Source organism: Janthinobacterium sp. GW822-FHT07H10 (genome assembly GCF_058798675.1).
Window position 1 is genome coordinate 610073 of sequence record NZ_JBXAKS010000001.1, and the last position, 55719, is coordinate 665791.

At 65.0% G+C, this 55719-nt stretch carries 53 protein-coding genes and 1 tRNA gene (2 of these 54 only partly in view); 37 read left to right on the forward strand and 17 right to left on the reverse strand.

Annotated elements, in window-relative coordinates; genetic code table 11:
* Together AC1RDJ_RS02770 and AC1RDJ_RS02775 are read right to left on the reverse strand one after the other, a co-directional pair.
* On the reverse strand, positions 1-344 hold the 5' end (the start) of the coding sequence (locus AC1RDJ_RS02770) for an efflux RND transporter permease subunit (protein WP_493026418.1). It extends 2761 nt beyond the left edge of the window; 344 of the gene's 3105 nt are visible here — the first part of the coding sequence; it begins with the start codon at positions 342-344; its stop codon lies off the left edge, out of view.
* Positions 337-1467, reverse strand: a complete 1131-nt coding sequence (locus AC1RDJ_RS02775; RefSeq protein WP_071322112.1) for an efflux RND transporter periplasmic adaptor subunit — start codon at positions 1465-1467, stop codon at positions 337-339. The genes AC1RDJ_RS02770 and AC1RDJ_RS02775 overlap by 8 nt, the downstream gene beginning before the upstream one ends.
* Positions 1468-1751: 284 nt before the next feature.
* Here AC1RDJ_RS02775 and AC1RDJ_RS02780 point away from each other — a divergent pair, with 284 nt between their 5' ends.
* Together AC1RDJ_RS02780 and AC1RDJ_RS02785 are read left to right on the forward strand one after the other, a co-directional pair.
* Positions 1752-2432 (forward strand): response regulator transcription factor, encoded by a 681-nt coding sequence (locus AC1RDJ_RS02780; protein ID WP_071326223.1) that lies wholly within the window; start codon positions 1752-1754, stop codon positions 2430-2432.
* A complete protein-coding gene (locus AC1RDJ_RS02785; protein ID WP_071322113.1) occupies positions 2425-3822 on the forward strand; it encodes a sensor histidine kinase in 1398 nt (465 codons plus the stop codon). Before AC1RDJ_RS02780 ends, AC1RDJ_RS02785 begins: the two co-directional genes overlap by 8 nt.
* Here AC1RDJ_RS02785 and AC1RDJ_RS02790 read toward each other — a convergent pair.
* From AC1RDJ_RS02790 to AC1RDJ_RS02805, 4 genes are all read right to left on the reverse strand, one after another.
* Entirely contained in the window at positions 3814-4125 is a 312-nt protein-coding gene (locus AC1RDJ_RS02790; protein WP_493026419.1) for a hypothetical protein, read from the reverse strand. The genes AC1RDJ_RS02785 and AC1RDJ_RS02790 overlap by 9 nt on opposite strands.
* A complete protein-coding gene (locus tag AC1RDJ_RS02795) occupies positions 4125-4847 on the reverse strand; it encodes an MgtC/SapB family protein (protein WP_071322115.1) in 723 nt (240 codons plus the stop codon). The genes AC1RDJ_RS02790 and AC1RDJ_RS02795 overlap by 1 nt, the downstream gene beginning before the upstream one ends.
* A gap of 364 nt (positions 4848-5211) precedes the next feature.
* Positions 5212-8346, reverse strand: coding sequence for an efflux RND transporter permease subunit (locus tag AC1RDJ_RS02800; protein ID WP_071322116.1), 3135 nt, complete (start codon positions 8344-8346; stop codon positions 5212-5214).
* Between the two features lie 3 nt (positions 8347-8349).
* The gene (locus tag AC1RDJ_RS02805; RefSeq protein ID WP_493026420.1) at positions 8350-9582 is read right to left on the reverse strand and encodes an efflux RND transporter periplasmic adaptor subunit; all 1233 of its coding nucleotides are present in this window, start codon (positions 9580-9582) and stop codon (positions 8350-8352) included.
* A 400-nt stretch (positions 9583-9982) separates the two neighbouring features.
* On the opposite strand from AC1RDJ_RS02805, the gene AC1RDJ_RS02810 reads away from it, so the two are divergent.
* Positions 9983-12514 (forward strand): sensor domain-containing protein, encoded by a 2532-nt coding sequence (locus AC1RDJ_RS02810; protein ID WP_493026421.1) that lies wholly within the window; start codon positions 9983-9985, stop codon positions 12512-12514.
* Positions 12515-12522: 8 nt separating this feature from the next.
* Here the strand turns inward: AC1RDJ_RS02810 and AC1RDJ_RS02815 are convergent, their stop codons facing one another.
* Entirely contained in the window at positions 12523-13509 is a 987-nt protein-coding gene (locus AC1RDJ_RS02815; RefSeq protein WP_493026422.1) for an endonuclease/exonuclease/phosphatase family protein, read from the reverse strand.
* A 37-nt stretch (positions 13510-13546) separates the two neighbouring features.
* On the opposite strand from AC1RDJ_RS02815, the gene ybaK reads away from it, so the two are divergent.
* From ybaK to eutC, 21 genes are all read left to right on the forward strand, one after another.
* On the forward strand, positions 13547-14038 hold the full coding sequence (ybaK, locus tag AC1RDJ_RS02820) for a Cys-tRNA(Pro) deacylase (RefSeq protein ID WP_493026423.1): 492 nt from the start codon (positions 13547-13549) through the stop codon (positions 14036-14038).
* A gap of 256 nt (positions 14039-14294) precedes the next feature.
* A complete protein-coding gene (gene plsY / locus AC1RDJ_RS02825; RefSeq protein WP_232251038.1) occupies positions 14295-14939 on the forward strand; it encodes a glycerol-3-phosphate 1-O-acyltransferase PlsY in 645 nt (214 codons plus the stop codon).
* 90 nt (positions 14940-15029) lie between these two features.
* Complete coding sequence (locus tag AC1RDJ_RS02830) at positions 15030-15695, forward strand: DsbA family oxidoreductase (RefSeq protein ID WP_493026424.1); 666 nt, start codon at positions 15030-15032, stop codon at positions 15693-15695.
* A gap of 70 nt (positions 15696-15765) precedes the next feature.
* The gene (locus tag AC1RDJ_RS02835) at positions 15766-16056 is read left to right on the forward strand and encodes a DUF427 domain-containing protein (protein WP_071322122.1); all 291 of its coding nucleotides are present in this window, start codon (positions 15766-15768) and stop codon (positions 16054-16056) included.
* Between the two features lie 41 nt (positions 16057-16097).
* Positions 16098-17057 (forward strand): DUF2157 domain-containing protein, encoded by a 960-nt coding sequence (locus AC1RDJ_RS02840; protein WP_493026425.1) that lies wholly within the window; start codon positions 16098-16100, stop codon positions 17055-17057.
* A complete protein-coding gene (locus AC1RDJ_RS02845) occupies positions 17054-18715 on the forward strand; it encodes a GDYXXLXY domain-containing protein (protein WP_493026426.1) in 1662 nt (553 codons plus the stop codon). The genes AC1RDJ_RS02840 and AC1RDJ_RS02845 overlap by 4 nt, the downstream gene beginning before the upstream one ends.
* Positions 18716-18756: 41 nt before the next feature.
* Positions 18757-20001, forward strand: a complete 1245-nt coding sequence (locus tag AC1RDJ_RS02850; protein WP_071322124.1) for a metal-dependent hydrolase — start codon at positions 18757-18759, stop codon at positions 19999-20001.
* 106 nt (positions 20002-20107) lie between these two features.
* Positions 20108-21859 (forward strand): cation:proton antiporter domain-containing protein, encoded by a 1752-nt coding sequence (locus AC1RDJ_RS02855; protein WP_071322125.1) that lies wholly within the window; start codon positions 20108-20110, stop codon positions 21857-21859.
* An 81-nt stretch (positions 21860-21940) separates the two neighbouring features.
* Positions 21941-22849: an ion transporter gene (locus AC1RDJ_RS02860; protein ID WP_493026427.1), complete on the forward strand. Its 909-nt coding sequence runs from the start codon at positions 21941-21943 to the stop codon at positions 22847-22849.
* A 39-nt stretch (positions 22850-22888) separates the two neighbouring features.
* Complete coding sequence (locus AC1RDJ_RS02865; protein ID WP_071322127.1) at positions 22889-23869, forward strand: 3-oxoacyl-[acyl-carrier-protein] synthase III C-terminal domain-containing protein; 981 nt, start codon at positions 22889-22891, stop codon at positions 23867-23869.
* A gap of 10 nt (positions 23870-23879) precedes the next feature.
* A complete protein-coding gene (locus AC1RDJ_RS02870) occupies positions 23880-24917 on the forward strand; it encodes an NAD-dependent epimerase/dehydratase family protein (protein ID WP_071322128.1) in 1038 nt (345 codons plus the stop codon).
* Complete coding sequence (locus AC1RDJ_RS02875; protein WP_493026428.1) at positions 24910-25740, forward strand: MBL fold metallo-hydrolase; 831 nt, start codon at positions 24910-24912, stop codon at positions 25738-25740. The genes AC1RDJ_RS02870 and AC1RDJ_RS02875 overlap by 8 nt, the downstream gene beginning before the upstream one ends.
* Positions 25737-27044, forward strand: coding sequence for a F390 synthetase-related protein (locus tag AC1RDJ_RS02880; protein ID WP_493026429.1), 1308 nt, complete (start codon positions 25737-25739; stop codon positions 27042-27044). The genes AC1RDJ_RS02875 and AC1RDJ_RS02880 overlap by 4 nt, the downstream gene beginning before the upstream one ends.
* Before the next feature lie 11 nt (positions 27045-27055).
* Positions 27056-27679, forward strand: coding sequence for a phosphatase PAP2 family protein (locus AC1RDJ_RS02885; RefSeq protein ID WP_493026430.1), 624 nt, complete (start codon positions 27056-27058; stop codon positions 27677-27679).
* A complete protein-coding gene (locus tag AC1RDJ_RS02890) occupies positions 27676-28791 on the forward strand; it encodes a sterol desaturase family protein (RefSeq protein ID WP_493026431.1) in 1116 nt (371 codons plus the stop codon). The genes AC1RDJ_RS02885 and AC1RDJ_RS02890 overlap by 4 nt, the downstream gene beginning before the upstream one ends.
* On the forward strand, positions 28788-29903 hold the full coding sequence (locus tag AC1RDJ_RS02895; RefSeq protein ID WP_493026432.1) for a fatty acid desaturase family protein: 1116 nt from the start codon (positions 28788-28790) through the stop codon (positions 29901-29903). Before AC1RDJ_RS02890 ends, AC1RDJ_RS02895 begins: the two co-directional genes overlap by 4 nt.
* Before the next feature lie 67 nt (positions 29904-29970).
* Positions 29971-30525: a GbsR/MarR family transcriptional regulator gene (locus AC1RDJ_RS02900; protein WP_493026433.1), complete on the forward strand. Its 555-nt coding sequence runs from the start codon at positions 29971-29973 to the stop codon at positions 30523-30525.
* Positions 30522-31166 (forward strand): DUF4166 domain-containing protein, encoded by a 645-nt coding sequence (locus AC1RDJ_RS02905; protein ID WP_493026434.1) that lies wholly within the window; start codon positions 30522-30524, stop codon positions 31164-31166. Before AC1RDJ_RS02900 ends, AC1RDJ_RS02905 begins: the two co-directional genes overlap by 4 nt.
* Positions 31163-32626, forward strand: a complete 1464-nt coding sequence (locus AC1RDJ_RS02910) for a TIGR01777 family oxidoreductase (protein WP_493026435.1) — start codon at positions 31163-31165, stop codon at positions 32624-32626. Before AC1RDJ_RS02905 ends, AC1RDJ_RS02910 begins: the two co-directional genes overlap by 4 nt.
* Positions 32627-32668: 42 nt before the next feature.
* A complete protein-coding gene (locus AC1RDJ_RS02915) occupies positions 32669-34057 on the forward strand; it encodes an ethanolamine ammonia-lyase subunit EutB (protein WP_071322134.1) in 1389 nt (462 codons plus the stop codon).
* 8 nt (positions 34058-34065) lie between these two features.
* Complete coding sequence (gene eutC, locus AC1RDJ_RS02920) at positions 34066-34839, forward strand: ethanolamine ammonia-lyase subunit EutC (RefSeq protein WP_493026436.1); 774 nt, start codon at positions 34066-34068, stop codon at positions 34837-34839.
* Positions 34840-34848: 9 nt separating this feature from the next.
* Here eutC and tsaD read toward each other — a convergent pair whose 3' ends face one another.
* Positions 34849-35889: a tRNA (adenosine(37)-N6)-threonylcarbamoyltransferase complex transferase subunit TsaD gene (gene tsaD / locus AC1RDJ_RS02925; RefSeq protein ID WP_071322136.1), complete on the reverse strand. Its 1041-nt coding sequence runs from the start codon at positions 35887-35889 to the stop codon at positions 34849-34851.
* Between the two features lie 209 nt (positions 35890-36098).
* On the opposite strand from tsaD, the gene AC1RDJ_RS02930 reads away from it, so the two are divergent.
* A complete protein-coding gene (locus AC1RDJ_RS02930) occupies positions 36099-36506 on the forward strand; it encodes a nitrite reductase (NAD(P)H) small subunit (RefSeq protein ID WP_493026437.1) in 408 nt (135 codons plus the stop codon).
* Positions 36507-36608: 102 nt separating this feature from the next.
* Here AC1RDJ_RS02930 and AC1RDJ_RS02935 read toward each other — a convergent pair whose 3' ends face one another.
* Together AC1RDJ_RS02935 and AC1RDJ_RS02940 are read right to left on the reverse strand one after the other, a co-directional pair.
* Complete coding sequence (locus AC1RDJ_RS02935) at positions 36609-37670, reverse strand: 3-deoxy-7-phosphoheptulonate synthase (RefSeq protein ID WP_070254320.1); 1062 nt, start codon at positions 37668-37670, stop codon at positions 36609-36611.
* Positions 37671-37821: 151 nt separating this feature from the next.
* Entirely contained in the window at positions 37822-38499 is a 678-nt protein-coding gene (locus AC1RDJ_RS02940; protein ID WP_493026438.1) for a transposase, read from the reverse strand.
* A gap of 160 nt (positions 38500-38659) precedes the next feature.
* On the opposite strand from AC1RDJ_RS02940, the gene ybiB reads away from it, so the two are divergent.
* From ybiB to AC1RDJ_RS02985, 9 genes are all read left to right on the forward strand, one after another.
* A complete protein-coding gene (gene ybiB / locus AC1RDJ_RS02945; protein WP_493026439.1) occupies positions 38660-39652 on the forward strand; it encodes a DNA-binding protein YbiB in 993 nt (330 codons plus the stop codon).
* Between the two features lie 56 nt (positions 39653-39708).
* Entirely contained in the window at positions 39709-40923 is a 1215-nt protein-coding gene (locus AC1RDJ_RS02950; protein ID WP_493026440.1) for a BaiN/RdsA family NAD(P)/FAD-dependent oxidoreductase, read from the forward strand.
* A gap of 158 nt (positions 40924-41081) precedes the next feature.
* Entirely contained in the window at positions 41082-41687 is a 606-nt protein-coding gene (locus tag AC1RDJ_RS02955) for an FxDxF family PEP-CTERM protein (RefSeq protein ID WP_493026441.1), read from the forward strand.
* Between the two features lie 155 nt (positions 41688-41842).
* The gene (gene rpsU / locus AC1RDJ_RS02960; protein WP_008451879.1) at positions 41843-42055 is read left to right on the forward strand and encodes a 30S ribosomal protein S21; all 213 of its coding nucleotides are present in this window, start codon (positions 41843-41845) and stop codon (positions 42053-42055) included.
* A 186-nt stretch (positions 42056-42241) separates the two neighbouring features.
* Positions 42242-42694 carry a GatB/YqeY domain-containing protein gene (locus AC1RDJ_RS02965; protein ID WP_034746974.1) on the forward strand — a complete coding sequence of 151 codons (453 nt, stop codon included), beginning with the start codon at positions 42242-42244 and terminating at the stop codon, positions 42692-42694.
* 140 nt (positions 42695-42834) lie between these two features.
* Complete coding sequence (gene dnaG, locus AC1RDJ_RS02970) at positions 42835-44631, forward strand: DNA primase (protein ID WP_493026442.1); 1797 nt, start codon at positions 42835-42837, stop codon at positions 44629-44631.
* A gap of 466 nt (positions 44632-45097) precedes the next feature.
* On the forward strand, positions 45098-47338 hold the full coding sequence (rpoD, locus tag AC1RDJ_RS02975) for an RNA polymerase sigma factor RpoD (protein ID WP_071322143.1): 2241 nt from the start codon (positions 45098-45100) through the stop codon (positions 47336-47338).
* A 108-nt stretch (positions 47339-47446) separates the two neighbouring features.
* Positions 47447-47525, forward strand: a tRNA-Ile gene (locus tag AC1RDJ_RS02980).
* A 102-nt stretch (positions 47526-47627) separates the two neighbouring features.
* On the forward strand, positions 47628-47963 hold the full coding sequence (locus tag AC1RDJ_RS02985) for an FKBP-type peptidyl-prolyl cis-trans isomerase (protein WP_071322144.1): 336 nt from the start codon (positions 47628-47630) through the stop codon (positions 47961-47963).
* Positions 47964-47978: 15 nt separating this feature from the next.
* On the opposite strand, the gene AC1RDJ_RS02990 is transcribed toward AC1RDJ_RS02985, so the two are convergent.
* Complete coding sequence (locus AC1RDJ_RS02990) at positions 47979-48413, reverse strand: DUF2726 domain-containing protein (RefSeq protein ID WP_493026443.1); 435 nt, start codon at positions 48411-48413, stop codon at positions 47979-47981.
* Positions 48414-48561: 148 nt separating this feature from the next.
* Positions 48562-49275 (reverse strand): YjjG family noncanonical pyrimidine nucleotidase, encoded by a 714-nt coding sequence (locus tag AC1RDJ_RS02995; RefSeq protein WP_493026444.1) that lies wholly within the window; start codon positions 49273-49275, stop codon positions 48562-48564.
* A gap of 144 nt (positions 49276-49419) precedes the next feature.
* Between AC1RDJ_RS02995 and AC1RDJ_RS03000 the strand changes: the two genes are divergently transcribed.
* A complete protein-coding gene (locus tag AC1RDJ_RS03000) occupies positions 49420-49938 on the forward strand; it encodes a DUF2947 family protein (protein WP_493026445.1) in 519 nt (172 codons plus the stop codon).
* Positions 49939-49999: 61 nt separating this feature from the next.
* Here AC1RDJ_RS03000 and AC1RDJ_RS03005 read toward each other — a convergent pair whose 3' ends face one another.
* Complete coding sequence (locus AC1RDJ_RS03005; RefSeq protein ID WP_232251039.1) at positions 50000-50485, reverse strand: BPSL0067 family protein; 486 nt, start codon at positions 50483-50485, stop codon at positions 50000-50002.
* Between the two features lie 10 nt (positions 50486-50495).
* On the reverse strand, positions 50496-50999 hold the full coding sequence (locus AC1RDJ_RS03010) for a DUF4265 domain-containing protein (RefSeq protein WP_071322149.1): 504 nt from the start codon (positions 50997-50999) through the stop codon (positions 50496-50498).
* A gap of 84 nt (positions 51000-51083) precedes the next feature.
* Between AC1RDJ_RS03010 and AC1RDJ_RS03015 the strand changes: the two genes are divergently transcribed.
* Entirely contained in the window at positions 51084-51473 is a 390-nt protein-coding gene (locus AC1RDJ_RS03015; RefSeq protein ID WP_071322150.1) for a GFA family protein, read from the forward strand.
* On the opposite strand, the gene AC1RDJ_RS03020 is transcribed toward AC1RDJ_RS03015, so the two are convergent.
* The 3 genes from AC1RDJ_RS03020 to AC1RDJ_RS03030 all read right to left on the reverse strand — a co-directional run bounded on the left by AC1RDJ_RS03020 (position 51470) and on the right by AC1RDJ_RS03030 (position 53660).
* Complete coding sequence (locus AC1RDJ_RS03020; RefSeq protein WP_071326229.1) at positions 51470-51937, reverse strand: lipocalin-like domain-containing protein; 468 nt, start codon at positions 51935-51937, stop codon at positions 51470-51472. The genes AC1RDJ_RS03015 and AC1RDJ_RS03020 overlap by 4 nt on opposite strands.
* Before the next feature lie 152 nt (positions 51938-52089).
* The gene (locus AC1RDJ_RS03025) at positions 52090-52752 is read right to left on the reverse strand and encodes a hypothetical protein (protein WP_493026446.1); all 663 of its coding nucleotides are present in this window, start codon (positions 52750-52752) and stop codon (positions 52090-52092) included.
* A gap of 188 nt (positions 52753-52940) precedes the next feature.
* Positions 52941-53660: a Crp/Fnr family transcriptional regulator gene (locus AC1RDJ_RS03030; RefSeq protein WP_071326231.1), complete on the reverse strand. Its 720-nt coding sequence runs from the start codon at positions 53658-53660 to the stop codon at positions 52941-52943.
* Between the two features lie 623 nt (positions 53661-54283).
* Here AC1RDJ_RS03030 and AC1RDJ_RS03035 point away from each other — a divergent pair.
* Positions 54284-55719: the 5' portion of a methyl-accepting chemotaxis protein gene (locus AC1RDJ_RS03035; protein WP_493026447.1), read on the forward strand. 250 nt of this gene lie beyond the right edge of the window; 1436 of the gene's 1686 nt are visible here — the first part of the coding sequence; the start codon lies at positions 54284-54286; its stop codon lies off the right edge, out of view.

The window sequence follows — 55719 nt, forward strand, 5'->3', positions numbered from 1 at the left end:
GCGAGCCGCTCCTGCAGCCGCTCGCGCGTGAAGTAGCCGTCGCTGCCATCCTCGAACACCACGGTGATCAGCGACAGCGCGAACAGGCTGCGCGTGCGCAGCACATGCATGCCGGGCGTGCCGAGCAGGGCGCGCTCGAGCGGTATCGTGATCTGCTGCTCGATTTCCTCCGCGCCCAGGCCCGGCACCTGCGTGACGATCTGCGAAGTGACGTCGGCGATGTCGGGGTAGGCCTCGATGGGCAGCTGTTTCCAGCTGTAGATGCCGTAGGCTGTGACGAACAGCAGCACGAGCCAGACGATGCCGCGCCGCTGGCAGCAGGTGGCGATGAAACGGTCAATCATTGAGCAGCACTCCTTCCTTGACGACGATGCGTTCGCCCGCCTTGAGTCCCGAGACGATTTCCACCTGCTCGCCATGGCTGGCGCCGACCTGCACCACGCGTGGCTCGAAGCGCAGCGGGCCGCGTTCGACCATCACCCGCGTCGACAGCCCGCTTTGCAGCACGGCGGCCGCCGGCACGACGATGGCGCGGCGCGAAGCGCCGGCAAACCCCGCGTGGGCGAACATGCCCGGCTTGAAGGCGCCGCTGCGGTTGTCGATGGAAACGCGTACCTTCACCGTGCGCGTTTCCGCATCGAGCACGGCACCCACATAGGCGACCTTGCCCTCGAAGTGTTTGCCGGGCCAGGCGTCGAGCGTGATGCGGGCCTGCTGTCCCACGGCCACCTGCGCCAGGTCCTTCTCGCTCACGTTGGCCGACAGCCACACGGTGGACAGGTCGGCCACCGTCATGACGGGCGCGTTGATATCGTTCCAGTAGCCGCCCTGGGCGCCGTCCATGGCGATCACGGTGCCGGCAATGGGCGAGCGCAGCACGTAGTCGCGGCGCGAACCGCGCGCGCCGGCGCCGTACTGCGCCAGCTTGTCGGCGCTCGCTTGCGCATCGCTGCCGGCCTGCTCATAGCTGGCCTGGGCCGATTCGTATTCCTTGCGCGCGGCGATCTGCGCCTCGAACAGCGTTTTCTGGCGCTCCAGTTCCTGGCGCGCCTGCAGCAGGGCGGACCTGGCCTTGCTGTCGTCCGCATAGGCGGCGCTCAGTTCCGCCGAATCGAGCGTGAACAGCGGGTCGCCCGCCTTTACGCTGTCGCCCAGCGCGCGCTGCAGGCGCGTGATGCGCCCGGCCAGGGGCGGCGTGATTTTCACCAGCTTTTCCGGCATCGCTTCGATGCTGCCCGGCGCGTCCGTCTGCGTGGCGATATCCTGTTCCTGCGCGGGGGCGATCTGCAGGCGCTGGCGCAGCGGCGACAGTTTGCCGACTTCGATGCTGCCATCATCGAGGTGGCGCGATGGGACAGGCGGCGAGGCCGCTGGCGTCGGCCTTGCGCAGCCGGCGAGGGCCGAGCAGCTGAGGGCCACGGCGAGCGCGCAGCAGGCGCCCAGGGCGTTGTGGGTGGTCGTGTTCATCCCGTGTTTCCTTGTTGTTGGTGGTGGTAGCGGCATGCGTGGATGCCATGCCCAGGCGGGCGATCAGAGGGGGCGCAGGTGGCGCGGACAGCGTCAAGACGGCAGCGTCACAACAGCGCCGGAAAAGCATAGCAAGGGCGTCCTGAAGAAGCGCCCAAGAATGCCTGAATCATTCTTCAGGTTCGGTGCGGGCAGGCGACGGCGCGGTAAAATGCAGCGATGGAAACCCCGGAACATGCGGGGAATGCGGGAAAATGCGGCGCGACGCGACGGGAAAGGCAGGCATGAGGATTCTCTTGGTGGAAGACGACCGCAAGGCAGCGCGCCTGCTGGCGCGCGGCTTGCAGGAGGAAGGCTTCGTCGTCGACGTGGCGCACAGCGCGGAAGAGGGCGAGGAGGAAAGCTACGCCGTCGATTACGACGTGATCGTGCTGGACTGGATGTTGCCGGGCAAGCAGGGCATCGATTTCTGCCGCGACTTGCGCGCGCGTGGCATCCAGACGCCGGTGCTGATGCTCACGGCGCGCGACGCCACGGCCGACCGCGTGGCGGGTCTGAACACGGGCGCCGACGATTACCTGACCAAGCCCTTCGAATTCGAGGAACTGCTGGCGCGCATCCGCGCGCTGCTGCGCCGCTCCGACATCAGCCGGCCGCTGGTGCTGGCGCTGGCCGACCTGACGCTCGACCCCGTCAGCCACCAGGCGACGCGGGGCGGCGCGCCGCTGGTACTGACGCCCAAGGAATACGCGATTTTATTGATCCTGCTGCGCCAGGCGGGCGAAGTGGTCAGCCGCGCGCGCCTGGCCGAGCAGATATGGCAGGCGGACCTGATCGGCATCGATAACCTGATCGATGTCCACGTGCGCAACCTGCGGGGCAAGGTCGATGCGCCGGGTCTGCCGCAATTGATCCACACGGTGCGCGGACGCGGCTTCCGCCTGGCGGAAAACAGCGGTGGCTAGCTTTCGCAAGCGCCTGCTGCTGGTGCACCTGGCCGTCATCCTCGCCATCGTCGCCTGCACCGCGCTGGCCGGCTACTGGGGCCTGTCGCGCGCCGTGCACGGCCAGCTCGACGCGGCCCTGCTGGCGCTGGGCGAGACGGAGATGGCAATGCTGCCGGCCGCGCCGCGCCAGCCCGTCAGCGTGCACGAGGTGGCGCCGGGCCTGGCGCCGCCGTCCTTGATGCGGCTCGACCGCCTGGTGCAGATCATCGATGGCGAAGGCCGCGTGCTGGCGCGCAGCCGCAACCTGGAAGCGGCGCGGCTGCCGGCGCCGCCCGCCCTGCTGGCGCGCCTGGCGGCCGGCGAGACCGTTTTTGAAACCTTGCCCAAGTTCGGCGAGGAGCCGCTGCGCATGGTCTCGATGCCCGTGCCCTCGTCCGGCGCGCGCCTGTCTGTGCAGGTGGCCGGTTCGCTCGACGACGCCAATCACGTGCTGGCCTCGGCCACCTTGCTGTTTGGCGCGATGGCGCTGGCGCTGCTGGCCGCCGTGGGACTGGCCGGCGAGATGCTCACGCGCCGCGTGCTGGGCGCTATCGACGACGTGGTGCTGCAGGCGCGCTCCATCGGCGAGGCCAGCCTGCACCAGCGCCTGCCGCATCCGGGCACGCCGGATGAAATCGGCCGCCTGGTCGATACCCTGAACGCCATGCTGGACCGCCTGGAACACGGCTACGATGCGCAACGGCGCTTCACGGCCGACGCCTCGCACGAGTTGCGTTCGCCCCTGTCGCGCCTGCGCACGGAAATCGAAATCACCTTGCGCCGTCCGCGCGAGTCGCCCGAGTATGTCGACGCGCTGGCGTCCTGCCTCGACGAAGTGCAGCGCCTGACGACCCTGGTGGAAGAATTGCTGATGCTCACGCGCCTCGATGCGGGGCAGGAACGCAATGCGGTGGAATCGGTGCACCTCAATCCGCTGCTGCGCGCGGCGGCGCAACGGCTGGAAAAGGCGGCAGCGCAGCGCGGCATCCGCCTCGCGCTCGACGATGGCGCGCCCGTGCACGCGCGCGTGGCGGCCGGCCCCGTCGACCTGGTGCTGGCCAATCTGCTCGACAACGCCGTGAAGTTTTCGCCACCCGACAGCGTCATTACCCTGCAGGTGTCGCGCGACGGTGGCGACGTGCTGGTCAGCGTGGCCGATGCGGGACCGGGCATCGGCGTGGAAGACTTGCCGCATCTGTTCGAACGCTTTTACCGTGGCGCGCAGGCGCGCGCGGGCGAGGCGCCCGGTTTCGGCCTCGGCCTGGCCCTGTCGCAAGCCATCGTGCATGCGTATGGCGGGCGCATCGAGGCGCAGAACCGCGCCGGCGGCGGCGCCCTGTTTACCATGCGCCTGCCCGCATCAGGCTGAGGCCGCCACACCTTCCCAGCGCACTTGCCGCACCTGCGGCCAGGCGCCCGCGCGGTTGACGAAGCGCACCAGCACGGCGCGCTGCACGGCCTGGCACAGCACCATGGCGATCAGCCGCACCATCTGCCTGCCCGCGTCCCAGCTGCGCAGGACCTGCGACGGCGCCAGGCCCGCGCCTTTCAGTTCGGCCAGCAGCAGGCGCACCACGTGGTCGGCCTGCGCCGCGGGGCAGGTGACGGTCAGGCGGTAGGTGGCCACGACAGGCGCGCGCCGGGCAAACCAATGGAAGAATTTTTTCATCATCACACTCCCCGTTCGGCGACAAATTCCGCGTTGTTGACCAGCGCCCAGCGCACGGCCGAGACGCTGCCTTCCAGGCTGACCTGGCTGACGATCTGCTCCAGCAAGCCCAGGCTGGACAGGGGCGTGAGCAGGTCGGCGCGCACTTCGATGCGCCCGGCCTGCGGCGCATCCTCGCTGTGCAAGGATTGCAGCATCAGCGCCGGCATGCCGCTGATCATGCGCAGCATCAGGTTGCGCACCTGGACTTCCTGCTCCGCCTCGCACACGGCCGTGACGCGGTAGATGCTTTCCGTCTCGATGCCGGCCGCGCTGCCGTGCGCGTTGATGCGCTGGGCCAGGTGACGCAGCACCAGGTTGGCGATCAGCACAAACGCCGTGCCGATGGCCGCTTCGAGGGCAAACCCCAGGCCGCACAGGATGCCGATGGCGGCCGAGCACCACAGCGTGGCGGCCGTGTTCAGACCGCGCACCGTCATGCCCTCGCGCATGATGACGCCGGCACCCAGAAAGCCGATGCCCGACACCACCTGCGCGGCGATGCGCATGTGGCCAGAGGCATCGCCTTCGAGCACGGAAACCATCACGAACAGCGAGGCGCCGACGGACACCAGCGCATTCGTGCGCAGGCCCGCCATGCGCTGGCGCAGCTGGCGTTCGGCGCCGATCATGGCGCCCAGGGTCAATGCCGCGGCAACGCGCAGCGCAAAGTCAAATACCACCATCAGTTTCTCCCGGCTGGGGAGGAACAGGCGAGTGCACAGGCGAAGTCAATCCGCCCGAAAAGGGGGCAGCAGGCGATAACGGTGGAACGATGAGGAGGGAAGTGGCGGCGAGGGTGACTCGCCGCTGGTAAAACCGCACCTTGCCGAGGGCAGGGCGGGCGGAATGCGCGCGTCTTGCCTAAGGCCGATCGCCGATGGTCAATCGACTACTGTCACTGGAACAAGCACCCACGAGTCACTCCATGCAATTGATAACGGGGACAGTCTAGCCAGTGGGGGCGTTTTGGTCAACTGAAGCTCTCTTCAGGAAACCGCCGCGTCGTCCCCGCCAATGCGGGGACGGTGAAGGCGACCGGCAGGAAGGTCAGTGGGCGGCGCCGGCGGGCGCCTTGGCGTCGTCGGCATGCGCATCCGTGTGCGCATGCGCGTCGCCGCCGCCGAAGAAGCGCGCGGCGCGCTTGCCCAGGCTGTCGAGGTAGGTGTAGGCGACGGGCACCACCACCAGCGTCAATAGCGTCGAGGTGATGACGCCGCCGATGACGGCGCGCCCCATCGGCGCCTGCGATTCGCCGCCGTCGCCCATGCCGATGGCCATCGGCAGCATGCCGAAGACCATCGCCAGGGTCGTCATCAGGATGGGGCGCAGGCGTACCTGGCCCGCTTCCATCAGCGCGGCGAACTGGCCCAGGCCTTCGCGCTGGCGCTGGTTGGTGAAGTCCACCAGCAGGATCGCATTCTTGGTGACCAGGCCCATCAGCATGATGAAGCCGATCACGGAGAAGATGTTCAGGGTGCTGCCCGTGATCAGGAGGGCCAGCAGCACGCCGATCAGGGAGAGCGGCAGCGACACCATGATGGCGACCGGCTGCAGGAAGCTGCCGAACTGCGACGCCAGCACCAGGTAGATGAAGATCACGGCGATACCCAGCGCCATCATCGCGCCGCCCATGGTTTCGGCCATCTGCTGCGCATTGCCGGCCACGTCGAAACGCACGCCGGGCGGCAGGTCGATCGACTTGATGGCTTTCTGCACGTCGGCGTCGACGTCGCCGGCAGGACGGCCCTGCACGCCGGCATAGATGGCCACGCGGCGCTGCAAGGCCTGGCGCTTCAGCACTTGCGGGCTGGACGACGGCACGAATTCCACCACCTGGCGCAGCGGGATCATCACCGGCTTGCCGTTCGCATCGAGCTTGCTGGACGCCAGCGACAGGTCGGCCAGATCGGCCACCTTCTGCCGGCCCGACTTGGGCAGCTGCACGTTGACGTCGTAGTTCTGCCCGTCGGACGCCAGCCAGTGGCTGACCGTGTCGCCCGCCACGAACGGGCGCAGGGCGGCGCCGATCTGCTGCACCGACAATCCCAGGTCGCTGGCCAGTTCGTTATTGATCTTCACCGTGGTCGACGGATTGGCGCCTTCCTGGCTGTATTCCATGTCGGCCAGGCCCTTGATGGTGCGCATCTTGTCCATCAGGCGGTGCGCCACTTCATCGAGCTTGCCCTCGTCCGTGCCGAGGATGGCGATGAAGATGGGGCGGTTGCCGACGGACAGGGTAATTCCGGCGATCGGCGCCAGGCGTTCGCGGATCAGCCTTTCCAGTTCCTGCTGCGAGCGGCGCTTGTGCGTCTTGATGTCCGTCAGCTTCAGGTTGACTTCGGCCGCATTGCGTCCATCGGGCGTGCCGATATTGGCCACCAGGCTGTCGATTTCGGGAAATTCCTTCAGGGCCGCTTCCACCTGGCGCACCTTGGAATCCGTGTATTCGAGGCTGGAGCCGACGGGCGTCTTGAAGCGCAGGTTGACCCAGCCCTGGTCCGTCTCGGGGAACATCTCGCCGCCTATCATCGGCACGAGCATCAGGCTGCCCGCGAACAGGGCCACGGCCGTGGCCAGCGTGGTCTTGCGCCAGCGCAGGGCGATGCCGAGCACCTTGCCATACCAGACGTGCAGGCGGTCGATGCCGGTCTCGATCCAGGCCATGAAGCGGCCCAGCCATGGCGCATACTTGAAGCGGTCCTTGACGGGGTCGCGCCAGACGGACGACAGCATCGGGTCGAGCGTGAAGCTGACGAACAGCGACACCAGCACGGCGACGGCCACGGTTATGCCGAACTGCAGGAAGAAGCGGCCGATGATGCCGTCCATGAAAGCCACCGGCACGAACACGGCGACGATGGCAAACGTGGTGGCCATCACTGCCAGGCCGATTTCATTGGTACCGTCGTTGGCCGCCTTGTAGTGGCTCTTGCCCATGCCCAGGTGGCGCACGATGTTTTCGCGCACGACGATGGCGTCGTCGATCAGCAGGCCGATGCACAGCGACAGCGCCATCAGCGTCAGGAAGTTCAGGGTGAAGCCGAAGGCCTTCATGGCGATGAAGCTGGCCAGCACGGAGATCGGCAGGGTCAATCCGGTGATGATGGTCGAGCGCCACGAGTGCAGGAACAGGAAGACGATCACCATGGTCAGCACGGCGCCTTCGATGATGGTGCGCTTGACGTTATTGAGCTGGCTTTGCACGCGTTCCGATTCGTCGTCCAGCACGCGCAGGGTGATATCGGGCGGCAGCGTCTTTTGCAGGTCGGCCGCCACTTTCAGGATGCCGGTGCCCACTTCCACCACGTTGGCGTCCTGCACCTTGGTGATTTCCATGGTCACGGCCTGCTGGCCGTTCATGCGCGAGATCGACAGTTCTTCCTGCTCGCCGTCGACGACGCTGGCCACCTGGTCCAGGTAGACGGGACCGCTGGCGCGGCGCGCCACGATGATCTTGCCGAATTCGCGCGCATCCTTGATCTTGCCTTCCACGCGCACCAGCTGTTCGGCCGCGCCATGGCTGATGGAGCCGGCCGGCAAATTGGTATTCGTGGCCTGGATGGCGCGGATCACTTCATCGACGCCGATGCCCTGGGCATTGAGTTCGATCGGCTTCATGCTGATGAGGATCTGGCGCGCGCGCAGGCCGCGCAGCTTGACTTGCCCCACGCCGGCCACGCCCTGGAAGCGCTTGCTGATGATCTGCTCCGTCATGGTCGACAGCGAACGCAGGTCATGCCCGGTGGAGGTCAGCACGATGGTGGCGATGGGGCGCTCATTGTCGCCTTCGGCGCGCGCGATGAACGGGTCCTTGGCTTCCTTCGGGAAGCGCGGGCGCACCAGCGCCACCTTGTCGCGCAAGTCCTGCATGGCCTTGTCCATATTCGTCGACAGCTCGAATTCCAGGTAGACGCCGGCGCGTCCTTCCCACGAGTTGGCGCGGATGGTCTTGATGCCGCTGACGGTGTTGACGGCGTCCTCGATGGGGCGCGTGATGTCGTTTTCCACGGCTTCGGGCGAGGCGCCCGGGTAGTTCACTTCAATGGCGGCGAACGGGAACTGCACGCTGGGCATGCTTTCCACGCCTAGGCCGCGGTAGGAAAACACGCCCAGCACCACCAGCGCCACCATGACCATGGTGGCGAAGACGGGGTTCTGTATGCTGACTTTGGTCATCCACATGGCTTAATCCTTCCGCGCCAGCACGGCCGGCTGTGCGGCGGGCGCGGCGGGCGCCCCGGCAAAGGTCACGCCGTGGCCCGGTTTCACGCCATCGAGCCTGGCGACGATGACTTTCGCGCCCGGCACCAGGCCCGACGTCACTTCCGCATAGCCTTCATCCTCGTTGCGCAGGCCCAGGGTGACGGGTTGGGCGACCACCTTGTTGTTGACCAGCGCATACACGACCGGGCCCTGCTTTTCATTGCGTACGGCCGCCAGCGGCACCAGCGGCGCCACGGATGAGCGTTCGGTGACGATGCTGCCCTTGGCGAACATGCCGCCGCGCAGCGCGCCATCGCCATTGTCGACGGCGATGTAGACGAGCATGGCGCGCGAGCCGCTCTCGGTGGTGGGGTTGATGCGCGTGACCTTGCCGGCGAAGTCGCGCGCGCCGAAGCCGTCGACCTTGAAGTGCACGTCCTGGCCCAGCTTGATGCGCGGGATTTCCGCGCTGGGCACGGGCGCTTCCAGGGTCAGCTGCGCCAGGTTGACGATGGTGTAGACGGGCATGTCGGGCGAGACCTTTTCGCCGGCCTGCACGTGGCGCTTGCTGACGATGCCGGCCATGGGCGCGCGGATCACCGTGTCGGCCAGCGCGATGCGGGCGATGTCGACCATGGCGGCGTTGGATTTGACGCCGGCGCGCGCCAGGTCGACGGAATTCTGCGTCGTGTCGTAAGCCGTCTGCGAAATGTATTTCTGCTTGAGCAGGGCCTGGCTATTGTTTTCGTTCTTGGCTGCCATCGACAGGCGCGCCTGCGCTTCGTCGAGCATGGCTTGCTGTTGCGTCAGGCGGGCGCGCTGGTCGGCCGCGTCCAGGCGCACGAGAATTTGCCCGGCGGCCACGCTCTGGCCCTCCTGCAAGGTGGTTTCGTGGATCACGCCGGAAACCTTGGCCTTGATGGTGGCTTGCGTCAGCGGCGCCAGCGAACCCGACAGGGGCAAGCTCACGGCGAGCGCGCGCGCATCGATGGCGGCCACGTCGCCCTGCGCCAGTTCGTGCACGGGCGTCTTGTCCTGTTGTTTTTTCTTGCTCGCCTGCAACTCGGCCGCCTTGGCCGCTTGTTGTCTCGTTTGCATCACGGTCCAGCCGCCGCCGGCCAGGCCCAGCACGACCAGGATCAGCACGGGGGCGCGCCAGCGGCGACGACGCGGGGCTGCAAGGGGGGAGGCCGGTGGCAAAGTCTCGTTTTTCATGGTGTTTTCGTATGGAGGCGGCGCAAGGGTCGGGCGCCAGGTCTCGTTGCGGCCGGCCTGCGGCGGGCCGGGGGAATTCGGGTAGCGTATCGCCGTGGCGGCCGCAGGCAGCACGCCTGCCGCTGCGGTCGTTCACGGCGATACGCATGTTGCTACTTTATGAAGATACAAGTGCGCCCGCCATCGCCGTGCGACAGATTGCACAAAAACGGGGATGAAATGCAGAAAACGGGCGCCAGAGGCACCGGGCGCGGCGGCGGCGCCGGCAGCGGCATGCCACGATGCTTGAGCATCCTCAATGAGCCGATTCGCCGGCGCGCAAGAATGGCCATGATGGTTGTGCCACCGGACAGGCCAGGGCGCCCGCCGGTTGCGGCACGGCCGCGCAACGGGGGGCCTGATGTCTGAACGGATTGTCGGAGCCGTCCCGTCGCCGGGCCGTTTGCTGGCCGCTGCCGCACCGGACACGGGAGCGGCCGGCAAGGCGCTGGACTTGCTGTCCATCGCCGTTGCCGCCGTCGAGCAGGCGCCCGGCATGGCCGTGCGCGGCATCGACCGCGATGGCACCGTGCGCTACTGGAGCGCGGGCGCGGCGCGCCTGTATGGGGTGCCGGCCGCGCTGGCCCTGGGCCAGCCGTGGAGCAGCGTGGCCACGGCCATGCCGGAAGGCGCCGGCCAGGATGCCGATGGCCATGCCGAACTGGACGCCGTCTGGCATAGCGGCAAGGCGCGCACGGCCCGCCTGTGGCGTCTCGGTAGCAACGGGGTGGCGCCGCGCTGCATCTGTTCCACCGCGTTTCCCGTCATCGTGGCCGGGCGCGTGCGGCAAGTGGTGTGCATCGATGTCGACATCACGGCCAGCGGCCAGGATGGCGCGGGGCAGGGCGCGCTGTTGCTGATGGGGGATAATTTCCGCCAGTTGTACGACAAGTCGGCCGACGCCATCGTGCTGCTGCGCGACGAGCATATCGCCGAAGCCAACCCGGCCGCCATCGCCCTGTTTCAATGCGAGGAGCGGCCACGCCTGCTGGGACGGCGTCTCAGCGATTTCTCGCCCTTGCGCCAGCCCGATGGCGCCTTGTCGTCCCTGCGCGGCACGCAACTGGCGGCGCAGGCCCATGCCCACGGCAACTGGCGCTATGACTGGCAGTATCAAACTTGCCTTGGGGAATTGTTCTGGGGCGAAGTGCTGCTCACTTCCGTCACGCTCGACCATACCTATCTGTTCTATGCCGTGATCCGCGATATTTCTTCCCGAAAACTGGCCGAGCGGGCCCTGTACCTGTCGGCGCAGGTGGTCGAGCACGCACGGGAAGCGATCGTCGTGATGGACCCGCAGCAACGCGTTGTCAGCATGAATCCCGCGTACAGCGAGATCAGTGGCTTCAGCCTGGACGACATGCTGGGCAAGCCGTTTGCCATGCACCGCGCCGAACCGGACGAACTGGCGTTCTTTGCCCACGTGTGGGAAGAGGTCGATACGAATGGCTATTGGCAGGGCGACATCCTGGCCCAGCGCAAGGAGGGGCAGCGCTACCCGGCCTGGCTGTCGCTGACGGCCATCCGCGATACGCAGGGGCAGCTCAGCAACTACATGGCCATCCTCAGCGACATCAGCGAGCGCAAGAAAACCGAGGAGCACACGCGCCACCTGGCCGAGCACGATTTCCTCACCGACCTGCCGAACCGGGTGCTGCTGCTGGACCGGCTGTCGCTGGCGCTGGCGGCCGCGCGGCGCAAGCTGAGCATGCTGGCCATCCTGTACCTGGACCTCGACCACTTCAAGCACATCAACGACAGCATGGGCCATCACGTGGGCGACCTGCTGCTCAAGGAGGTGGCGCGGCGCCTCGTGCGCTGCGTGCGCGGCGTCGACACGGTCAGCCGCCATGGCGGCGACGAATTCGTCATCATCCTGGCCGAGGTGGGCGGCATCGACCAGGCGGCGCACGTGGCGGCCAGCCTGCTGCAAGCCGTGACCCAGGTCTACCAGTTGGGCGAGTATGAGTTGCAGGTGTCGGTGTCGATCGGCGTGGCCATCTTTCCCAGCGATGGCGACAGCATCGACACGCTGGTGCACAACGCCGACATCGCCATGTACCACGCCAAGGAAAGCGGACGCAATAATTTCCAGTTTTTCAATGCGGAAATGAATGCGCAAATCCTCGAGCGGGCCAGCCTCGAACAGGGCTTGCGCGCGGCGCTGGGCAGCGACGAGTTTGCGCTGGAATTCCAGCCCGCCCTCGATGTCGCCAGCGGCCAGATCGTGGGGGCGGAAGCCCTGTTGCGCTGGCACCACCCGCAGCTGGGCGTGCTGCCGCCCGAGCGCTTCCTCGCCGTGGCCGAGGAATGCGGCTTGATGGTGTCGATCGGCAACTGGGTGCTGCGCCACGCCTGCCTGCGCGCGCGCGCCTGGCACGACGCGGGCCAGGCGTGGCGCGTCTCCGTGAATCTGTCGGCGGCGCAATGCCTGCACAATAATTTAGTGCACAGCGTACAGGAAGCGCTGGCGGCGTCGGGCTTGCCGGCCGCCTGGCTGGAACTGGAAGTGACGGAGTCGCTGCTGATGAAGGGCGGCGCGCGCCTGGCCGGCGTGCTGGCGCAGCTGCGCGCGCTGGGCGTGCGGCTGGCCATCGACGACTTCGGCACCGGCTATTCGCGCCTGGCCAATCTGCGCCATTACCCGGTGGACAAGCTGAAGATCGATCCCTCGTTCCTGCCCGGCGCGGACGGCGCGGCTGGCGAGTCCGATACCGCCGTGGCCGCCACCATCATCGCCATGGCGCGCGAACTGCAGCTGACGGTGATCGCGGAAGGCGTGGAAACGGCGCAGCAGCTGGCCTACCTGCAGGCGCAGGGCTGCCAGCAGTACCAGGGACGCCATGCCGGCGCGCAAGTCGAGGGCAGCGCGCTGGCGGCGCTGTTGCATTAGTTATGGCATCAGTGAATGTTTCCCAGCAGCTTGATGCGCGCCACGACCTGGCCATGGTCGGACGCGGGCGGCAAGCCCAGCAGCAAATGGTCGTTCAGGTAGATCACGTCGAGCACGGCGCCGATGGCGCGCGGCGAGGCGGGGTGGAAGTGTTCGGAAACGAGGATGTGGTCGATCGTCATGTAGGCGCTGTCGTGGATATTCGTGTAGCCCACGTGGCGCAGGTAATCCTGGCGCAGCTGGATGGCGTTGCAGTCGTACAGGCGCGCGCGCATCTCGGGCAGGTGGCCGGCCGCTTCGCACGGCGCGCCGGCACCCATGACGATGGCCGTGGTGACGGCATTGGCGATGTCGTTGAAGTCGCCCAGCACGATACGCGGACGGCCGCTTTGGCCCAGTTCGCTCACCAGCACGCGCAGGGCCACGGCTTCCGCGCCGCGCCGCTGCAGCGAACGCAGGTTGGCCAGCGCATACGCCAGCGCGTCGCCGGCGTCGTCGGGGCGGTAGTCGGGCCGGCGCGATTTCAGATGCACGACGACCACGTCGGTCAGTTGTCCGCCAGGCAAGACGAGCTGCACATGCAGGGGCGCGCGGGCAAAGCGGCACGGGTCCGCATCCGCGCCCTGGCCATCGGCCGGTAAGGTGATGCCGGCGGGAAAGTTCGCATAGGCAACACCGGGGCCGGCCAGCGGCAGCCGCGAGACGAGCGCCACCGTGGGCAGCATGCGGCCGCTGGCATCCACCGCATCGTAGCCGGCCAGCACCGCTTCGCGGTAGTGGCGCGTGCGCGACAGCACGTCGCGCAGGGCCGCCTGCGAGAAGATTTCCTGGAAACCGATCACGTCGGCATCGAGCAGGTCGATCTGCCGCGCCGTCCACTGCGCCTTGGCCTCGTATTGGGCCGGGCTCAACGGTTCCAGGTTGTCATACAATTTCTCCCCGGCAGGGGCAAGGTTGCAGACATTGAATGTGGCAAAGCGGATTTCTTCCTGCATAATTAGCACTCCTCACTGAACGATCAGCGTATCACGCATGGCTAAAAAAGAGCATATTTCCGAAACCCAGGCGACGCAGATGCTGCGCAAGCATCAGGTTTCCTTCGATGAACACCCGTATCCGTACGAAGAGCACGGCGGCACCAGCGTCTCGGCGCGCGAGCTGAACGTGCCCGAGCATGCGGTGATCAAGACCCTCGTGATGCAGGACGAGGCGGCGCGGCCGATGATCGTGCTCATGCATGGCGATTGCAAGGTGTCGACCAAGAACCTGGCGCGTGGCATCGGCTGCAAGTCCGTCGAGCCGTGCAAGCCCGAAGTGGCGCAGCGCCATTCCGGTTACCTGATCGGCGGCACCTCGCCGTTCGGCACCAGGAAGGCCATGCCCGTGTACGTGGAGCAATCCATCCTGGCGCTCGAGCGTATCTATATCAATGGCGGGCGGCGCGGTTTCCTCGTCTCGCTGGCGCCGCAGGTATTGCTCGACTTGCTCCAGGCCAAGCCGGTGCAGTGCGCCCTGGCAGACTAAGAGCCTATCCCAGCAGATGAATACCTCCCCTGCTGCCGCCCCTCAGAAGCGGGGACTGCGTTGATCGTCGTCGCGTGGCTCGCCACGCGTCCTCCTCACGCCTGGTCCGCGCTCCTGATACGCTGCCAGCAGAAGACGCTCGCTACGGGATAGACTCCAAGAAAACCGGGCGCCGCCCTGTCCTTGGGCTGGGCGCTGGTGTATATTCTGCTGCGCCAGCCTTATGCTGCTGTGAAAAATACAACAAAGGGAAGAAATGAATCCAGTAATCACAACCGTGGCAATGACAGTGGCCGCTTACTTGCTCGGCTCGATATCGTTTGCCGTGGTGATGAGCAAGGTCTACGGCATTGCCGATCCGCGCACCTATGGCTCGAAGAATCCGGGCGCCACCAACGTGCTGCGCAGCGGCAACAAGGGCGCCGCCGTCATGACCTTGCTGGGCGATGGCGCCAAGGGCTGGCTGGCCGTCTTCCTGGCCGACCATTTTGCCGGTGCGCTGGGCGTGGGCGACACGGCCGTGGCACTGGTGGCCATCGCCGTCTTCCTCGGCCACCTGTGGCCCGTCTTCTTCCGTTTCGTCGGCGGCAAGGGCGTGGCCACGGCCCTCGGCGTGTTGCTGGGCATTCATCCATGGCTGGGCCTGGCCACCCTGGCCACCTGGCTGATCATCGCCTATGCCTTCCGCTATTCCTCGCTGGCGGCGCTGGTGGCGGCCCTGTTCGCGCCGTTCTACTACGGCTTGCTGTTCGGCGTCGATCCCATCCTGCTGGCCGTCGTCATCATGAGCGTGCTGCTGGCCTACCGCCACAGCCAGAATATTGCCAACTTGCTCGCTGGCAAGGAAAGCAAGATCGGCGGCAAGAAGGACGCGGCCAAGGCCGCTGGCAAGAAGAAGTAAGCGCTTGATTTCCGGCGGCCCGCACGCATATGCTGTGCTTGCGGCGCCGCGCGGTGCGGCCGCCACCGACTCGCGCAAAGGCTGCCCACCATGAGTTCCACCTCCGCCACACCCACTCCCATCCGTATCGACTTCGTCTCCGACGTCTCCTGTCCCTGGTGCGTGATCGGCCTGAAATCGCTGGAGCAAGCCTTGGGCAATCTGCAGGACAGCGTCCAGGCCGAGATCCATTTCCAGCCCTTCGAGCTGAATGCCAGCATGCCGGCCGAAGGCGAGGATATCGGCGAACACATCGCCCGCAAATACGGTTCCACCGAAGAACAGATGGCGCAATCGCGCGAAGCCATCCGCGCGCGCGGCGAGCAACTGGGCTTTACCTTTGCCATGGACAAGCGCGGCCGCATCTACAACACCTTCGATGCGCACCGCCTGCTGCACTGGGCCGCACTGCAAGGGCGCCAGAAGGAACTCAAGATGGCGCTGTTCGATGCATATTTCACGCAGGGCCAGAATCCGTCCTCGCACGCGGTGCTGCTGACAGTGGCCGGCGACGCGGGACTGGACATGGCGAAAGCGGCCGAGGTGCTGGCATCGAACGCCTACGCGGACGAGGTACGCGCGCAGGAACAGTTCTATCAGCAAAACGGCATCAACTCCGTGCCGGCCGTCATCATCAACGAGCGCCACCTGATTTCCGGCGGCCAGCCGCCCGAAGTGTTCGAGCAAGCCTTGCGCCAGATCATCGCCAGCGCCTGATCCGGAGGCCAATGGCGCGCGCCATGGCGGTCAATTTCGGCTACACTCCGCTGAGAAGGGGGATAGTCAAATGCCAACAGCCAGCTGGAATGGCGCCGTCATCGCGCAAACTGCCGATGCGCAGGTGCAAGTCGTTGAAAACAATGTGTATTTTCCCTTGTCGTCGGTGAGGCAGGACTACCTGCGCCCGAGCAGCCATACGACGGTCTGCCCGTGGAAGGGCACGGCCAGCTATTACGACGTCGTCGTCGATGGTGCCGTCAATGCCAACGCGGCCTGGTACTACCCCCAGCCCAAGGATGCCGCCCGGCAGATTGCCGGCCACGTGGCCTTCTGGCGCGGCATAAGCGTCGAGCGCTGACCCTTCCCTCCCCATACTGAACCCCCACCAGAAAGCAGACGATGGATTTACGCCTCGCCGTGTACCAGCTCGCCTCGGGCCATGCGCTCGATGCCCAACAAACCCGGCAGTTGCAGGACGTGGCCGGTTTCCAGCGCGAACCCGCGCGCCTGGCGTACTGGCTGCCGCGCGGCGTGGCCGTGCTGGGCGCCGCGCTGCTGGGCATGGGCCTGATCTTCTGGGTCGCCGCCAACTGGGAAGAGCTGGGCAGGACGGGCCGCTTTGCCCTGCTGCAAGGCGTGTTTGCCGCCGCCTGCGTGGCCGCGTTTGCCGTGCCGAAGGCGCGCGTGCCGCTGCTGCTGGTGGCCATGCTGGCCATCGGCGGCCTGTTCGCCTACTTTGGCCAGACCTACCAGACGGGCGCCGATCCGTGGCAACTGTTTGCCGTGTGGGCCGCGCTGGCGCTGCCGCTGTGCCTGGTGGCGCGCAGCGACGTGCTGTGGACGCCGTGGATGCTGATCGTGTCGACGGGGGCGGCCCTGTGGATACAGGCGCATACGCGCCACAGCTGGAGCGTCGAGTCGGCCGACCTGCCGGTCTTTGCCGGCGGCTGGCTGGCCGTGCTGCTGGCCTGCGCCTTCGTTTCGCCCCTGCTGGCGCGCTGGACGGGCGCCGCTTCCTGGGCCCTGCGCCTGGGCCTGGTGCTGCTCACCATCCTCATCACGGGCTCGGCCGTCACTGCCCTGTTCGGCAACACCATCGAGTCGCCGTACTGGGCAGGGCTGGGCTTGCTGGCCGTCGCCGCCATCCTGTTGTCGATGAGTAAATTTTCCGACGTGTTCGGCCTCAGCGCCGTCACGCTCGGCATCAACACCCTGCTGGTGGGCGGCCTCGCGCACTGGCTGTTCAACGGCAATGGCGGCGAAGTGGGTAGCCTGGTCATCCTGGGCCTGGTGGCCGCCGTCATGCTGGCGCTGAGCGTGCAAGGCATCCTGTGGCGCGCGCGCAAGGAGGCGGCATGAGCAGCCTGAACAGCAAGCGCGCCGATGCGCTCGATACCCTGATCGCCGACGCCACGCGCGCCGGCCTGTTGCCGCCCGGCGCCACGCGTCCCGTGCAGGACGTGCGGCCGTGGCCGCTGGTGCTGATGACGGCGTTCGGCGCCTGGCTGGCCGCCATCCCCCTGATCGCGGCGCTCGGCGTGGGCCTGGAAAGCGTGGTGCGCCACGGTCCCGGCGCGTATGTCGTGGCCGCCATCGTGCTGGTGGTGGCCGTGCTGCTGATCCGCACGCGCGGCGTGGCCCTGTTTGTCGAGCAGCTGGCCGTGCCGTGCCTGCTGGTGGGCGGCGGCTTGCTCGGCTATGCGCTGTTCCGCGACTATTCGACGCAGACGGCGTCCTTGCTGCTGTGTCTGGCTTGCCTGCTGGTGGCCGCCGCCCTGCCGCGCGACTGGCTGCGCGTGCTGCTGGGCGTGGTCGCCTGCGGCTTGCTGGGGCTGGGCGTCGTCGACAGTCAGCGCGACTGGATTTTCGAGAATGACCCGACGCAGCTGTATCTGGCCTGGATGCTGGCCCTGGCACTATGGCTGGGCGTGCACTGGCTGCAGAAACAGGCGTTCAATGATGGCCGCGGCGCGCCCATCGCCGCCTTCCTGGAGTCGCTGTCGACGGGGTGGGTATTGGCAATCTTGCTGGGCCTGGTCTTCTGGTCCGGTATGACCTTCATGCTGGGCGGTGCCTTGGGCAGCGGCTTTGCCGGCGACGTGGCGCGCGAAGTGGGCAGCCACCAGGCCGGCGCCTGGTATGCGCGGGTCTTGAACGGCGTCTCGCTCGTGCTGGCCATGGCGGCGGCCGCGTGGATGGGCTGGCGCTGGCCGGCGCTGCGCCAGTTGCCGGCCATCGGCGTGGCGCTGGTGCTGATCGTGCTGGCGTGGTTCATGCCGGCCCTGGGACCCGTCTTGCTGATCCTCGCGTATTGCCTGGCCAGCGGGCGCACGCGCGTGGCCGTGGCGGCGGGCTTGGCGGCCGCGTGGGTCATCGGCAGTTTTTATTACCAGCTGGCCTGGCCGCTGGCCAGCAAGGCGGCGCTGCTGGCCATGGCCGGCGCCATCCTGTGCGCGCTGTCGTGGCTGGCCACGCGCGGCAAGGTGCTGCACCTGGTGGAAAGCAAGCCGGCGGCCGTCGTCGCCAAAGGCCGCGCCGTGCGCCTGGGCACCTTGGCGGGGCTGTTGCTGGTGCTGCTGGTGGTCAATGGCGGCATCTGGCAAAAAGAGCAGCTGATTGCCAAGGGAGACGCCATTTTCGTGGCGCTGGAACCGGTCGACCCCCGCTCGCTGATGCAGGGCGACTACATGCGCCTCAATTTCGTCAACCTCGGTGTCCTTTCCACGCTGGCCAGCGTGGAAAGGACGCCGGGGCGACCGCTCGTGGTGGCCCGGCGCGATGCACGCGGCGTGGCCGAACTGCTGCGTCCCTACACCCAGGAGGCGCTGGCGCCCGATGAATTCCTGCTCGAACTGACGCCGAAAGGCGGGCGCTGGGTGCTGGTCAGCGATGCCTGGTTCTTCAAGGAAGGCGAGGCGGCGCGCTGGGAAAAGGCCCGTTTTGGCGAGTTCCGCGTCATGCCCGATGGCCGTGCCTTGCTGGTCGGCATGCGCGGGCCGGAGCTGGAAAAGCTGTAGCGCAAGCGCACGCCGGGGCGGGCGTCCTGTAAAATTGCCCGATGGATAATATTACGCATTCGGTCATCGGCCTCGGGGTCGGCGAACTGGTACACCGCAGCCTGCCGCCTGAGCCGCAGGCCCCCGCACAGCGCACCCGGCGCGCGCTGTTTCTCTTTACGGCCTGGTTTGCCAGCAATGCGCCGGACCTGGACCTGGTGCTCACCAGATTGCTGCCGCGCCCGTTCGGCTACATGTTGCACCACCGGGGGCATACGCATACCTTGCTGCTGGCCTTGCCGCAGGCGCTGTTGCTGCTTGCCCTGCTGTGGCTGCTGTGGCCCGGCGCGCGCCGCCTGCTGAAGGACAGCGTGCCCGCGCGCGTGGGCCTGGCCGCCTGCCTGTTGCTGGGTTTTTGCCTGCACATGGGCATGGACTTCCTCAATTCCTACGGCTTGCACCCGTTTTACCCGTTCGACAGCCGCTGGCTGTATGGCGACATGGTCTTCATTGTCGAGCCCATGTTCTGGGTCTTGCTGGGCGTGCCCGTGATCATGTCCTTGCACTACGGCATCGTCAAAAGCGTGCTGCTGGCGGGGCTGACGGCGGCCCTGTGCTTCTTCACCCATAAAACCTATCTGGCACCCGCCTCGCTGGCCGTCTTGCTGGGGCTGGGCGTGATCCTGGCCGTGCTGCAGGCGCGCGCCGGCGAGCGCGGGCGCGGCCCTCTGCTGCTGGCGTTCGCGCTGGCCGCCACCTTCATCGGCACGCAGGGCGTGGCCTCGGCCATCGGCCGCGCCCGCGTCGAGGCGGCCGTGCAGCGGCTGGACCCGGGCACGCGCGTGTGGGATGTGGCGATGACGGCCTTCCCCAGCAACCCGCTGTGCTGGATCTATGTTTCACTCGACAGCAAGACGGACGTGTACACCTTGCGGCGCGGCACGTTGAGCCTGTTGCCCGCCTCGCTGGCGCCCGCCGCCTGCCCGGCCGGCCTGGTCGAGACGGGCAAACGGGGCCAGCAGCTGGCGCCCGGCATCGCCGTGGCGGCGCAGGCGACGGGCAGCCTGGCCGCCTTGCGCGCCTTGCAGGAGGAAAATTGCTATGTCGATGCCTGGTTCCGCTTTGCCCGCATGCCCAGGTTGAATGCGGACAAGCTGACGGACGTGCGCTTCAATCCCGGCATGCTGCCCAATTTCACCACGGTCGAGCTGCAGCAGTTCCGTGGCCGGCCATGTCCCGCCTACGTGCCGGGCTGGGACCGCCCGCGCGCCGACATGCTGGAGACGCCGAAAGCGGCGCGCCGATAGTGGATATGTTGCCTTATGGCAAAAAATATCGCGTGCATGCATTCCCTGCCGTGGCGGTGCATGCGACAATTATCAATTCAGCATGCATGTCATTGTTAGGATTATTTTGGAAGAGCAGCACGCACTACCGTATTTACGAGAAACCCTGCTGTTTCTCGCCCTGGCCGGGATTTTTATTCCGTTATTGCAACGCCTGAAAGTCAACCAGGTGCTCGGTTTCCTGGCCGTCGGCGCCCTGTTCGGCCCGTTCGGCTTCGGCCTGTGGGCGGGCGAGTTCACGTGGCTGACGTATTTTTCGTTCGTCCGCGCCGAACAGGTGAGCGGCCTGGCCGAGCTGGGCGTGATGTTCCTGATGTTCATGATCGGCCTCGAGCTGTCGACGGAGCGGCTGTGGGCGCTGCGGCGCTGGGTGTTTGGCGCGGGCGTGGGGCAGGTGGCCGTCAGCGCCTGCCTGATCGGCGGCGTCGCGTATTATTTCGGCCTGTCGCTGGAAGCGTCCATCGTGCTGGGCCTGGTGCTGTCGCTGTCGTCGACGGCCGTCGTGATGCAGTTGCTCACGGACCAGCGCTCCCTGCAGACGCCGGCCGGCCAGGCGGGCTTTTCCATCCTGATGTTCCAGGATTTGATGGTGGTGCCGCTGTTCATCCTCATCGACGTGTTCGCCAGCGGGCGCAGCGACGACCTGGCGTACCTGCTCAGCTTTGCGGCCGTGAAATCGGCCGGCGCCATCCTGTTGATCTACCTGCTCGGACGCCGGGTGATTCGCCCGCTGTTCCAGTTTTTCGTCAAGAAACGCCAGCCCGACGTCTTCATGGCCTTGACCTTGCTCAGTACGCTGGGCATCGCGGGCCTGACCTACCTGGCGGGCCTGTCGATGGCGCTGGGCGCCCTGCTGGCCGGCCTGCTGCTGGCGGAAACGGAATTCCGCCATGAGGTGGAAGTGACGATCGAGCCGTTCAAGGGCTTGTTGATGGGCCTGTTCTTCATGTCGGTGGGCATGCAGATCGACGTGCGCGAAATCCTCAAGTCGCCGATCTTGATTCCCTTGGCCGTGCTCAGCCTGTTTTTCCTGAAGACCCTCGTCATCGGCGTGATTTTCCGCCTGGGCGGCTTTCACTGGGGGCGCGCCGTGGAAACGGGCGTGCTGCTGGGGCAGGGCGGCGAGTTCGCCTTCATCGTCGTCGCGTATGCGCTCGGTACCAAGCTGATCGGACCGCAGGTGGCGCAGTTCGTCATGCTGGTGGTGGGCCTGAGCCTGTTCGCGACGCCGGCCCTGGCGAAGGCGGCGCGCGCGTTCGGCAACTGGTGGGAAAAGCGCCACCACCACCAGCTGGCCGACCTGGCGCAAGGGGCGCTGCCGCCGCAGGGCAGCACCGTCATCATCGCCGGTTTCGGCAGGGTGGGGCAGCTGCTGGCCAAGGTGCTGACGGAGCAGGATATCGCCTATGTCGCCATCGAAAACGATGCGCGGCTGGTGACGACCCTGCATCCGCGCGGCTTTCCCGTGTATTTCGGCGATGCGTCGCGCGCGGAATTGCTGCAAAAGGTGAATGCGGACCGGGCCGCGGCCGTCGTGCTGACCATGGACCATGCGGCGTCCGTGCTGCATGCCGTCAAGTCGATCCGCCGCGAGTATCCGCTGCTGCCCGTGTATGCGCGCGCCCGCGACGAAGCCCATGCGGTGGCCCTGATGCATGCGGGCGCCACGCTCGTCGTGCCCGAGGCGCTGGAAGCGGCGCTGCAGCTGACGGCCACCGTGCTGCACACGGCGGGCTTGAGCGAAGCGCGCGCGGCGGACATCGTGCAGGCCGAGCGCGAGCGGCGCAATGCCGTGTTGCTGGCGAAGAAGCTGTCGTAATGAAACCTGTAGCGCAAGCGTGCGTGTCGCCGTGCTTTGTAAATTATCTATACAATAATAGTATATGAGCATACTACCGACATGAAAGCCGCGCCCAGGAGCGGAGCGGCACCGTTGACGCCGCAGCAAGTTGCCGCGCAGGAAACGCAGCAGAAATACGGCAAGCCCGAGCGGGGCTGGCGCGAGAAGGTGTACACCGTCATCTTCGAGGCGGAAACGCGCACGGGCCGCGCCTTCGACCTGCTGCTGATCGGCGCCATCCTGATGAGCGTGACGGTGGTCGTGCTCAGCAGTGTCGCTTCCGTGGCCGAGCGCTACGGCACCTGGCTGACGGCGTTCGAATGGTTTTTCACCTTTTTATTTACGGCCGAATATTTCGCCCGCCTGTCGTGCCTGCAGCATCCGGTGCGCTATGCCAAGAGTTTCTTCGGCATTATCGACTTGCTGGCCATCGTGCCGACCTACATCGGCTTGCTGCTGCCGGGCGCGCACGTGCTGATCGACGTGCGCATCCTGCGCCTGCTGCGCATGTTCCGTATCCTCAAGCTCACTTCCTATGTGCATGAATATACGGTGCTGGGGCGCGCCCTGCTGGCCAGCCGGCGCAAGATCCTCATCTTCCTGTCGTTCGTGATGATGGTGGTATTTCTGCTGGGCACTGTGATGTATGTCGTGGAAGGGCCAGATAACGGTTTCAGCAGTATCCCGACGTCGATATACTGGGCCATCAGCACCATGACCACCGTGGGCTTCGGCGATATCACGCCGAAGACCGACATCGGGCGCACCATCGCCTCGTTGATGATGCTGCTGGGCTGGGGCATCCTGGCAGTGCCTACCGGCATTATCAGCGCCGAAATGACGGTACAGCGCAGCTCCAAGCTGGTCACCACGCGTACCTGCCCCACGTGCCTGAAGGAAGGACTCGATGACGACGCCAATTTCTGCAAGAACTGCGGCGTCGATTTGCCGCCATTGATACTCGATTAAGCTCGCTAACCCTATTCACTTTACTTTTTTAAGGCTGACATGATTCCAGTTCGCCTGATCGCGACGGGCAAAGCCGTCCCGTCGCATAGCGTGACTTCCGATAGCCTGGACTTGAAACTGGGCCACCCGCCCGGCTATACCCTGCGCAAGAGCGGCGTGCTGTCGCGCTTTGTGGCCGCGCCCGATGAATCGCAAAGCCAGCTGGGCGCCGCCGCCCTGCTCGACGCGCTGAAGAACGCCAGCCTGCGCCCGGCCGACATCGACTTGCTGATCTGCGCCTGCGGCGTGCCCGAGCAGGCATTGCCGAACACGGCCTGCTTCATCGCGGAACATGCCGGCTTGCCGCCAGGCACGCAAAGCTTCGACGTCAACGCCAGCTGCCTCAGTTTCATGGCCGCCTTCCGCGTGGCCGCGTCCATGCTGGCCGGCGGCGCCTACCGGCGCATCGCCATCGTCTCGTCCGACCTGGCGTCGCGCGGCGTCGACTGGAGCGAGCCGGAAGCGTCGATGATCTTTGGCGACGGCGCGGCGGCCGTCATCGTCGAACGGGGCGACGGCAGCGCCGGCATCCGCGCCTACAAGATGGGCACGTATCCGGAAGGGCGGCGCTACTGCGAAATCCGCGGCGGCGGTACCGAGCGCAATCCGCGCAACGGCTGCGAGCCGGGCGACTACCTGTTCCGCATGGATGGCAAGGCCGTGTTCCGCCTGGCCGTCAAGGTGATGCCGGATTTCCTGACGGCATTAATGGCCGAGTCGGGCGCGGGACTGGAACGGGTCGACGTGGTCGTGCCGCACCAGGCCAGCCCGCTGGGACTCGCGCATGCGGCGCGCATCCTCGACGTTCCCGATGCTAAAATCATCAAGATCTTTGAAACGCATGGCAACCAGGTTGCCGCATCGCTGCCCACGGCCCTGCACGAGGCGGTGATGACGGGGCGGGCCGTGGCAGGCCAGCGTTTGCTGATGATGGGCACGGCCGCCGGCCTGACCATTGGCGGCATGATCGTCGATTTATAAGGGTGGCGCGATGAGGCGGATTCTGGTCACGGGGGCGACGGGCGGCTTGGGGCGCAATGCCGTGCGCACCTTGCTGGCGCAGGGCGTGGAAGTGCGCGCCACCGGCCGCAACGTGGCCGTGGGGCGCGAACTGGAACGCATGGGCGCGCAATTCGTGGCACTGGACCTGGCGCAGGCCACGCCGCGCCAGGTCGATGAACTGGTGCGCGGCATGGACACCGTCTGGCACTGCGCCGCGCTGTCCTCGCCGTGGGGCGCCGAGCGCGATTTCATCGCCGCCAACGTGACGGCCACGGGCCAGCTGCTGCGCGCGGCCGCCAGCCTGCACGTGGCGCGTTTCGTGCACATCTCCACGCCGGCCATCTATTTCGATTACCGCAACCGCTACGAGGTGCCGGAAACCTTCCGTCCCGATGCCTTTGTCAACGCCTATGCGCGCAGCAAGGCGATGGCGGAAAAGCTGGTGCAGGATTGCGTCGACCGCCATCGCGGCATGACCTGCGTGATCCTGCGCCCGCGCGCCATCTTCGGCCCGCACGACCAGGTGCTGATCCCGCGCCTGGCGCGCGTGCTGCGGGAGCGCGGCGGCAAGCTGCCGCTGCCCAACGGCGGCGCGGCCACCATCGACGTCACCTATGTCGACAATGTCGTCCATGCGATGTGGCTGGCCACCGTGCACAAGACCATCGCGTCGGGCGCCGCCTTCAACATCACGAATGGCGAGCCGGCGCGCCTGTGCGACATCCTGCACAGCCTGTTCCGCGATCAACTGCAGCAGCCGTTCCAGATCGTCAGCATGCCGTACCGCGTGCTGGCACTGCTGGCTCGCCTGATGCAGTTCGCCTCGCGTTTTACGCGCCGCGAACCGGCCCTCACGCCCTACAGCATCGGCGCGCTCAGTTTCGACATGACGCTCGATAATGCCAAGGCGCGCAAGGTGCTCGGTTATCGTCCCATCGTCAGCCTGCAGGAAGGCATCGCCCTGACGGCGCAGTGGATGCGCCAGGAAGCGGCGGCGCACAAGGTGGGCAAGGAGCGCAATGGCTAGCATCACCGCGTTTCGCGTCGGCCACTGCACGCACCCCTCGTGCATGGTCTTGAAAGGCAGCGGGCTGGCCAGCCGCTGCTTCCCTTCGCGCGCCTACCTGATCGAGACACGCACGGGCCTGTACCTGTGGGATACGGGCTATGCCGAACACTTCCGCGCCGCCACGTCGAAAGGCGTGTACCGGCTGTACGCGTGGGTGACGCCGATTTCCTTCGACGCGCACGAATCCCTGCAAGGCCAGCTGCGCGCGCATGGCGTATCGCCTGGCGACATCCACACCTTGCTGCTGTCGCACTTCCACGCCGACCATATCGCCGGCCTGCGCGACTTTCCCGGCGCGCGGCTGATGGCCTCCAAAACAGGCTGGGACGCCGTGCGCGGCCTGTCCGGCGTGGCCGCCGTGCGCCAGGCCTTCGTGCCCGAGCTGCTGCCAGACGATATTGCCGACCGCCTGGCTTTCGTCGAAAGCGTGCCCGAGACGGCCTTGCCGGCCGCCCTGCTGCCATTCACGCACGGGCGCGACGTCAGCGGCACGGGCGAAATCTACATCGTCGACCTGCCCGGCCACGCCATCGGCCATCTTGGCGCCTTCGTGCTGCAGGATGGGGGCTGGACCCTGCTGGCGTCGGACGCGGCCTGGGTGCCGGAAAGCTTCCAGCAGCTGCGCGGGCCGTCCGAACTGTCGTTCCTCATCCAGCACAAGCGCGCGCCGTACTACGCCACCCTGAACCGCCTGCACCAGCTGCACCAGTCGGGCCAGGCGCAGATCCGCATCACGCACGAAGACACGGTCGACTATATCGCTGTGGCGGGCCGCCCGTGAAGCGTATTGTCTGGCTGCTGCTGTCGTACTGGCGCACGCGCCGCCTGCGTTTCGCCGGCCGCGCGCAGCTCGACGCCTACCAGCAGCGGCAACTGGCGCGTTTCATCGACGTGCTGTGCGCGCGCAGCCGCTACTTTGCGCCGTATCGCCACCTGCCGCTGGCGCAGTGGCCGACGATGAACAAGGCGCTGATGCTCGAGCATTTCGACGCCATGAACACAGAAGGCATCACCCTGGCGCAGGCGATGGAAGCCGCCATGGCGGCCGAGCATAGCCGCGACTTCACGCCGGCCGTGGGCGACATCACCGTGGGCCTGTCGTCCGGCACCTCGTCGCGGCGCGCCGTGTTTACCGTCAGTCCCCGCGAAAAGGCGCAATGGGCGGGCGTGATGCTGGCCAAGGCACTGCCCGACGGCCTGTTTTCCGGCGAACGGGTGGCGCTGTTCCTGCGCGCGAACAGCAATCTGTACACGGCCGTGCGCTCGCCGTGGCTGACCTTTGCCTTCTACGATTTGTTCGAACCGTTCGACAGCCTGTGCGCGCGGCTTGCGCAATATCAACCTTCCGTCATCGTCGCGCCGGCCCAGGTGCTGCGCCAGCTGGCCCTGCGCGTCATCGACGGCAGCCTGGCGCTGGCGCCGAAAAAAGTCATCTCGGTCGCCGAGGTGCTCGAAGCGCAGGACCGCGCGCTGATCGTGCAGGCGTTTGGCGCCGTGCATGAAATCTACCAGGCCACCGAAGGTTTCCTCGCCAGCAGCTGCGAGCACGGCGTGCTGCACCTGAACGAGGAATACGTGCACATCGAGCCGCAGTGGCTCGATGCCGAAGCAGGCGAACAGCAGCGCCGCTTCGTGCCCGTGATCACGGACTTTACGCGCATGACGCAGCCCATCGTGCGCTACCGCCTGGACGACATCCTGATCGCGCGCGCGACGCCATGCCCGTGCGGCAGGGCCACGCGCGCCATCGATGGCATCGAGGGGCGCTGCGACGACTTGCTGGCGCTGCCGTCGGCGCGCGGCGGCGCACCCGTCGCCGTCTTTGCCGATGTATTGACGCGGGCCTTTGCGCAAGCCTTGCCGCCCGATGCCGATTACCGCCTGGTACAGCACGGCGAAGCGGCCCTGCAACTGCATGCGGCACTGGACGCCGCCGGCCTGGCCGCGCTGCGCGCGCACCTGGCGGCGGTGCTGCGCGGCCTGGGCGTGGCCACCGACCGCCTGGCCTGGACGGTGAGCGGTGAACTGCCTCCCTTTGACCCCACCATGAAACGGCGCCGCATCCGGCGCCTTGCCACCGCATGAACCATTCTTCCATGACCTTGACTTCCCGCCTGCTGCATTTGCTGGCCGGCTGGGGCAGCGTCGGCCTCGTGTATTTTTCCAGCGACCTGCTGCAGGGGCAGGGGATGCTGCTGCCCGAAACGGCCATTGACCGCGCCATTGCCTACAACGACGCCGCCATCTGGCTGTACCTGTCCTTCTTCATCCTGATCCCCTACGCCTACCTGGCGGCCGAGGCGGCCCGCGTGCGCTGGCTGGCGCGCGCCATGGCGCTTTCCGCCATCATGTGCGGCGCGGTGTTCCTGCTGTATCCGACCACGCTCGCATACCCGCCCGTGGGCGAGGGCAGCGCGTTGAGCACGCAGGCGCTGCGCCTGCTGCAGTCGTTTGACTCCGCGCAAAACTGCCTGCCGTCGCTGCATGGCGCCCTGACCCTGCTGTGCGTGTGGGCCTTGTGCGACCGGCGCCACCTGTTCCGCTCCGCGCTGGCCGTGGTGCTGGGCGTGGCCATCTGCTACGCCATCATCGCGCTGCGCCGGCACGTCAGCATCGACCTGGCCGCCGGCCTGGCCGTGGGCATCGCCGGCGGCATGCTGGCCAAAATGCAGGTATCCTTGGCTGCTCGCCGCGCCGTTTCCATCAAAACCGCACCATGATGAATCCCTTTGCCCTCTCCTTTCTTGTCATGCTGGCCTTCGTGCTGGCCGAACTGCTGATACTCAAATGGGTGCGCAAGACCCCCGTGCCGTGGAAGGACGTGATCTTCAACCTCAATTCCGGTCACATTTTGATGTGGGTGTTCCGCGGCGTGGAAGTGGCGGCGTTCGCCCTGCTGCTGCGCCATGCGAACCTGCACATCGTCGACCAGTGGCCCGTGGCAGTGCAATGGATCTTCGCTTTTTTTGCCTGGGACCTGTGCTTTTACTGGATGCACCGCCTGCACCATAAAATCCCGCTTCTGTGGGCCGTGCACGTGGTGCACCACCAGGGCGAGCATTTCAACCTGTCGCTGGGCGTGCGCAATTCCTGGTATTCGTCGCTGACGAATTTCCCCTTCATCGCCATCCTGGCCGTGCTGGGCGTGCCGCTGGAAATCTTCCTCGTCGTCTCGTCCCTGCATTACACGGTGCAGTTCTACAACCACAATGCGCTGGTGAACAAGTCCGGCATCCTGGACAAATTCATGGTCACGCCCTCGCACCACCGCGTGCACCACGGCACGGACAAGCGCTACATCAACCGCAATTTCGGCGGCACCCTGCTGCTGTGGGACAGGCTGTTCGGCAGCTTCCAGCCGGAACTCGAGGGCGTGGAGATGCGCTATGGCGTGAAGGGCATGACGCCCACGCACAACCCGCTGCTGGCCAGCAATGGCAAGCTGTTTTCCTGGCTGCGCGCGCGCTTTCCCCACTGGCAGTCGCGCGGCGCTTTCCACGTGCCCGAGCTGTTCATCGGCGTCGGCGGCGTGATCCTGTTTGGCCTGGTGATCTATTACGTCAACCACGAGGCGGCGCTGGCCGGCGCGCAGCAGGCCATCCTGTTCGCGCTGATCTTCGGCGGCACGCTGGCCCTGGGCGGCCTGTCGGACGCGCGCCGCTGGGGCGCCATCGCCTGGGTGGCCATCGCCGTGGCCATGCCGCTGCTGTTCCTCGGCTGGTATGGCGCGCGCGATGTGTGGGGCATGGTGTTCCTGGCCGCGCTGCTGGCGCATGGCCTCGACGGCGCGCGCCGCCTGTGGTGGCCGGCAGCGGCGGAGACGCGCGCGTGACGGCTACCTTGCCGCCGCTGCGCTTCAAGCCCGCGCGCGACTCCGCCTTCCGCCGCGAACTGCGCGCCCGCGCCGACGCCTACCTTGCCAGCGAGGGGCGGCACCGCTTCGGCGACCTGCGCATGCACGCGAAAGCGATCTTCCTGGCCGCGTTGACGGTGAGTTTGTATGTGCTGGCGCTGAGCGGCGGCAGCACAGGGACGTTTGTCGCCAGCTATGTGGCATGCCTGGTGGCGGCCATGGCGCTGGCCATGAATACCCTGCACGATGCGGCCCACAGCGCCGTCTTCCGCCGGGGATTCCTGAACCGCGTGCTGATCCGCCTGGTGGGCTTGCCCGTGGGCGTGGACACGGATTTCTGGACCATCCGCCACGTGCACTTCCATCACACGTATGCCAACGTGGAAGGCTATGACCTCGACACGGAACCGAACCCCTTCCTGCGCCAGACGCCGTACCAGCGCTGGTCGCCGCAGTACCGCTATCAATACCTGTACTGGCCCGTGGTGGCGGCCCTGTCGCTGCCATATTTGAACTGGTATGGCGACTGGCTGGACCGCTTCGGCAAGACGCCCGTGGCCGCGCACAGCCGTCTGCAGGGCTGGCGCGGCTGGCTCTCCTTCCTGGGCTGGAAGCTGGGCCACGTGGCGCTGGTGCTGGCGCTGCCCATGTGGCTGCTGCAGCCGCACGGCATCGGCTGGGGCGTGGTGCTGGGCGCGTACCTGCTGGGGCAGATGATCGCTTCGTGCGCGCTGGTGGCGCTGATCCTCGGCACGCACTGGGCCGAAGTGGAATTCTTCCAGCCGGGCCCCGACGGCACCCTGCCGCACGACTGGTACCAGCACACGTTTTATACGGCGTGCGACTGGACGCCCCGGCCGCGCGCGCTGCGCTGGCTCGGCGACTGGCTCGGCGGCCTGAATTTGCACCTGACGCATCATCTGTTCCCCACCTGGCACCACCGCCACTACCCGGCGCTGGCGCGCATCCTCGCCGAACTGGCGCCGCGTCACGGCCTCGCGTACCGCGAGCTCGGCTACCGCCAGCTGCACGCCTCGCAGCAGGCGTTCCTGCGCGCCATGGGCCGGCCGCCCGCCAGCCGGGACGTGTAACGAATCGCCCTTGACTCGGTTTCCGTTCCGTCTTACATTTCTGTAACGACAGAAATAAGAGAAAATTATGGAACTAAGTCCAACCACGCAAAAGTATATTTTGCACTGGGGCGAGATGGGCACGCGCTGGGGCGTCAACCGGACGGTGGCGCAAATCCACGCGCTGCTGTTCCTGGCGAATGAGCCGCTGACGGCGGAAGACATCGCGGCCAGCCTGAACGTGGCCCGTTCGAACGTCAGCAACAGCCTGAAGGAATTGCAAAGCTGGGGTCTGGTCCGCATCGCGCACGTGATGGGGGACCGGCGCGACCATTTTCTCGCCCTGCAGGATGTGTGGGAAATCTTCAGGGTCATCATGGAAGAGCGCAAGCGGCGCGAGATCGACCCTACCCTGACGGTGCTGCGCGAATGCGCGATCGAGGGCGAGCATGATGCGGCGATACCGCCGGCGACGCTCGAACGCATGGGTGAAGTGCTGGCCTTCCTGGAAATGCTCAGCAGCACCTACAGCGAGTATAAAAACCTGCCGCCGGCGACCCTGCAGCGCATGCTGTCGATGGGCGGCAAGGTGGCCAAGTTCCTCAGCCCGGAAGACAAACCGGGCAAGCGTGGAAAATCATGAGCGGCCCGTCCGAAGGAGAGCTGTTCCGGAAGGTGATGGGCGCGCAGTGGCTCACGCTGCACCCGGACATCCGCCGCCGCTTCGAGAAAAATCCCGCGCCGGGCCAGCCCTTGTACTACCGCGGCGAACTCAGCGAGCTCACCAGCTCGCGCCTGGGCAAGCTTCTGGGATGGCTGACGCGGCCCTTCATCGACGGCGCCCTGATCCCGTATGACGATCACGACTTCCCCGTCGATATCGAAGTCTATTCGCGCCCCGGCTGCCCGTTCATCTTCAAGCAGCGCACCTACCGCCTGCACGGCCGCGCGCCGATCCGCTTCACATCCTACATGGCTGAAAGCGCCAAAGGCGACGTGCTCGAGTACGTGGGCATGGGCCTGGGCATGAAGCTGCTGCTGCACGTCGAGGACGGCAACCTGCATTTCACCAGCGACGGCTATTTCTGGGACCTGTTCGGCTGGCGCCTGCCGCTGCCGGGCGTGCTCACGCCCGGCAAGACGTATCTGTGCCACCGCAACGACACGCCGCAGCAATTCAATATCCGCATCGAGATTCGCCACGCGCTGTTCGGCACCACGTTTACCCAGGTGGGCGTGTTCCGCGAATCCAGCGCGCCCGCCTCACACAAGGAGACACCATGAATACGCATCTGCTGGCCCTGCAACTGATGGCGGCGCAAGGCTGCCTGGGGGCCTTCGACACCATCTACCACCATGAAATCACGGAGGCGCTGCCGCAAAAGGCGTCCGCAAGGCTGGAACTGACCATCCATGCGACGCGCGCCCTGATCTACAGCCTGCTGTTCGTGGGCCTGGCGGCCTGGGAATGGCATGGCGCCTGGGCCTGGGTGCTGGTCATCGTGTTTGGCGTGGAAATCGTGCTGACCCTGTGGGATTTCGTCGTCGAAGACCAGACCCGCCTCTTGCCCGCCACGGAGCGGGTCACGCACACGGTGCTGGCGATTAACGCGGGCGCCTTCATCGCGCTGCTGGCCCTGAACAGCAGCGCGTGGGCCAGCTTGCCCACGGCCCTCGTGTGGCAGCCGTACGGCTGGCTCAGCGTCTTCCTCGCCCTGTGCGGCGTCGGCGTGGGCCTGTCCGGCCTGCGCGACGCATACGCCGTCTGGCAGCTGGGCCGGCGCAAGGCGCAGGAGACGGCGGAACAGGAGGAGCCCCTGAGCTTTGCCGCCGCGCCGCAGGCCGTGCTGGTGACGGGCGCCACGGGATTCATCGGCCAGCAGCTGGTGGCCGCCCTGCTGGCCGATGGCCAGGCCGTGACGGTGCTGACGCGCCAGCCGAAGCAGGCTGCGTGGGCCTTCGATGGCCGGGTGCGCTGCATCCGCACGCTGGACGAGCTGTCGGACGCGCAGCGCATCGACATGGTGGTCAACCTGGCCGGCGCGCGCATCGTCGGGCGGCGCTGGACGGAGGCGCGCAAGGCGGTGCTGCGCCGCAGCCGCGTGGCGCTGACGCAGGAGCTGGTGGCGTGGATCGCCCGCGCGCAGCACAAGCCGCGCGTGCTGCTGTCGGCGTCGGCCATCGGCTATTACGGCGTGCAGGCGCAGGGTGATGGTGCCGAGCTCGATGAAGGCAGCGCGCCGCAAGCGATCTTCATGTCGCAGCTGTGTCAGGAGTGGGAAGCGGCCGCGCGCCAGGCGGAGAAATTTGGCGTGCAGGTAGGCTGCATGCGCTTTGGCCTCGTCTTCGGCCACCAGGGTTCGCTGCCGCAGATGCTGCTGCCGATCCGCTTCGGCGTGGGCGGCCCGCTCGGCAGCGGCAGGCAGTGGATCTCGTGGGTGCATGTGCGCGACGTGGTGCGCGCCATCGCCCACCTGTCGCGCCGCAGCGAACAAGGCGCGGTGAGCGGCGCCTACAACGTTTGCGCGCCCGAGACCATCGAGCAGCGCCGTTTCGCCGCAGTGGCGGGCGCCGTGCTGCACCGCCCCAGCGTCATGCCGACGCCGGCGTGGCTGATGCGCGCGTTGCTGGGCGAGCAGGCCGACTTGCTGGTCGAAGGCCAAAGGGTCGCCCCGCGCCGCCTGGCGGAGGACGGCTTTGCCTTCCGCTACCCCACCGTGGAAGGCGCGCTGCGCAGCCTGTAGCGGCGCAATCAGTTGGCGTAAAATCGGGGCATTGGAGGAACTATGCCCCGCTTCAGCCATACGATAGACAGCCATGCCTATGCCTTCGCCAGCCTGAAGGAGTTGCTGGCGAAGGCCACGCCGCCGCGTTCGGGCGATGTGCTGGCGGGCGTGGCGGCCGCCAGCGCGCGCGAACGGGTGGCGGCGCAGCTGGCGCTGGCGGACGTGCCCTTATTGACCTTCCTCAATGAAGCGCTGGTGCCGTATGAAGACGATGAAGTCACGCGCCTGATCATCGACAGCCATGACCGTGCCGCCTTTGCGCCGATTGCCCATTTGTGCGTGGGCGACTTCCGCGACTGGCTGCTGGACGACGCGACGGATACGGCGCTGCTGTCGCAGGTAGCCGCCGGCATCACGCCCGAGATGGCGGCCGCCGTCTCAAAAATCATGCGCCTGCAGGACCTGGTGCTGGTGGCCCGCAAGTGCCGGGTTGTCACCGCCTTTCGCAATACCCTGGGCCTGGCGGGCCGCCTGTCCACGCGGCTGCAGCCCAACCACCCGACGGACGATGCCACGGGCATCGCCGCGTCGATGCTCGATGGCCTGCTGCTTGGCAGCGGCGACGCCGTGATCGGCATCAATCCCGCCACCGACAATGTGGCGCAAGTGGTGTCGCTGCTGCAGCTGCTCGACGCCGTCATCGACCAGTACCAGATCCCCACGCAGTCGTGCGTGCTCACGCATGTCACCAACACCCTCGAGGCGATACGCCGCGGCGCGCCCATCGACCTGGTATTCCAGTCGGTGGCGGGCACGCAGGCGGCCAACCGCAGTTTCGGCATCGACCTGGCGCTGCTGGCCGAGGGCCGGGCGGCTGCCCTGTCGCTGGGACGCGGCACCGTGGGCCAGCACGTCATGTATTTTGAGACGGGGCAGGGCAGCGCCCTGTCGGCCGGCGCCCACCACGGCATGGACCAGCAGACCTGCGAGGCGCGCGCGTATGCGGTGGCGCGCGCGTTCCAGCCGCTGCTGGTCAATTCCGTGGTGGGCTTCATTGGCCCCGAATACCTGTACGACGGCAAGCAGATCCTGCGCGCGGGGCTGGAAGATCATTTCTGCGCCAAGCTTCTGGGACTGCCCATGGGCTGCGACGTGTGCTACACCAACCACGCGCAAGCGGACCAGGACGACATGGACGCCTTGCTGACCATGCTGGGCGTGGCCGGCTGCAATTTCATCATGGGCGTGCCGGGCGCGGACGACATCATGCTCGGCTACCAGAGCACCTCGTTCCACGACGCCCTGTATGCGCGCCGCGTGCTGGGCCTGCGGCCTGCGCCCGAATTCGAGGCCTGGCTGGCGCGCATGCGGATCACGGATGCGCGGGGAAATCTGAGCGCGGCGCTGCCGTCTGCTTTCCAGGCGGCCCTGCTGCGCCTGGACGACTAGGAGGAAGCATGGATGAAACCAGGCCTTGGCAAGCGCTGCGCGCGCATACGGCGGCGCGCATCGCACTGGGGCGCCGCGGCGTGAGCGTGCCGACCGGCGCGCAGCTGGCGTTTCAGCTGGCCCACGCGCAGGCGCGCGACGCCGTGCACCTGGAACTCGATGGCGATGCGCTGGCGCGCGCGCTGCTGGAGCAGGGCCTGTCCAGCGTGCAGCTGCACAGCGCGGCCGCCACGCGCGCCGTCTACCTGCAACGTCCCGACCTGGGACGCCGGCTCGACGACGTTTCACGCGCGCGGCTGGCCGCCTGTGCCACGGGAGTCGACCTGGCGCTGGTGGCGGCCGATGGCCTGTCGGCGCTGGCCGTGCAGCGCCACGCGGCGCCGTTCCTGGCCGCCTTGTGCGAACGGCTGGCGCTGGAGGCGTGGACACTGTCGCCGCTGCACATCGTGGCGCAGGGGCGGGTGGCCGTCGGCGATGAAATAGGGGAGTTGCTGCAGGCGCGTGCCGTGCTGGTGCTGATCGGCGAACGGCCTGGCCTCAGTTCTCCGGACAGCCTGGGCCTGTACCTGACGTGGGCGCCGAATGTGGGCTTGCTGGACGAGCGCCGCAACTGCATCTCGAACGTGCGGCCGCAAGGGCTGGCGTATGCGCAGGCCGCGTACCGCTTGCATTATTTGCTGTCGCAGGCATTTGCCAGGCAGCTGTCGGGCGTGGCATTGAAGGATGAAACGGTGGCGGAGGGCGCGGCCCTGGCGGGCACGCGCAATTTCCTGCTGAAGTGAGCGGCGGGGTCAGATCTCGCGGATCTCGTCCAGCGGCCAGCGCGGGCGTACATTGAACGAGTAATCGTGCTTGGCGGCGTCGGGATTGATCTGCAGGCGCATGGCGCCGGCAAAGGCGATCATGGCGCCGTTATCGGTACAGAATTCCAGCTCCGGGTAATACACCTTGAAGCGCTTCTTGGCGGCGGCCGCGTTGAGCGAGGCGCGCAGCTGCGCGTTGGCGCCCACGCCGCCGGCGATCACCAGGCGCTTCAAGCCCGTGTGCTTGAGGGCCGACACGCATTTGGCCGTCAGCACCTCGACGATTGCATCGACGAAGCCGCGCGCGATATTCGCCTTGTCCTGTTCGCAGATGTTGGCGATGACCTTTTCTTCATGGTTCTTGACCACGGTCAGTACGGCCGTTTTCAGGCCGGAGAAGCTGAAATTGAAATCCTTCGAGTGCATCATCGGGCGCGGCAGCTTGTAGGCCAGCGGGTCGCCGAATTCGGCCAGGCGCGAAATGGCGGGACCGCCCGGATAACCGAGGCCCAGCAGCTTGGCCGACTTGTCGAACGCCTCGCCGGCCGCATCGTCGAGCGTTTCGCCCAGCATCGTGTACTGACCCACGCCATCGACGCGCATCAGCTGCGTGTGGCCGCCCGAGACCAGCAGTGCGATGAACGGGAATTGCGGCGGTTCCGACGCCAGCAGCGGCGACAGCAGATGGCCTTCCAGGTGGTGGATGCCGAGCACCGGCTTGTTGATGGCCAGGCCCAGGCTGCAGGCGACGGACGAGCCGACCAGCAGCGCGCCGGCCAGGCCCGGGCCCTGTGTGTAGGCGATGGCGTCGATCTCGGGCAGGGTGACGCCGGCCTTGGTCAGCGTCTCTTCCAGCAGCGGGATGGCGCGGCGGATATGGTCGCGCGATGCCAGTTCCGGCACCACGCCGCCATACTGCTCGTGCATGGCTACTTGCGAGTAGAGGGCGTGCGACAGCAGGCCGCGTTGCGTGTCGTACAAGGCCAGGCCGGTTTCGTCACAGGAGGATTCGACGCCAAGAACAATCATGAAGGTGCTAAATAGGGGGAGTAATCCGCCATTGTAAAGGAAAGCCGGGCATTCCACCGTGCGGCCGGCGCACCATTTCGGCGGCAGTGTGCACTTGCGCAGTGCGGCGCGCGCCGGTTTTGACGGGGATATCGGCCACCCTGCGCCCTGGCCGGCACTGGCACCGCTCTTGCTTAGGCAAGCTGGTACATTTTTCGCGGGAGCTGACAATGCCAGAACAATGGAAAATGATTTGCCGCCTGAAGGACTTGCCTTTGGCGGGCGCGCGCATGGTGCAGCGGGGGCTGGCGTGGCAGGATTTGCCGGGCGTGGCGCTGTTCCGCGCGGCTGACGACACGGTGTATGCCTTGCTCGACATGGTGCCTGGCCTGGGCGGGCCGCTGGCGCACGGGGTGCTGATGGAGAAAAACCTGCTGGGACCGAAAAACAGCTGGATCATCGAGCTCGATTCGGGCCGCCTGGTGGCGCCCGTGCAGGGCATGGCGCGCCTGTACGCCGTGCGCATCATGGACGGGCGCATCTACCTGGACCTCAATGAGCTGAATATCCCGGCCAGCAAGGCCGAACAGGCGCTGGCGGGTTCGTTCGCCGTGCTGCCGCATGTGCAGATGGCTTGATATGCCTCTTGGCGGTGTCGGCTTACGCATTGACGCGCCCGTCGGGTAGGTCGGATTAGGCCCACAGGGCCGTAATCCGACAACATTGTTGGCCGTAGTATTTTATGCCGGGCGATTGACGAGGTGCGCATGCGCGTCGCGCAGCATGGTGGCCGTCGTGTCCCAGTCGATGCAGCCGTCGGTGACGGAGCAGCCATAGGTCAGTTGCGACAGGTCTTGCGGGATCTTCTGGTTGCCGCCGACGATGTTCGATTCGATCATCACGCCCACCAGCGAGCGGTTGCCCTGGCGGATCTGGTTGACGACGTCGGCCATTACCAGCGGTTGCAGTTCCGGCTTCTTGTAGCTGTTCGCGTGCGAGCAGTCGACCACCAGGTTGGCCGGCAGCTTGGCCTTGGCCAAGGCCTGTTCGGCGATGGCGATCGACACCGAATCGTAGTTCGGGCGGCCGTCGCCGCCGCGCAGCACCACGTGGCCATACGCGTTGCCGCGCGTGCGCACGATGGCCACATTGCCTTCGCCGTTAATGCCGAGGAAGGAGTGCGGGTGCGCCGACGACAGGATGGCGTTGACGGCGATGCTGATGTCGCCATCGGTGCCGTTCTTGAAACCGACGGGTGTCGACAGGCCGGACGACATTTCGCGGTGCGTCTGCGATTCCGTGGTGCGCGCGCCGATGGCGGTCCAGGCGATCAGGTCGCCCAGGTATTGCGGCGAGATCGGGTCCAGCGCCTCGGTGGCGGTGGGCAGGCCCAGTTCGCACACGTCGAGCAGGAACTGGCGCGCCTTTTCCATGCCTTCGTTGACCTTGAACGAGTCGTCCATGTACGGGTCGTTGATATAGCCCTTCCAGCCCGTGGTGGTACGCGGCTTTTCGAAATACACGCGCATCACCAGCAGCATCGTGTCCTTGACTTCCTCTTGCAGCGCCTTCAGGCGGCGCGCGTAATCGAGGCCGGCGACCGGGTCGTGGATGGAGCAGGGACCGACGACGACGAACAGGCGCTGGTCCTTGCGGTCGATGATGTTGCGCAGCGCTTCGCGGCCGCGGCTGACGGTGTCGAAGGCGCTTTCCGACAGCGGCAGCTTGGCGTGCAGTTCGGCCGGTGTCGGCATGGGCGCGAAGGAGGTGACGTTGATATTTTCGATGTCTGGCGTATTCATGATTCTGGCTAGGCTTTCGCTATTGCGTTCTTTAAGAGGCAATAGTGTAGCGGAAATGCGGCCTGGCGGCGGGGATGGGGCTAAAACGGGAATGGCTCAGTTGTTTTTATGACAGGGCCGGCACGCCGTCGGCCCTGCCTGGCCCGGGCGTTTACTGGCCGCCGGCCTGGCTGGCGGCAAAGGTGTAGCGGGCGATGCGCTGGTAATTGCCGGCCAGCTCGGGCGGCTTGGGCAGGCCGGGATGGCGCCGCACATGGGCGAGGATGGCGCTTTCATGCTGGCGTATCTGCGCGTCCAGGCAGGCGATCTGCTGGCGCACGAGGGCGTGCAGCGCATGCTGGCCGGCTTGCAGGTGCGCATCGAGGCGCGCCGATTCCTGCTTGCGCACGGCGACGATGGCATGCAGGCGGCGCAGCCACAGGCGCAGTTCCACGTAGGCGGGCGAAGGCGGCGTCCACAGCGCCGGGCGCGTATCGGCGCAATAGCGGGCCAGCACGGCGGCGCCGCCCGCCGCATTGCCGGGCAAGCCATGGCCGCGCACATATGCTTCCAGCTGGGCAGGCTGGGCATCGCAGACCAGCATGCCCATGCCTGCCAGCACGCGGGCCGGGACCTCGCTGTACGGCGCATCGAGGCGCATGCAGACGCGCAAGCCCATGGCGTTCACGTCGTTCTTTTGCAGCCAGCTGCGCAGCCAGCGGTAGCCGGCCAGGTCGTTTTCCAGCACCTTGCACAGCGTTTCACCGCCCGAGATCAGCACGGCCTTGAGCAGCAGCTTGCTCGTTTCGATGCCGGCAAAGGCCGTTTCCTGTTTGATCGCGTGTTCCATGATGATTCCTCCCGTGCATGCTTATACGCAGCGCGCGCGCGGGCGGATTCATTGCCGATGAAAATTCTTGGGGGAAATATTTATCGCTGGACTGTTGCATCTGCGCATAGTTGGCCGCGCAGGCTGGCAGCATGGCGAGCAATCCGTGTAAGCTGGCGCCATGACTACTGTTTCCATACCCCATACCGACGTGGCCGGCGAGCCATTTCCCGCTGCACGTTTCATCAAGGAAATAGGGCGCGGCAAGAACGGCGCGCGCAGCATGACGCGCATGGATGCCCGCGCCCTGTACCGCGCCATGCTCGAGGGCCGCGTCTCGGACCTGGAGCTGGGCGGCATTCTGCTGTCGATGCGCATCAAGGGCGAGTCCGTGGACGAGATCGCCGGTTTCCTCGATGCGGGCGAAGCTTCGTTCGCGCCGCTGGCCGCGCCGGCCGGCGAGTTCGCCCCGATCGTCATTCCCAGCTACAACGGCGCGCGCAAGATGGCCAACCTGACGGCCCTGCTGGCGCTGCTGCTGGCGCGCGCCGGGGCACCCGTGCTCGTGCACGGCGTCACCAGCGACCCGGGCCGCATCACGACGGCCGAGGTGCTGGCCGACCTGGGCGTGCCCGCCTCGGCCGACCATGCGCAAGCCGAGGCCGCCATGGCGCGCGGCGACGTGGCTTTCCTGCCCATCGCGGCCCTGGCGCCGCGCATGGCGTATCTGCTGTCGCTGCGGCGCGTGCTGGGCGTGCGCAATTCCACGCACACGCTCGTGAAAATCATGCAGCCGTTTGCCGGGCCGGCCTTGCGCCTGGTGTCGTACACGCATCCGGAATACCTGGAAATGCTAGGCGAATATTTCCTCACGGCCTCTCCGCCCGGGCGCGGCGACGCTTTCCTGATGCGCGGCACGGAAGGCGAGACGGTGGCCAACGCCAACAAGGCGCAGCAGATCGATTGGTTCCACGACGGCGAGCGCACGGTGCTGGTGGAAAAACAGTTGCTGGTAGAGCAATTGCCGCATTTGCCGGCCGAGCGCGATGCAGCCACGACTGCCGAGTGGATCGCCGCCGTGCTGCGCGGCGACGTGCCCGTGCCGCCATCGATTGCCGAGCAGGTCGCGCAATGCCTGATGGCGTCGCGGCAGATTGCAGCACGGCCGCGCTAGCCGCGTCGCCGCAGTTTACAATGGCGTCTTTGTAATCAGCGGTGACCGGAATTCTTATGGCAAAACAATTTGATGTGGCAGTGATCGGCGCGGGCGCGGCCGGCATGATGTGTGCGGCCGTGGCCGCCCAGCAGGGCAAGCGCGTGGTGTTGATCGATCATGCGGCCAAGCTGGCCGAAAAGATCCGCATCTCGGGTGGTGGGCGTTGTAACTTCACCAATATCAATGCGGCGCCGCAGAACTTCCTTTCGGAAAATCCGCATTTCTGCAAGAGCGCGCTGTCGCGCTACATGCCGCAGGATTTCCTCGCGCTGGTGAAAAAATACCGCATCGGCTACCACGAGAAGCACAAGGGCCAGTTGTTTTGCAATGACTCGGCCGAGCAGATCATCGACATGCTCAAGGACGAGTGCGCCGCTGGCGGCGTGCATTGGCGCATGCCGTGCAAGATCGACGATGTTGTTCAGCAAGATGACGGCGGCTTTGTGCTGCAGACGGACAGCGGCGACATCGAGACGGCCAGCATCGTCATCGCCACGGGCGGCCTGTCGATCCCGAAGATCGGCGCCACCGACTTCGCCTACCGCATCGCCAGCCAGTTCAAGCTGCAGATGGTCGAACCGCGTCCGGCGCTGGTGCCGCTGACGTTCGACCCGGCCAGCTGGGCGCCGTTCGCGGAACTGTCCGGCATCGCGCTGGAAGTGGACGTGGAGACGGGCAGCCTGAAGGGCCGCAAGGCGACGGGCGCGCGTTTCCGCGAAGACTTGCTGTTTACGCATCGCGGCCTGTCGGGGCCGGCGATCCTGCAAATTTCCAGCTACTGGCTGCCGGGCACGCCCATCGTCATCAATTTGCTGCCGGACGTGGACGTGGCGCAGACCTTGATCGAAGGCAAGGGCACCCTGAAGAAGCAGCTGGGCAATATCGTCGCGCAATGGCTGCCGCAACGCCTGGCCGACTGCTTGCTGGCCGTCAACGGCCTGGCGCCCGATGCGCGCATCGCCGACATGCCGGACGCGCAGTTGCGCAAGCTGGGGCAGGCCATCAATGCCTGGTCCATCGTGCCGAACGGTTCCGAAGGCTACCGCAAGGCCGAAGTGACGCGCGGCGGCATCGATACGCGCGAACTGTCGCAGCAAACCATGATGGCGAACAAGGTGCCGGGCCTGTACTTCATCGGTGAATCGGTGGACGTGACGGGCTGGCTGGGCGGCTACAACTTCCAGTGGGCCTGGGCTTCGGGCGTGGCGGCAGGAATTGCCTTGCAGTAACAATCAGTTGTTATTTCACGGCGGCAGGTGATTATTGGTGACAATGTTCTTGACTTCGATCAAGTGATGTTGAATACTTGGCATGTAAATTGATTTTTAAACATTTTTCATGCCTGAGTGTAATGTCAGGCATCCCTGACCATCGCCCTGGAGTCGCCATGAAACATCTGATCGCCGCCGTCGCAGCAACCCTGCTCAGTAGCGCCGCCCTTGCCAGCCCCCCCGTGCTGAGCAATGGTGGTTTTGAAAACAATACCGTCGGTGGCGGCTACGTATATGGCAATGTGGCGCCGGGCTGGAGCTTCACGGGCGGCGCCGGCGTGTCGGCCAGCTACACGGCGTGGAATGGCGTGGCGCAGGAGGGCAATGCCTTTGCCTTCCTGCAAAATACGGCATCGATCTCGCAAAGCTTCGTCAGTTCGGGCGCGGCCGACTACACGTTCGCCTTCAACCTGGCGCTGCGGCCCGGCTACGACCAGGGCCAGGCCGTGACGGTCAGCCTCGATGGCAGCCTGCTGGGCCAGTATGCGGTGACGAACACGGGCTGGACCAGCTTCAATGTGAACGCGCTCAACATCGGCGCCGGCAGCCATACCCTGAGCTTTGCCGGCATCAACCCGAACAATGCCTACGATACTTCGGCCTTCCTCGATGGCGTCAGCATGAACGTCAGCGCCGTGCCGGAACCGGGCACCTACGCCATGCTGCTGGCGGGCCTGGGATTGCTGGGCTTCATGGCGCGCCGCCGCAAGACATCCGTTTGAGGTAAACTGCTGCCCGGATGCGTGGTTTACACCACAGCCGGGCAGCAATCTCAGGCTGCATGCCGCACGCAAGTGGGGGAGGGGCTTCCCTTTCCGAATAAAAGCTGCTACTATCTATCTCTTCCTATACACCACCTCAACGGTTTGAATTTTACATGACCACTATTCGCCTTAAAGAAAACGAGCCGTTCGAAGTCGCAATGCGTCGCTTCAAACGCACCATCGAAAAAACTGGTCTGCTGACCGAATTGCGCGCTCGCGAATTCTACGAAAAGCCAACAGCTGAGCGCAAGCGCAAGCTGGCAGCTGCTGTCAAGCGTCATTACAAACGCATCCGCAGCCAACAACTGCCGAAAAAATTATTCTAAGACTGTTCAGTCAGAACCAACCCGGGTAGCACGGCGCATTGTTCGCCACGGGTTTTGTTTTGATTCGCCTGGGGTTATACTTCAGATGAGTCGCATTCCCGCTCCGGTTCGCCGCAGCGGGTTTTCGCTTTTCTGGCCCCGTCGCGCGCACGAGCATCGCCCCCACACTGACCAACGAGGATTGCCATGAGCTTGAAAGAACAAATTACCGAAGACATGAAAAACGCCATGCGCGCCAAGGAGGCGGGCAAGCTGGGCACGATTCGCCTGTTGCTGGCGGAAATCAAGCGCAAGGAAGTCGACGAGCGCATCGAACTGACGGATGCGCACGTGACGGCCATCGTGGAAAAGATGATCAAGCAGCGCAAGGATTCGATCACCCAGTTCGAAGCGGGTGGCCGCGCCGACCTGGCCGATATCGAGAAAGCCGAACTGGTGCACCTGACCGGCTACATGCCTGCCGGCCTGTCGGACGAGGAAGTGGCGGCCGAAGTGGCTGCCGCCGTGGCCGCCTCGGGCGCCGCCGGTCCGCAGGACATGGGCAAGGTGATGGCCATCGTCAAGCCGAAGCTCGCTGGCCGCGCCGACATGACCGTCGTCTCGGCGCTGGTCAAGAAGGCCCTGACGCCAGCCGCCTAAGCGTCATATAGCAGCAAGCGTAGTACAAGGCTGCCAGCGCCCACGCTGGCAGCCGTTCAACAGCCCACACGTTGACCTGGCTCAACCTCCGGCCACGTGCGGTAGTATAGTCTGACCTATAACAAGACCCGCCCTAGCCAGTGATACCTCAATCCTTCATTTCCGATTTGCTCAACCGCGTCGATATCGTCGATGTCGTGGGGCGCTATGTGCAACTGAAAAAAGGTGGCGCCAATTTCATGGGCCTGTGCCCGTTCCACAGTGAAAAGTCGCCCAGCTTTACCGTCAGTCCCACCAAGCAGTTCTATCATTGCTTCGGCTGTGGCGCGCATGGCACCTCGATCGGCTTCCTGATCGAGTACTCGGGCATGGGCTTCGTCGACGCCGTCAAGGACCTGGCGCAGAACGTGGGCATGGTGGTGCCGGAGGCGGACGACAAGATTCCGCCGGCACAGCGCGCGCAGATCCAGGCGCAGAGCCTGGCCCTGTCCGATGCCATGACGCAGGCGTGCGATTACTACCGCGGGCAATTGCGCCATGCGCCGGAAGCCATCGCCTACCTGAAGAACCGGGGCTTGACGGGCGAAGTGGCCGCTCGCTTCGGCATGGGCTTCGCGCCGGGCGGCTGGGACAACCTGCGTTCCGTCTTCCCCGACTACGACGTGGTGGCCCTGGCCGAAGCGGGCCTGGTGATCGACAAGGTCGATGAAGAGGGGAATAACCGCAAGCGCTATGACCGTTTCCGCGAACGCATCATGTTTCCGATCCGCAACACCAAGGGGCAAGTCATTGCCTTTGGCGGCCGCGTGCTCGACCATGGTGAACCGAAATACCTGAACTCGCCGGAAACCCCCTTGTTTTCCAAGGGATTCGAACTCTATGGACTGTTCGAGGCGCGCCAGGCCATCCGCGATGCCGGCTATGTGCTGGTGACGGAAGGCTATATGGACGTGGTGGCACTGGCGCAAATGGGTTTCCCGCAAGCGGTGGCGACCCTGGGCACGGCGTGCACGCCCACCCACGTGCAAAAACTGCTGCGCCAGACCGACAGCGTGATCTTCAGTTTCGATGGCGACAAGGCCGGCCGCCGCGCCGCGCGCCGCGCGCTGGAAGCGAGCCTGGCCCACGTGTCGGACAACAAGACGATCAAGTTCCTGTTCTTGCCGTCCGAACATGATCCGGACAGCTACATCCGCGAATTTGGCACCGTAGGCTTCGAGCAGCAAGTGCATGAAGCCATGCCGCTGTCGCAATTCCTGCTCAAGGAAGTGTCGGGCGAGCATGACCTGTCGGAGCCGGAAGGGCGCGCGCGCGTGCAGTTCGACGCCAAGCCGCTGCTGCAGCTGATGGCTCCGTCATCGTTGCGGCTGCAGATCGTGCGCGGCCTGGCGCAGCTGACGCAGTCCACGCCGGCCGAAATCGAAGGCTTGTTCGAGCTGGCGAAACCTGTTGCCCTGGCGCATCGCGCGCCGCCGAAATCGGGCCGTCCCGTGCCGGTCGGGCTGGAATTGAAGATCATGCGCATGCTGGTGGCGCATCCGCCGCTGACCCTGCGCGTCGATGAGGCGGCGCTGGCCGCCTTCCAGCACCTGGGGCCCGATGCGGCGCACAGCCTGGGGCAGCTGGTGGCCGTGGGCCAGGCGCTCGGCGAGCACGGCAGTTTTGCCGCGCTGGCGCAGCAGTTGAAGGAGCTGGGCAGCGAATACGACGAGATCATCGGCGAGATCGCGGCCGGCACGGAATCCGATTACGACAGCGAATTGTCGTGGCTGGTCAGCACCATACGCGAGATCAAATTGAATGCCTTGAAGGCGGAATTGCAGCAATTGTTTGCCTCGGGTTTGCCATCCGAGAAAATTGGTGTACGCTACCGCGAAATCATGCAGGAGCAGGGGGTGCTGGAGCGCGAACGCGATGCCGAGTTGGTGAATCGCTAATCTTGCCCTGAGGGTATGGCGCGCACTGGAAAAACATTTTTCGCGTGCTATAATTAAATGCTAAGTATTGTGTGCTTTGGCAAGCTAGTTCTGTTTCGTAAATAGTATTTGTTTTCAGTAAGTTAGGCTCTTGATCGGCGCGGAAGATCGTGTCGGCAGCCAGGGCCAACTGGCGTTTTCGGCGTTGCAGGCAAGGCTTGCAGACGCTGGCAAGCCGCGCCAGGCTCTCGCTCCCAACGCGGTCGGATGCAGAATTTTCTGCCGAACACGGCTGGCGACAGTCGGTGGACAGGAAGTGCTGCGTATCCCGCGGATCGTGGCCGATGAGGTGTAAGTAACGTAACAGTGTCGAATTTGCGTAGTCGGCAGGTTCGAAGATGGTGGTTCCCGCAGGTAGACAGGGAACTGGCAGCAAACTTTATCCTAATCCACCGTAAAGCAAGTCGTTGTGTAATCGAAAGCGCCTGTGCCAATCAAGAAACCCGAATCCAAAGCGGCTGTAAAGCCCACTAAAGTTACCACGAAAGCCGAAAAGGCGCTCGACCGGCCAGAAGCGCGCGTGACCAGCGCGCCCGTGGTCAGCCAGACCACCGACGCCGCCACGCTGGCCGCGATCGATACGTCCGGATATGTCTTGCCGTCGGTAAAAGTGCCAGGCCGCCGCGGCCGCAAGCCTAAAGAATTCCAGCCAGAAAATGATGAAGTCGCCGCGCTGAATGCCGTCGAGCGGGCCGAACTGAAGGCTGTCGACAAGGCCAAGGCCAAGGATCGCAAGGCGAAGGAGCGCGCGCTGCTGAAGGACGCCTTCTCGTCCGACACGGAAGCGAGCGAGGAAGAACTCGAGCGCCGGCGCCAGAAACTCAAGACCCTGATCAAGTTCGGCAAGGAACGCGGTTTCCTCACCTACGCCGAAATCAACGATCACCTGCCCGAAAATATCGTCGATCCGGAAGCCATCGAAGGCATCATCGGCACCTTCAACGACATGGGCATCGCCGTCTACGAGCACGCGCCCGATGCGGAAACGTTGTTGCTGTCGGATAACGTTGCCGTTGTCACCAGCGACGACGAGGCGGAAGCTGCCGCCGAGGCCGCATTGTCGACCGTCGATTCCGATTTCGGCCGCACCACCGATCCCGTGCGCATGTATATGCGCGAGATGGGCTCGGTCGAGCTGCTGACGCGCGAAGGCGAGATCGAGATCGCCAAGCGCATCGAAGATGGCTTGAAGGACATGATCCAGGCCATCTCGGCTTGCCCCGTGACGATCGCCGAAATCATCGCCGCCGCCGACCGCATCGCCAACGAAGAGATCAAGATCGACGAAATCGTCGATGGCCTCGTCGATGAAAACGAGCCGGTCGCCGCTGCCCCTGTCGTGTCCGCTCCCGTCGAGGAAGACGAGGAAGAGGGCGAGGCGGAAGAAGAGGAAGGGGAAGAAGAGGAAGAAGCGAGCGCGTCAGGCGCCGCCGGCTTCTCCGCCGAACAACTGGAAACGCTGAAACGCACGGCACTGGAGAAATTCGCCGTCATTTCTCAGCAATTCGACAAGATGCGCCGCGCCTTCGAAAAGGAAGGCTACAACTCGAAACCGTACGCCAAGGCGCAGGAAGCCATTTCGCAAGAGTTGCTGGGCATCCGCTTCACGGCCAAGGTGGTGGAAAAGCTGTGCGACACCCTGCGCGGCCAGGTCGACGAAGTGCGCCATATCGAGAAGCAGATCCTCGACGTGGCCGTGAACCGCTGCGGCATGCCGCGCGCCCACTTCATCAAGGTCTTCCCCGGCAATGAAACCAATCTCGACTGGGTCGATGGCGAAGTCAACGCCGGACATGCGTACAGCGCCATCCTGGGCCGCAACATTCCGACCGTCAAGGAACTGCAGCAGCGCTTGATCGACCTGCAAGCGCGCGTCGTGCTGCCGCTGCCGGACTTGCGCAACATCAACCGCCAGATGGCGGCCGGTGAAATGAAGGCGCGCAAGGCCAAGCGCGAAATGACGGAGGCCAACTTGCGCCTGGTCATCTCGATCGCCAAGAAATACACGAACCGCGGCCTGCAATTCCTCGATCTGATCCAGGAAGGCAATATCGGCCTGATGAAGGCCGTCGACAAGTTCGAGTACCGCCGCGGCTACAAGTTCTCGACCTATGCGACCTGGTGGATCCGCCAGGCCATCACGCGCTCGATCGCCGACCAGGCGCGCACGATCCGCATTCCCGTGCACATGATCGAGACGATCAACAAGATGAACCGGATTTCCCGCCAGATCCTGCAGGAAACAGGCGCGGAACCCGATCCGGCCACCCTGGCGATCAAGATGGAGATGCCCGAGGACAAGATCCGCAAGATCATGAAAATCGCCAAGGAACCGATCTCGATGGAAACGCCGATCGGCGACGACGACGATTCCCACCTGGGCGACTTCATCGAGGACAACAACACGCTGGCGCCGGCCGACGCGGCCCTGCATGCCTCGATGCGCGGCGTGGTCAAGGACGTGCTCGATTCCCTGACGCCACGCGAAGCGAAAGTGCTGCGCATGCGTTTCGGCATCGAGATGTCCACCGACCATACGCTGGAAGAAGTGGGCAAGCAATTCGACGTGACGCGCGAGCGCATCCGCCAGATCGAAGCGAAGGCGCTGCGCAAGCTGCGCCACCCATCGCGCTCCGACAAGCTGAAAAGCTTCTTGGAAGGCAACTAGAAGCCAATAGGGCTTGACGTGCGCCCCTGATACCCCTATCCTCGCGTGTCCGTTTCCAAAACGGCCGCGCGAGGCGGGCATCAACAGCGCCGCCCCGCCGCAGTCCCCGGGCCTCTAGCTCATGCTTGGTTAGAGCAGCGGACTCATAATCCGTTGGTGCCGTGTTCGACTCACGGGAGGCCCACCAGAATTTAGCAGGAATAGAACGAGCCCCGGCGGGTGACTGCCGGGGCTTTTTTCATGCTGTCGTACAATCGCGGCATGGCGATTTGATGAAAGATGAAACGAGATGACGGCTGAAGTGACGATTGAAGATGTCGTGGTGGGTGATGGCAAGGCGGCGGCACGTGGCGCGCTGATCACGGCGCATTACCGGGGCTGGCTGGAAGATGGCACGGAGTTTGATTCGTCGCACCGGCGCGGCGAGCCTTTCCGCTGCGTGTTGAGCAATAACAAGGTGATCCAGGGCTGGATACTGGGTTTGCAAGGCATGCAGGTCGGTGGCACGCGCAAGCTGTGGGTGCCGGCGCAGCTGGCATATGGCGAGCGGCAGGTGGGATTGATTCCGCCGAATGCCAATTTGATGTTCGAGATTGCATTGCTGGAAGTGCTGACGCGCGACTGATGTGTAGGCGCGCAGTCAGGCGGGCAGCACATCGGCTTTCATGCCGGTTTTCTGCATCAGCAGCCGCTCGATATCGGTGCGCAGCGCCTGTTGCGTGGGGAAATTTGCATAGCGCAAGGTGACATAGCCCGCCTGCCTCAGCATGGCGTCGCGCTCCCGATCCTGGCGCGCGCGGCCGGCGTGGCTGCGGTCGTCGAGCTCGATTACGGCGATGACGTGCAGTTGCTGGCTGCACAGGACAAAATCGGCGACCTTGCGGTCGAAACGGTTTCTGTTTGCCCATCCTTTTGCCGTCACCAGCGCGGAAAACGCCACTTGCGCCAGTACCGTGCATTCCGGCAAGGCCGCCTGCAACAGGCGGTACATCCGCTGCTCGCGCGCCGTCATGACGGGTTTTCTTTGCAGCCGCAGCAGCATACGGGACTTACTGTTCCCGCGCATGGCCAGCATGGCAAGGAGCAGGAGCAGTGCCGCGATGGCGATCAGGACGGTGTAGGGCGGCATGGGCTGGCACCAGATGGAAAATCCTGATAGTACGCGAGAAGCGGCGTGTTTTCGTGCCGCGCCAGCGTATTTCAGGCGGTGCGCTTGTCGCCGATCAAGCCCGTTTCAGCTTGACCGGCAGCGCGTCGAGCACCGGCACGATGTCATGCAGGCTGGCCACTTCATAGGTCGGCGTGGCGACCGAGGTATTGGCCAGGCGGTCCGGGTTGAACCAGCAGCTGTCGATGCCGTAGCGGTTGGCGCCGAGGATGTCGGCGTCGAGCCGGTCGCCGATGATGACGGCCGCGTCCTTGCTGAACGGGCGCGCCATGTTGGCGGCATAGTCGAAAAAGCGTACATCGGGCTTGGCATGCCCGCACGCTTCGGAGGTGGCGACGAAGGAAATGTAGTCGCTCAGGCCGGATGCGGCGATGCGCCGGTTCTGGATGGCTTCGACGCCGTTGGTGATGATGCCCACTTCGCCGATGGCTGACAGGGCTTCGCAGACTTGTCTGGCGCCATCGATGAGCACGACCGTGTCGGGCAGGGAGTCCAGATACAGGCGGCTGGCCAGTTCCGGGTCCAGGTCGATGGCGTTTTCCTGGAAGGACTTGCGGAAGCGTTCCACTTTCAGGAAGTCCTTGGTCACGGTGCCGGTTTCGAAACGTTTCCACAGATCGACATTGATTTCCTGGTAGCGCGTAAACAGGGCATCGATGCCGTCGCGCAAGCCCAGGGTCTGCATGGTGTGCAGGAACGAGCGTTTTTCGGACGCCCTGAAATCGAGTAGGGTATCGTCTAGGTCAAACAGGAATAAGCTGTACTTCATGGCGTGTCTTGAAAGCGGTGGATCCATCTTGCATGGTAGCACGTACTGATGAGTCCGGATGGCTGTCCCACGCACGGGACGCCTGTCTGCGGGGCCGTGCGATCGGCTACAATCGCCGCCACCCGTGTGCCTTGTTTATTTCCCATGATCCTGACCACCGACGCTTGCCGGCCGCTCCAGCTTGAGCCGGACTGGCCATTTTTCGATGCCGATTTTCATGTCACGGCACAGATGCGGGCACAGGTGCGCGCGCTCACGCCAGACGCCGCGGCGCGGCTGTGGACGCGCCATGTCTCTGCGCATCCGGACGAGACCCATCCGATGCATTTATCCAGCGGACATCGCCTGGGCCCGACGGTTTGCGGACCGGATTGGCAAGCGGAGTTCGATGCCGTGTCCATCGAGCATCCTGCGTCACAGGGCAGCGTGGCCGCATTTCTCATCGGCCATTTCCATGGCGTCGTCGCAGACCCCCTCTTTTTCATCGCCAGCCGGTCGCTCGCCTATGTGCTGACGCGAGCCGCGCTTGCCGCATGCTGGCCTTGCCTGTTGACCCTGTCCGATGAAGGGCCATTGCTGTACCAGCCGGTCACGGGAAAGTTCGTCTGGTTTCGGCCGCACGGGGCGTTGGCGGCTGGCGGCGACAAACTGGCGGCCGTTTAGGCGCTGCAGCAGCTGCTTGCCGTGTCATGGCCGTCATGGGAAACCGGCAGCGCGAACGGCTTCATTCGACCACCGCATAGCGCTCCGGGCGATTCGACGGTCCCGCCGCCGAACGGCCAAAGTGAATCACGCGGGCGCCGGGTTTGTGGTTGCGCCGCTGGTCGAAAATTTCGATGCCGCCGGGTACCTGGCGGATAAACAGCGCGGCATGGTTGCCATGCCGCAGATGTTGATAGCGACCGTTGACGAAGGTGGCAATCACCGTGCCTTTCACAATGCCCCCTTTTTTCAGCAGGTCGGGCACGCTGGCACCTTCGCGCCATAGTGAGGAGGCCCGGGCGCCAGCGAGATGCTGGACCAGGGTGTCGCACTGTCCATTTTCCACGACTTCTTTTTGCCTGGCGTAATCGGCGCGCGCAATGTACGGCATGCAATTGCTCCCCGTGGTGGACGATGGCGCAAGCATGCGCCAGATGCGTGCGCGCGTCTTGATACGTACACGGAGAAATGCGCGGTATTGATGTGCATCATGGCAGCGTTTCAGCATGCCAGCCGTCTTACATCCCCACCCACCAGTTGAGCAGGGTTTCATCATCGTCGTCATCGAGGTTGACGTAGATGTTGGCGAAGTACCATTCCACGCCCGTCGTTTCGCGGAAGGCGTCGAAGGGGGCGTTGACGTTGTAGATGCCGTGGTGTCCCGGCACGCTGAAGGTCAGGTTGCCCTTGTACTGGCCATCCATGGTGCCGCCCAGCTGGCTTTGCACGTCGCGTTCGAGCTGCTCGACGGCGGCCTGGTCGACGGCATCGGCGTAGATCTGGATGCAGAAGTTGCCGCCGCGCTTCAAGACTTCGGCGCGGGCGAGCGGGTCGGCGATGCTGACGATGTCGCCGCGCGCCAGGTTCAGGGTCAGGCCTGGCGAGGCCAGCAGTTCGTAGACGTGCTCGTCGATCTGGCGCGCCGGCAGGGTTTCATACACGGGCCCGTCTTTATTTTCACCTGCCAGCACGCGGATGTGCGGCAGTCCTTCGCAATTGATCTCTTCCATTCCTGCTTTCATGATGCCTGGGCCAACCCCAGTACTGTGGTGTGTGGCAATATTGTACCGGGTACCTGTCGTTGGGCTAACGCAGAAGGGAATACGATGGAAAACGTGGTACAGGCGGGCGGCTGCTTGTGTGGCGCCGTGCGCTTCGAGGTGACGGGCGTGGGCGCCAATCCGCATGGCTGCGCCTGCCGTAATTGCCAGCGGCACACGGGGGCGCTGACGGCCGCGTGGGTGGAGTTTGCACGCGATCAAGTGCGCTGGACGGGCACGGCCGGCGCGCCGGCGAGGTACCGTTCTTCCGCTTATTCCAGCCGCGCCTTTTGCGTCACTTGCGGCAGCTCCATCGGCGCCATCGATGATGCGCCGACGGTGGCCTTGCTGGTGGGCAGTTTCGACGATCCCGGCCAGGCGGCGTTCGCGCCAGCGTATCACTCGTTCGAGGATGGCGTGCCCGGCTGGTGGCCGAACGGCGTCGTCGCGGATTAAGCGTATTCGGCGGGTGCCACGGCGCGTTTCCAGCGCAGGTGGGCGATCACTTCGCGTCCGCGTGCCAGCATCGGTGTGTAGGTGCTCAGGTGCAAGATATCACCATCGAGGCGGGCTACGCGCTGTTGCACCTGGCCTATCCAGTTGGGGAACAGCGACAGCTCCACGCAGTGGCTGAGCAAGCCTAGTTGTTCATCGACGTGGTAGGGGCCGGAATAGCTGAGGTAAGCGCTCGCTGCATCGCGGAACTCGTCGGCGCTGGCCTGGTAGAGATCGCCACCCGGAAATGGCTTGCGGCCCCGGCGCATCAGCTGCGCGGCCATGTAGCCGTCCGGTGCATACAAGATGGTGCCTTGCGCATCCTCGCCCATCGGGTAGGAGGCGTGCGATTCTCCCACCGCAGTTTCCGTGTAGGACTGCAGTTGCCAGGTGCCGATCAATTGCGCGCGTAATGTGCCGCCCATCGCATACTCCTTGAGGTTGGTCAAAGTATGTTGCAGTGCACATTGAATCACAGGGATTATTTCCGTGCCGCACGTTTTAAATGGCTGGCGGACATGAAAAAAGCACGCCGCAGCGTGCTTGGGGGGCATGGCCTGGCGCGTTCGCGCCGGGCTTAGAAGCGGTAGGTGGCGCTGATGCGCAGCACCGGGTAAGCCTTGAAATCCTTGACCTTGTCGGCCAGTTTTTCGTTTTCAGCGGCAACGTCCGTTTTCAGGGCGGCGCATACGAGCGGGTCGCAGCCGGTATTGCGCAGCGAGGTGCTTGGTGAACCCTGGAACAGCACGCCTATATCGCTGGAAATGCCCCAGCCGGCTTCTTTTACCGGGTTGCCCCAGCCGATGCCGATGTAGGGAGCGACCTTGCGGAAGTCGATGGTGCCGTCCAGCTGGCCTGCGCTGGCTGCCGTGTAGGTGTTGCCATTGAGCGTGTAGCTGCCGGTTTTGTTCGGCTTGCCTTTGGCATCGATCTTATTGCCGTTGTACACGACACCAGCGCTCACGCGGAAGGCGCCGTCCATGGGGAAGTAATCGAGCAGGGCGTCGAAGGTGCGCAGCTTGAGCTTCAGCTTGTAGTCGACGTCGTCGGTGCTGGAGTCGTAGGAGTAGTTCAGGAAGCCGACGCCGAAACGGGCATTCAGGTTCGATTGCAGTGGCACGCTCAGGTGTGCGCCCACGCCCGTGCTGCCCACGTCGGCCGAGATGGCCATTTCTGCCTGGGCTTGGCTTGCGCAGAACATGCCAGCCAGCAAGGTGGCGATCAGGTGTTGCTGTTTCATGCTTACGGACTCCAGTCGTTAATCTAACTACGCGATAGATATTCCATGTGGGAATTAAAGTTTCCACATGGAAATTTCTTCGGGGATGATAGAGCCTGGAATGACGTAAGGCAAGATGAAGCGGAGGCTGGCAGGGCAAGGTGTTGCTTTCCTGCCGCAACACGGCTCCGCCAGCTTGTGATCGCTGTTTAATTGTGGGCACTGATGCCGCTGCGGAACTGTTCGAAGCCGGCACGTGCTGCCTTGTAGCAATTGCCCGCTGCCGCTTCCAGGCCTTCACGGTCCAGTACTTCCACCGTGCCGCGGCGGTACTGGATCAAGCCTTCGTCCTGCAACTTGCGCGCCGTGACGGTGACGCTTTCGCGGCGCACGCCCAGCATGTTGGCCATGGTGTCCTGGGTCACTTTCAGCTCGTTCGACAGCGAACGGTCGAGGCGGTCCAGCAGCCAGCGGCACAGCTTTTGTTCGATGCTGCAATGGCGGCCGCCGACCACGTTCTGCGCCATTTGCGCAAACATGGCGCTGGTGTAGCGCATCAGCAATTGCGCCAGCGCACCGCCTTCGTTGAACACTTCGCGCAGGAAGGCCGTTTTCAGGCGATAGCCGTAGCCGGCGCTTTGCACGATGGCCGTGCAGGTGGCGCGCTCGGCTTCGTACAGCACCACGCCAGCGACGCCTTCGCGGCCGATGACGGCGATCTCGGTGGTGGCGCCGTCTTCCATCACATACAGCAGGGAAACGATGGCGTTGGTGGGGAAGTAGGTGTACTCGATCTTGCCGCCGCAATCGAACAGGTGTTTCCCGGCAGGCAGGGCGACCAGTTCAAGCTGGCAAAACAGGCGCTCCAGATCGGCGCGCGACAAGGCGCGCAGCAATTCGTTCTGTTGCGCACCGGTGATGCTGATCATCGGCGCGGCGGGCGTTTTTGCCGGGGCTGCTTGCCAGTCATGCTGGGTGGCGGCGTGGTGATTCGTGGCTGGGGTCAGGTTGCTATAAGCTTTGTACATGATATGGCCTCGTCTTCTGATTTTGTTGGATGGCGCTGCGCTTCCGGCTTGCTAGCGTTGTGCTGAATGTTGTATCCACTATAAGACGAGGGGGCGTTCGCTGGCATCGGATGAGCCGACGCGCTTATGTAGGCTAGGAACATTGCCTCGTGTCATCCGACTCCTACGCCGGCTTTTTCTTATCCCCGCCGGTAAATAACAGTGGTTTGGCAAAAATGCGACATGAAGCCGGCATAAAGCGAACTTTGCCTGCGTGAAGCGGTCAAACCATCCTGCGCCCCTGAGCCGCGGTGATAAAATGTTGCGTTGCGGAAATTTGACTTGTGTCTCGGTATGAACTGCTCTTGTGTGCCGGGATGTTGCGGTGTGCGCTGTTGCTTCGCGCTGCTTGCCCTGCCACCATCCTGCGATGCCTGTCTTGCTTCGCGCCCTGTGGCCGCATCGTGTCCTTACCGTGCTTTCGTCGCGCCGTTGATCGCGCGCGCCGGCCTCGCCCCTGTTTGACTTAATGAAGGAAGCAACGCATGAAATGGTTTCTTGATCTGAAAATTGCCACCAAGTTGATCTTGTCGTTTGGCGCCGTGCTGTTATTGACGGCGGCACTGGGCGTGTCGGCGATTTTTTCCATGGCGCGCATCAATACTGCATCGACCGACCTGTCCGCCAACTGGATGCCCAGCGTGCTGGCGGCCATGTCCATGCGCAGCGATGTTAGTGATTTCCGCCGCTGGGAACTGGCGCACATGCTGGCCGCGCAAGACGCCGACATGGCGCAGAATGAAACGCGCATGACGGAAACGCAAGCCAAGCTGAAGGCGGACGGCGACAAGTACCGCGCACTGATTTCCGAACCGGGCGAGCTGGAAGTCTTCGAGCGCTTCCTGGCGCTTAACGATGAATTCATGCGCCTGCATGCGACCATGCTGAGCCTGTCGCGCGAGATGAAAAAGGAAGAGGCGCGCGCCTTGGCCGTGGGGCCATCGGCCAAGGTCATGACCGACATGATGGTGGTCCTGGATAAGCTGGTGAGCATCAATTCCGACGGCGGCGTGCGCTCGAGCGCCAGCGCCGATGCAACCTATGCGGCCTCGCGCGCCAGCCTGATCGGCCTGGTGGTGGGCATTGTGGCCGTCGGCATGCTGCTGGCGCTGTGGGTGGCGCGCAGCGTGTCGCGTCCACTGATCGAGGCGGTCGGCGTGGCGCGCCAGGTGGCGGCCGGTGACTTGACGGCGCACATTGTTGTGCAATCGCAAGATGAAACGGGGCAGCTGATGCTGGCCCTGAAAGAGATGAATGCCAGCCTGCAAAGCCTGGTGGGGCAGGTGCGTAGCGGCACGGACACCATCGCCACGGCGTCGAGCCAGATCGCGGCCGGCAACCAGGACCTGTCGTCGCGCACGGAAGAGCAGGCCAGCTCGCTGGAAGAGACGGCTTCGTCGATGGAAGAGCTGACCTCGACCGTAAAGCAGAACGCGGACAATGCGCGCCAGGCCAATACCATGGCGCTGACGTCGTCGAGCATCGCCATCGAGGGCGGCAAGGTAGTGGGCGAAGTGGTGGGCACGATGGCGTCGATCAATGCGTCCTCGCGCAAGATCGTCGACATCATCGCCGTCATCGACGGCATCGCCTTCCAGACCAATATCCTGGCGTTGAATGCGGCTGTCGAGGCGGCACGCGCGGGCGAGCAAGGGCGCGGCTTTGCCGTGGTGGCGACGGAAGTGCGCAACCTGGCGCAGCGTTCGGCTGCTGCGGCCAAGGATATCAAGGTCCTCATCGGCGATTCCGTTGAGAAGGTCGAGGCGGGTTCGAAACTGGTGGATCAGGCGGGCCGCACGATGGACGACATCGTCGCCAGCATCACGCGCGTGACGGACATCATGAGTGAGATCACGGCCGCCAGCAACGAGCAGAGCGCCGGTATCGAGCAAGTGAATCAGGCGATCGCCCAGATGGACCA

Coding starts and splice junctions, on each gene's coding strand:
- AC1RDJ_RS03025 (WP_493026446.1), bottom strand. CDS start 52,752: ATGAAACAGCAACACCTGATCGCCACCTTGCTGGCTGGCATGTTCTGC.
- AC1RDJ_RS02905 (WP_493026434.1), top strand. CDS start 30,522: ATGAGCGGCCCGTCCGAAGGAGAGCTGTTCCGGAAGGTGATGGGCGCG.
- AC1RDJ_RS02780 (WP_071326223.1), top strand. CDS start 1,752: ATGAGGATTCTCTTGGTGGAAGACGACCGCAAGGCAGCGCGCCTGCTG.
- tsaD (WP_071322136.1), bottom strand. CDS start 35,889: ATGATTGTTCTTGGCGTCGAATCCTCCTGTGACGAAACCGGCCTGGCC.
- AC1RDJ_RS02800 (WP_071322116.1), bottom strand. CDS start 8,346: ATGTGGATGACCAAAGTCAGCATACAGAACCCCGTCTTCGCCACCATG.
- AC1RDJ_RS03005 (WP_232251039.1), bottom strand. CDS start 50,485: ATGCTGAAACGCTGCCATGATGCACATCAATACCGCGCATTTCTCCGT.
- AC1RDJ_RS02990 (WP_493026443.1), bottom strand. CDS start 48,413: ATGCTGGCCATGCGCGGGAACAGTAAGTCCCGTATGCTGCTGCGGCTG.
- AC1RDJ_RS02950 (WP_493026440.1), top strand. CDS start 39,709: ATGGCAAAACAATTTGATGTGGCAGTGATCGGCGCGGGCGCGGCCGGC.
- AC1RDJ_RS02915 (WP_071322134.1), top strand. CDS start 32,669: ATGCCCCGCTTCAGCCATACGATAGACAGCCATGCCTATGCCTTCGCC.
- AC1RDJ_RS02815 (WP_493026422.1), bottom strand. CDS start 13,509: ATGCAGGAAGAAATCCGCTTTGCCACATTCAATGTCTGCAACCTTGCC.
- AC1RDJ_RS02995 (WP_493026444.1), bottom strand. CDS start 49,275: ATGAAGTACAGCTTATTCCTGTTTGACCTAGACGATACCCTACTCGAT.
- AC1RDJ_RS02940 (WP_493026438.1), bottom strand. CDS start 38,499: ATGGAACACGCGATCAAACAGGAAACGGCCTTTGCCGGCATCGAAACG.
- AC1RDJ_RS02790 (WP_493026419.1), bottom strand. CDS start 4,125: ATGATGAAAAAATTCTTCCATTGGTTTGCCCGGCGCGCGCCTGTCGTG.
- AC1RDJ_RS02900 (WP_493026433.1), top strand. CDS start 29,971: ATGGAACTAAGTCCAACCACGCAAAAGTATATTTTGCACTGGGGCGAG.
- AC1RDJ_RS02870 (WP_071322128.1), top strand. CDS start 23,880: ATGAGGCGGATTCTGGTCACGGGGGCGACGGGCGGCTTGGGGCGCAAT.
- AC1RDJ_RS03020 (WP_071326229.1), bottom strand. CDS start 51,937: ATGGGCGGCACATTACGCGCGCAATTGATCGGCACCTGGCAACTGCAG.
- AC1RDJ_RS02965 (WP_034746974.1), top strand. CDS start 42,242: ATGAGCTTGAAAGAACAAATTACCGAAGACATGAAAAACGCCATGCGC.
- AC1RDJ_RS02985 (WP_071322144.1), top strand. CDS start 47,628: ATGACGGCTGAAGTGACGATTGAAGATGTCGTGGTGGGTGATGGCAAG.
- ybiB (WP_493026439.1), top strand. CDS start 38,660: ATGACTACTGTTTCCATACCCCATACCGACGTGGCCGGCGAGCCATTT.
- ybaK (WP_493026423.1), top strand. CDS start 13,547: ATGGCTAAAAAAGAGCATATTTCCGAAACCCAGGCGACGCAGATGCTG.
- AC1RDJ_RS02805 (WP_493026420.1), bottom strand. CDS start 9,582: ATGAAAAACGAGACTTTGCCACCGGCCTCCCCCCTTGCAGCCCCGCGT.
- AC1RDJ_RS02875 (WP_493026428.1), top strand. CDS start 24,910: ATGGCTAGCATCACCGCGTTTCGCGTCGGCCACTGCACGCACCCCTCG.
- AC1RDJ_RS02830 (WP_493026424.1), top strand. CDS start 15,030: ATGAGTTCCACCTCCGCCACACCCACTCCCATCCGTATCGACTTCGTC.
- AC1RDJ_RS02865 (WP_071322127.1), top strand. CDS start 22,889: ATGATTCCAGTTCGCCTGATCGCGACGGGCAAAGCCGTCCCGTCGCAT.
- AC1RDJ_RS02845 (WP_493026426.1), top strand. CDS start 17,054: ATGAGCAGCCTGAACAGCAAGCGCGCCGATGCGCTCGATACCCTGATC.
- AC1RDJ_RS02860 (WP_493026427.1), top strand. CDS start 21,941: ATGAAAGCCGCGCCCAGGAGCGGAGCGGCACCGTTGACGCCGCAGCAA.
- rpsU (WP_008451879.1), top strand. CDS start 41,843: ATGACCACTATTCGCCTTAAAGAAAACGAGCCGTTCGAAGTCGCAATG.
- AC1RDJ_RS03010 (WP_071322149.1), bottom strand. CDS start 50,999: ATGAAAGCAGGAATGGAAGAGATCAATTGCGAAGGACTGCCGCACATC.
- AC1RDJ_RS02885 (WP_493026430.1), top strand. CDS start 27,056: ATGACCTTGACTTCCCGCCTGCTGCATTTGCTGGCCGGCTGGGGCAGC.
- AC1RDJ_RS02795 (WP_071322115.1), bottom strand. CDS start 4,847: ATGGTGGTATTTGACTTTGCGCTGCGCGTTGCCGCGGCATTGACCCTG.
- AC1RDJ_RS02775 (WP_071322112.1), bottom strand. CDS start 1,467: ATGAACACGACCACCCACAACGCCCTGGGCGCCTGCTGCGCGCTCGCC.
- AC1RDJ_RS02930 (WP_493026437.1), top strand. CDS start 36,099: ATGCCAGAACAATGGAAAATGATTTGCCGCCTGAAGGACTTGCCTTTG.
- AC1RDJ_RS02890 (WP_493026431.1), top strand. CDS start 27,676: ATGATGAATCCCTTTGCCCTCTCCTTTCTTGTCATGCTGGCCTTCGTG.
- AC1RDJ_RS02835 (WP_071322122.1), top strand. CDS start 15,766: ATGCCAACAGCCAGCTGGAATGGCGCCGTCATCGCGCAAACTGCCGAT.
- AC1RDJ_RS03030 (WP_071326231.1), bottom strand. CDS start 53,660: ATGATCAGCATCACCGGTGCGCAACAGAACGAATTGCTGCGCGCCTTG.
- AC1RDJ_RS03000 (WP_493026445.1), top strand. CDS start 49,420: ATGATCCTGACCACCGACGCTTGCCGGCCGCTCCAGCTTGAGCCGGAC.
- AC1RDJ_RS02955 (WP_493026441.1), top strand. CDS start 41,082: ATGAAACATCTGATCGCCGCCGTCGCAGCAACCCTGCTCAGTAGCGCC.
- plsY (WP_232251038.1), top strand. CDS start 14,295: ATGAATCCAGTAATCACAACCGTGGCAATGACAGTGGCCGCTTACTTG.
- AC1RDJ_RS02810 (WP_493026421.1), top strand. CDS start 9,983: ATGTCTGAACGGATTGTCGGAGCCGTCCCGTCGCCGGGCCGTTTGCTG.
- AC1RDJ_RS02910 (WP_493026435.1), top strand. CDS start 31,163: ATGAATACGCATCTGCTGGCCCTGCAACTGATGGCGGCGCAAGGCTGC.
- eutC (WP_493026436.1), top strand. CDS start 34,066: ATGGATGAAACCAGGCCTTGGCAAGCGCTGCGCGCGCATACGGCGGCG.
- AC1RDJ_RS02850 (WP_071322124.1), top strand. CDS start 18,757: ATGGATAATATTACGCATTCGGTCATCGGCCTCGGGGTCGGCGAACTG.
- AC1RDJ_RS03015 (WP_071322150.1), top strand. CDS start 51,084: ATGGAAAACGTGGTACAGGCGGGCGGCTGCTTGTGTGGCGCCGTGCGC.
- AC1RDJ_RS02840 (WP_493026425.1), top strand. CDS start 16,098: ATGGATTTACGCCTCGCCGTGTACCAGCTCGCCTCGGGCCATGCGCTC.
- AC1RDJ_RS02935 (WP_070254320.1), bottom strand. CDS start 37,670: ATGAATACGCCAGACATCGAAAATATCAACGTCACCTCCTTCGCGCCC.